Genomic DNA, 57,671 nt, shown 5'->3' with positions numbered 1-57,671 from the left:
AGCGGATTATACGACAGCTTGGCGTGATGCGTTCTCTACTATTCCCTTTGAGGCCAAAGGCGATTGGGCACCGCGTTATTATCAAGAAAACGCCATTCATAATGCTCTTGAAGCCATTGCCCAAGGTAAAAATCGCATCCTGCTAACATTGGCCACAGGTACAGGTAAAACCTGTATTGGCTTTCAAACCGCATGGAAGTTATTTAAAACTCGTTGGAGCTTAACTGCACAAAAAGACGTTAGCCTTGCTAAAAAGCGCCCCCGTATTTTATTTTTGGCCGACCGTAATATATTAGCTAATCAGGCGTTTAACGATTTTTATTCGTTTGGTGATGATGCCATTGTGCGTATCACCCCTGAAGATATACGTAAACGAGGCGGTGTGCCGAAAAATGCTAGCGTATTTTTTACAATTTTTCATACTCTTATGTGTGGGCCTAAAACTGAATTAAAAGAAGCCACAACAGAAGAAGATGAAAATGCGCCACTCAAAAAGGCAGAAAACCCGTATTACGAACAATACCCAGCTGATTTTTTTGATTTAATTATTATTGATGAATGTCACCGTGGTGGCGCGAATGATGAAAGTGCTTGGCGCGATATTCTTAAACACTTTGAACCCGCAGTTCAGCTAGGCTTAACTGCCACACCAAAGCGTACCGATAACGCTGATACCTATGGTTACTTTGGCGAACCCGTTTACAGCTACACATTAAAAGAAGGCATTAACGATGGTTTTTTAACGCCATTTAAAGTGTTACCCATTGTTGGCACTATGGATGAGTACAAGTACATAGAGGGAGATGGTGTTGTTGTAAAAGGCGATCCTGAGCCTGGTAAACTATATAAAGAAGGTGACTTTAACCGTATTATTACCATACCTCAGCGCGAAGAGCGCCGTGTGCACTATTGGATGGATCACTTTAATCCTAAAGAAAAAACCATCGTGTTTTGTGCAACACAAGTTCATGCCGGTATGGTACGCGATTTTATTAATCAGTACGCAGTTAAAAAAGGCTGGACTACCAACACTAACTATTGTGTTCGTGTCACCGCTAACGATGGTGTCGCGGGTGAAAATGATTTAAAAACCTTCTGTGATAACGAAAAAACCATTCCGACAATTTTAACCACCTCACGCAAACTCTCTACCGGTGTAGATGCACGTAATGTACGCAATATTGTGCTTATGCGCCCTTGTAAGAATATGATTGAGTTTAAGCAGATAATAGGGCGAGGCACTCGCACATACGATGGCAAAGACTACTTTACAATTTACGACTTTGTAAAAGCGCACCATAACTTTGCCGACCCTGCTTGGGATGGCGAGCCAATACCCAGCGAAGTATGCTCAGAGTGCGGCACAACTCCATGCCAATGTGAAGACACTGGCGGGGATGGAGCCGGTGAAAAGAAACCGTGCAAGGTGTGTGAACAAAAACTATGTATTTGTGAAAAACCAGAGCCTGAAGGCTGTGATAAATGTGGCGAAAGACCATGTGTATGTGAAAAGCTTGAAATAAAGCTCTCAGACGGCCGTACACGACAAATTAAGCATATTTCCTCAGCAATGTACTGGAATGCTGAAGGCAAGCCCATTACAGCAAAAGAATTTGTTGAACGTATGTTTGACGACTTACCGCGCTTTTTTGAAAATGAAGACCAACTACGCGAAATCTGGAGCGATCCAACCACTCGCGAAAAGCTATTAGAAGATTTAACCGAAGCGGGCTACGATAGCGAAAAACTCGATAGTATGAAAGCCGTAATTGATGCACAAGACAGCGATGTATACGATGTTTTATCCTACGTAGCGTATGCCTCAGAGGCACAAACACGCACTGAACGAGCTCAACAAGCAAAACCTAAAATAAACTCTGCTTTTAGCGATTATAAACAACAAGAGTTTATAAACTTTATATTAAGTAAATACATTGAAGATGGCGTGCAAGAACTCGCACCTAAAAAAATGCGCAGTTTAGTAGAGCTTAAATACAACACCATTAACGACGCCGCCATTGAGTTTGGATCACCGACAGCGATACGCGATACGTTTATTGGTTTTCAGAAGTATTTGTATGCAAGGTAGTTAAATTATATAACTATCTGTAAGCGGAGGAACAACGAATTAACTTTCTCAAGTTGATGTCTCTGAGCTACTACATATAACAGGTTCAAATAAATACTGCTTTAATAGCGTTTACTCATACATTGATACTCAGAATATTATACTGTAGCCAACGCGTTTGAGCATAAGTTTCAAATTTTCCTCAGGAATTTTTTAAATTCATTTAGCTATGCACTTACGTTATTTTGTTTATCGAATTTCTAATGACTAATTAAACATTTTCGTTTAAATCCAGACACATCATGATACCCATATCATTCTCTACTTAATTTGCTGTAATAGGGAATACTGTTGCACCCAGCCATAGCATAAAAGCAAGTTATAGATGTAATAGTTCAGTCTTAGTTTATAAAAATGAAAGTAAAAATGTATATTGTTAACTTTGTTTGAATTTAGGTGTTTTACATTTAGAATAGTAATAAATTACTAATAAACTAATTGAAGCCAATTCTTTAGGCTTTCTTTGTCTGGAAAAAAATGAAAAATTACGCTTATATTTGTTATGAACAAGCGGTTAGTGAAGCTGAAGTTGAACTAATAAATCAATTTTGGGAATTAGAGAAAGGTGAGAATATTAAATTTGCAAATAATGCTCAAAATGTATTTAAAGAATTTAAAAGCAAACTAGATAAGCCTTTGTCAATAATAAAAAGTAAAAGTAGCTGTACCAATGTTCATTCAGCATTTAACTGCGATAGCTGCAATAAAAAAAAACTATTTTCTACTCGTAAAGAGTGCATTGAGCAGTTTGAGTCTGAGCGATATGTGTGTAAAAGTTGCCTTGTTGAGTGCTATTTAAAAGATGGAAAATTAACAATAGAAAAGTTAGGTGAGTATATTGAGCAGAGGCTAAAGTCTGAAAGTACAATTTCTTGTTTAACATATATCGAAAAACTATATTTATTTCTTCTACTTACACGGTTTAATGATGGCAATAAGGCGCCGATTAAGCATCATTACGATGCTCATTCAGAAACTCTCGGTTGCGAAGAAGCAGAAAAAAGAATGATGAAAAGCTTAATTTCCAAAGGTTTTTTAGTCCGCATCACTGAGCATGACTTTAGGGAGGCTCAAGCTCAAGGTCGTGAATCTATAAGATCTTTTCTAGGCGCTTGTTTGCATCTATTTATTCGCGAAGATAATATTTTATCTGAATTGCCAACTTATTCGACTTCATTCATCAACTCCTTTGGATTGTACTTACGCTACTCTGAGGAATATAGCTCAGTTAGCGAATTAACTAAGAGGTTATATGATGATATTTGCGCTCGCAAAGTTAGTAAGAATGATGTAGAGGAGATTCAAGAACTATTGGAAAAAAATAGGATATACAACATCCTGTTGATTATAGAAGACGCTTGTTGTGACTTTAAAGTTACAGTGCAAAAATCACTCCGTTTTGGGAATCTTTTACAGTACCTTGCCAAAAATTATTCATTACCGATTATTAGCTATGTTGTATACAAAGAAGCAAGAAATTTAAGTGCATATTTATATAACAGAAATATCCCCAGTTACATATCTGATAAACTTTTAACAAAGAGAATAGAAGAGTATTTAGACTTAATAAAAAGAAAGAATTACTCTGCTGTTTACACTCGTAGATTGCCTGAAAATATTAGAGTATCAGAAATGGAGGCTTTTTTTTGTAGGGAATTTAATGAAGATTGCTTTAACTGGTTTCATTTAACAAATGAGGAGGTTTTGGACTCCTGGATATCAGGTGCAACAATTGAGTTTAATGTTCCATCTTTACTAAGTTGAAGAGTACATTAAAATAGTACGTGTACTATTTATAAGTTGTTGTTTTTAATGTGAACTTTGTATGCATAGTATGTTTTCTGGGGTTATAAATAAAAGTCTGCGTTCTCAGAGCGATCTCCGAGGCTGGCTGCCCAGCTAACTATTTTTGTTACTTCTGGGCGTTTTACGTTCCATAGTTGATCGTGTTCTTGTTGTAATTGCAAGTAACCTTCGCGGGTAACTAAATTTGTTTTCATGGCCAATTCTTTATTAACTCTAATGGTGTGCACGTTATTAAATTTGCCAAAATTTGTCGAGCGTAAAATTTAATAAAGTACGAGTAAGGAAGCTTTGAAATGTTCAGTAACAATCTAAGCAAGTAATTAGTTTTTGATTATTAAGTTTTTCATTTATATTAACTAGTAATTGGATATAAAAATAAGAAAGAGATTATGGGACACGAGACCACAAAAGTATTAGTTGTTGATGACGATATGCGCTTACGCAGTTTGCTTGAACGTTACTTAGTAGAGCAAGGCTTTATTGTTAGAACCGCAGGAAACTCGGAGCAAATGGATAGACTCCTAGAGCGTGAAAACTTTCACTTAATGGTTCTCGATTTAATGCTTCCAGGCGAGGATGGTTTATCTATTTGCCGCCGACTACGCCAAAAAGAAAATGAAATTCCTATTGTTATGCTTACTGCAAAGGGCGACGAAGTAGATCGCATTATTGGCCTTGAACTTGGCGCTGACGATTACATTCCAAAACCATTTAATCCACGAGAGCTACTTGCTCGCATAAAAGCCATTTTACGTCGCCGCGCAAAAGAAGTGCCAGGCGCACCTGCTGCTGAAGAAAACTTAATCGCTTTTGGTAAATTTACGCTTAATTTAGCAACGCGCGAAATGAGTGAAGGGGATAAAACAATATCGCTTACCAGTGGTGAGTTTGCAGTGCTTAAAGCGCTTGTTTCGCATCCACGTGAGCCACTTAGCCGCGATAAGCTAATGAACTTAGCGCGTGGCCGCGATTACAGTGCGCTTGAGCGAAGCATTGATGTGCAAGTGTCGCGACTTCGCCGCATGATCGAAGTAGATGCTGCCAATCCACGATATATTCAAACCGTTTGGGGTTTGGGGTATGTGTTTGTTCCCGACGGTGAAAAGTAATATTTATGGGTTTTTTTCCGCGTAGTGCTTTTGGACAAACTGTTTTTTTAGTGGCGGCTCTGCTGCTCATAAATCAAATAGTGTCTTATGTTACGGTTAGTTTTTATGTTGTAAAACCAACCATTGAGCAAGTTAACTTGATGCTTGCTAAGCAAATTAAAACAGTATTTATTGATTGGGAAGATGGCGTTGAAATAAACGACGAAGTATCTGCAAAGTTTTTTGAAATCACTGGCATTGAGGTCATGACGCAGCGCGAAGCAATGCGCCAAGGGCTTGGGCAAAGCCGCGAGTATTCTATGCTATCGCGTAGCATGACTGAGCAACTTGGTGGTTTTTCTCGTGTACGTATTAGCCAAACAGATCCATTGATTTATTGGGTTGAAGCACCGCAAGCACCAGGTTATTGGGTAAAAGTACCGCTTAAAGGCTTTAAAGAGAATAACTTAGAGTTTTTAACTTTTTACTTATCAAGTATTGGCTTTTTAAGCGTTTTGGGTGGGTGGTTGTTTGCAAGACACCTTAATAGGCCATTAAAAGCATTGCAACAAGCTGCAGTAAAAGTAGGTAAAGGCGATTTTTCTACCAAATTAGAAGAAGAAGGCTCAACAGAAGTAATAGAAGTAACGCGCGCGTTTAATCAAATGTCGCGCGGAATTGCCGCACTTGAAAACGACCGCCGTTTACTAATGGCTGGTGTATCGCATGATTTACGTACGCCGCTTACGCGTATCCGTTTAGCCACCGAAATGATGGTTGATGAAGACGACTATCTTCGTGAAGGTATTATTTACGATATAGAAGATATGAACGGGATTATCGATCAGTTTATTGAGTATTTACGCCACCATAAACGTGAAGAACTAAGTTGCGAAGATATAAATGCTTTAGTTGCCGAGGTTGTCAATTCTGAGCTTCAGCATCAACGTACTATTACGTTTAAAAGTAATCCAAATATAGGCAATATACCGTTAAGCTCTGTGGCTATTAAGCGTGTAATTACCAACATGATTGGTAATGCACTGCGTTATTCTGAGGGCGATATTGAAGTACTTAGCTACTTTAATTCAAACAAAAAGTATGTAGTTATCGCTGTAAACGATAGTGGTCCTGGGATCCCTGAAAACGAATTAGAGTCTGTGTTCGAGCCCTTTAAGCAAGGCGATGCTGCACGTGGCAGTGAAGGTAGTGGCTTAGGCCTTGCCATTATTAAACGCATTGTTGATATGCACGACGGTAAAGTAAAACTAGAAAACCGCCCAGAAGGCGGTTTAAGTGCACAAGTATATTTGCCAATCAAGGTATTAACCCCTGCACAATAAATACAGGGGTTTTATTGTATTAAAGTGCTTTAAAACGAATAGCTGTACCGCCACTAGTGGCTAATTTAAGCGTTAGTTTATCGTTTGCAGTTACAATTCGTTTTTCGATAGCTATATCGTACGGATTGTTTTTCCACTCTGCGTTTTTACCATCTTTATAAATTTGCGCTTCAAACTTTTTGCCCTGCTCTAAAAAGTCGAGTTTCACCTCAATTGTTCTGGCTTTCTCGTCAGTAACAGCACCTAGGTACCAATCGTTTCCTGAGTATTTAGTGCTTTTACGTTCTTTACGAGCGAATACAATAAAGTCGCCTACTTCACCATCAATAGCAATACTTTGCTGCCAATCTGTTGGTACGTCCTGAATGAATTGAAACGCATCGGGCTTAGCCAAATAGTTTTTAGGTAAGTCGGCAGCCATTTGAATTGGGCTATACAAAACAACATAAAGTGCGAGTTGTTTGGCAAGTGTAGTTTGTGGGCGGTTTGTATCGCCTCCTAAACCATTAAAGCTCATATCAAAAATACCTGGCGTAAAGTCCATTGGTCCTGCAAGCATGCGGGTAAAAGCAAGCATTGGTACATGCTCTGGTGGATTAGGTGGTGAACCCCATGCATTATATTCTTGTCCGCGTGCGCCTTCGCGCGCAATCCAGTTTGGATAAGTACGGCGCAGGCCTGTATCTTTAATTGGCTCGTGAGTATTAATGCTAATTTTATGTTTAGCTGCAAGTTTTACGTTATAAAGGTATTCGTTAACCATAAACTGGCCGTCATGCCATTCGTGGCGAGCAATACCGTTTTTGTCTATACGTTTTATATTTCCGCCATCGGCTACATAACCTGTTTTTACTTGGCTGACGTTTGATTTTTCGTAAAGTGTAAAGGCATTTTCCATTTGGTCTCGGTAGTTGCTTACATTGCCTGATGTTTCGTGATGGCCAATGAGCTGTACGCCTTTTTCTTTGCCGTATTGAGTCAGTGCTGCTATATCAAAATCATCGTACGGTTTGGTAAAGTTAAATACATCGCCATTAAAGTACCAATCGCCATCCCAGCCAATATTCCAGCCTTCAACGAGTACGCCATCAAAACCATACTGCGCTGCAAAATCCATATAGTATTTTGTGGTTTGCGTAGTGGCGCCGTGTTTTTTACCGCTACCCCAAGTTTGCGTGTTTATATGCATACCCCACCAAATACCGACGTATTTGCCAGGTTTAACCCACGACACGTCACCGAGTTTATTAGGCTCGTTTAGGTTTAGTATTATATCTGAATTAACTAAGCCAACAGCGCTGTCGGCTATTTGAATGGTGCGCCATGGTGTTTTAAAAGCGCCTTGCTTTTTAACGGCAATACCATCTGACCAAGGGGTTAAGTCGGCTGTAAATGTGCCTGGACGGCGCTGATTAAGCACCATACCCGCGTAATCAACAAGAGCGGCTTCATGAATACTAATATGAGTACCGTCACTTGTTTTAAACGTAAATGGTGTGTGGGCTAGTGGAGCTTCGTTAAGCGCGGTGGTGTTATAAACATATTCGTAGCGGTTCCAGCCACGAGCAGGTATCCACCATGCTGTTGCATCATGGCTATTGTTTATTGCAAATTCAGTTAACTCTTTAGTTATTTCTGTATGTTCGAAGCCGGTTTGTTGTGGCACTTCGTATCTAAAACCTACACCACTATCAAATGCTTTAAATCGAATAGTGTAGGTACCTTTATTTGGCTCGTTTTTTGTAAAGGTAACGGCTACTTCGTTATATTCGTCAACAACGTTTTGGCGTTCGCCCCAAGGTTGTTGCCACTGCGAGTTAACGCTTTGTTGTTCAATGCTTTTAATTTTAAAGCCATCGCTAAAAGCTGCTTGTGTTTTAAATTCAAACCCCAGTAAAGATTTGTTTATAACCGCTTTGTTTTTAAATTTTATGGCGTAGCTTGGCGTGTTGTTTTCGTCAGAGATGCTTACTGTTATTTGTGTGTCTGGCGATTTTAGCTCTACAGTTTGTCCGTAGCTATTACTAGCAAAGGCTAAAAGCACAAGTGCAGGGATTCTCATGGTGTGTCCTTAGATGAGTCGGTGGTGACATTTAAGGATAATGACTGTTGATGATTAATACGACTGCCTACATACGTATTCAATGTTTTAAAAAATAGAAAGAATTTAGTGGTTTAATCGGTCTATAATGTAAACAAATTGATAATAGCGACAAGAAAATGATAAAAAGCTTACTTTGTGTATTTTTACTAAGTGTTAGTACTGGAGTTTTTGCAGCAAATATAACAATTAAAAATGCTAATAATGACCCATTACCTAATGCTGTTGTGTGGCTAACTGCAGGAGATTCCTCTAGCGTTATTCCTCCAGAAGCACCTTATGCGATGACCCAGCAAAATCGAGAATTTAAGCCGCGTATTTTAGTTGTCCCACAAAATGCAAAGGTAGAGTTTCCGAATGCGGACTCAATCATGCATCATGTTTATTCATTTTCTAAAGCTAAAACATTTGAATTAAAGCTATATAAGGAGCACCCAAAAGCGCCCATTACTTTTGATCAAACAGGGGTTGTTGAGCTTGGCTGTAATATTCATGATTGGATGTTAGGTTATATTGTGGTGGTCGATAGTTCTATTTTTGCAATCACTGATGAAAATGGTCATGTTGATTTAAATGCCAATGCAGGCGAATACACGTTAAGTGTTTGGCATTCTGGGTTTAGTGATATTAGTAAGGTTGAATCTCAAACTATTACTGTGGCTACTAACCCGATCACTTATAAAGTAAAGCAGGAAATTGCGGAGCAAATTGACTTTGCTACGGATGAATTTGATGACTATTAATCGTTTAACGAGGCTGATATTTTTAGCCGGTGCTTTATGTTTTAGTAATGCATTGTATGCACAAGTAAAAGGCTTGATACAAATTAGAGCCGTGCAGGGTGACGATACACGTAGCTTCCAAGAGGGCGGCCTTGGGCTATATCGGCACGATACTAAAAGCGACGAACTTATTTTATCCCAAGGTATTTTAGATTTTAATGTTGATTTAGCATCTAGTTGGTCGGCTCATGGGGTGTTAAATGCGAATCAAGATCCTGACGTTGGCCTTGGTTTTACGCAAGCTTATATAAAGTATCAGCCGCTATCTAACAGCAACTATAAATGGCATGTGCGTGTAGGGGGCTTTTATCCACTTATGTCGCTTGAAAACCCTGATATAGGATGGACTTCTCCTTATAACTATACAAACTCAGCTATTAATAGCTGGATAGGCGAGGAAGTACGCACTGTTGGCGCAGAGGTAACTATTAAGCGCCCAGCAAAACGTTTTAACAGCGCTCTTAGCTTTAGTTTTGTAGGTGCTACATTTAAAGGCAATGACCCTGCCGGTACTTTACTTGCTTGGCGTGGTTTTGCATTACACGATAGGCAAACTACATTTAACGAAAGTGTTAAATTTGCGCCTGTAGCGGCATTAAATACGTATGAATTACGCTGGCAAGCTAATCAGGTTTTACCGTTTGAAGAAGTAGACGGACGTTTTGGCTATTACGCTGGCGTACACTGGGATTACTTAAAAAAATCACAATTTCGAATTTATTATTACAACAATAACGGTGACCCAACCACACTTAATATTAGTACAGGGCAGTATGCTTGGGATACTCGCTTTACAAGCGCCGCTTGGCTTTATAAGTTTAATAATAAAACCCGCTTTATAGCACAGGTACTTAATGGTAAAACCGAAATGGGCGCTAATGCTTTAATAGATAATGCCTTTTACAGCCATTATTTAATGTTAAGCCATAAAGAAGGCAAGCATCGAGTTTCTGTACGCTACGATTACTTTAAAGTGACAGATAACGACACTACTGCGTTTGATCCTAATGCAAGCAATGGAGAAGGTTTAACCGCAACATGGCGCTACCAGCTCACTAATAAACTACAAATAGGGGTTGAAGGTTCTGCACTTAAAAGTGTTGCAAAAAATAGAGAGCCAATTGGATTTAATGAACGAATCTCGCAGCAGCAAATAATGCTAAACGCTCAATGGCGATTTTAGGTTTTATAAACTAGATTTATTATCAAAAAGGTAGGTATTAAATATGGTTTTTTTTGGAGTAATTAATGAATTTGAATAGTATCCGCGTCAAAGTCTCTTTTCCTATTGTTATTTTAGGTATTGCTATCTTGTCGTTAATTATTGGGTATTCATACTTAATTAACTTACAAAAAAATGCATTAGATGTGCAATCCGATAAATTTATTAAGGCTGTGTCTCTTGCTTTGAGTGCCGACAGGGATTTGTATCAAGCAAAGGTTGCTGAGTTAAATTTAGTCGCACATAACGACAATAAAGAAGCTTATTTGCAAGAACATAAAGAAAATGCTGAGCAAGTAACGCAAAGGTTAGAGCAGTACTTAACTTTGTTATCGGACTATCCAAAAGCTATAAATGGGCTTCGCGGTTTTGATGGTGCTTATAATACTTGGTTAAACGCTTCACTGGCCTATATGAATGATAAAACAAATCTAAAAAAACAGTCTCAATCAGAAAAAGCATTTGACGAATTAAGAGCTACGCTTGATCAAGCTGGTGAATTAGCAGAGCAAACATCGGTTGAAGAAGTTCAAAAACTATCAGACACAATTGCTTCAACTAAGTTAACTATGCTTATTTTTGTCATATTAATTTTATTAGTGGCGTGTTGGTTTAGTTACCTTATTCCTAAGCAATTAACACAGCAAATTAACTATGTAACTTCTCGTATTAACGATATAGCCTCTGGTGATGGCGATTTAACTGGCAGGATCGCTATAACGTCTAAAGATGAGTTTTCTGAACTTGCAACGCAGTTCAATCGATTTCTCGACAACTTACAGCAATTAATTCGCGATATTTTAGAGCAATCAAAAGAGCTAAGTGAATTAGGAGGTGAGTTAAGTCAGGTTGCAAATAAAAACAATGCTGTAAATCAAACGCTCAGCCAAGCCTCTGAGTCAATAGTAAGTGCAGTGCATGAGATGAGTGTAGCAAGTAGAGAAGTTGCAGGTGTTGCTCAGCAATCATCAACAGAAGCTGATAAATCGTTAAATTTAGCTCAGCAAGGACTAACAGCGGTTGCGCACTCTAGTTCTCGTATTATTTCTTTGTCGCAAAATATGGAGCAAGCTATGGCGCGCTCTACAGAACTACAACAAAGTTCTGATAACATTGCCAAAGTACTTGAGGTTATTCGTGCAATTGCAGAGCAAACAAATCTGCTGGCGCTTAATGCTGCTATTGAAGCCGCGCGAGCTGGTGAATATGGCAGAGGTTTTGCTGTGGTAGCAGATGAAGTAAGAACATTGGCTACACGCACGCAAGTAAGCACAAACGATATTCAAAAAATGATAGAGCAATTTGCAACGAGCGTAGAACAATCAATTAAAGCGATAGATGAAGGTAAGCAATTTGCAGATGATGCGGTTGGCTCGTTTAGTCAAACTAATGATGTGCTTAATGCAATGCAAAGCTCGTCTACTAAAGTAAATGATATGGCGATGCAAACAGCGCAAGCGACTGAAGAGCAGACAACGGTTGCAGATGAAATAAGTCAAAACCTATCATCATTAAACGATCAAACTTTAGAAGGGGGAGCGCTTGCTCGAACTACTGAAGATGTATCTAAAAACATGGAACAATTGACAGATGAGCTAAATCACTTAGTGCATCGATTTAAAGTTTAAATAAGCTGATTATCGGGTTAGATAACTCTTTAAGGTTTTGAAATATAACTGTACTTATGTTGTTTGCTAGCTAGAGTTCAGTTTGAATCGTCATTATAAAAATAAAAAGGGACTTTAAAAGTCCCTTTTTTAATGCAATTTTAACCTTGAGAAGTCAACAAAGCCTAAAGTGAATTAGTATTATTTTTTATCAAAAGCGCGTTTCATGTAGTTAGGTGTAGCGAGTGCACCATGATGAATACCGCTGTTGTAGTATTCACTTTGCTCAGCTATTTGTGCTGCGCCGTCTTCTCTAAAACCGTCAAATGCTTGTGATTTACGTGCAAGTGTTACCGACCATAAACCGCTTGGGTAAATTGGTTGTGGGAATGGCAGTGTTTGTAAATCGTTAAAGCCTACGCTTAGCATTGCTTCGCGCATTTCAACTAATAATGGCATATGCATAAGAGGTGATTCGCTTTGTTGTACTAAAATACCACCTGGGCGCAGTGCATCTAAACAGCTTGTGTAAAACGCATGATTAAATAAACCTTCACCTGGACCCACCGGATCGGTGCCATCAACAATAACCACGTCGATAGATTCGCCAGCGGCTTCGCGCATGTATTTAATACCGTCGTCAAACATAACCGTTGCACGGGCGTCGTTGTTAGATTCACAAAGCTCTGGGAAGTATTTTAACGACATTTGCGTTACTACTTCGTCTATATCTATTTGCGTTACAGTTTCTACGCCTGGGTGTTTTAATACTTCGCGTAAAGTACCGCAGTCGCCGCCGCCAATAATAACGACGTTTTTAGGGTTTGGGTGCGCTAAAAGTGCAGGGTGGCTGATCATCTCATGGTAAAAGAAGTTTTCGCGGGTTGTTACCATAGTACACCCGTCGATGATCATTAAATTACCAAAGTCTGTGGTTTCAAACATTTCTACCTTTTGAAAAGGAGACTGTTTTTCATCTAACTTTTTATTAATACGTAATGAAAATGCGCTGCCATCGCGGTCGCTAATTTCAGTAAACCACTTACTTTGATCTAAATTTGCCATAGTTACTATTACACTTTTTTAGGTTGAGTATGAAAAAGGGGCAATTCTGCCAGTGCTTGGCGTTTTGCTCAATGACATTTTAACTGATTTGACGAATAAAGTTAGTTAGGAGTGAGTGAAAGTTCAATTTTTGTTAGCCTAGTGGATAGTGACGTATTAAAATGCGCCTTTATACCTAATTGACTAAAGAAGAGTTGCCATGACCTGGGGTTTAGAAACAGCACGCGCCACTTATAACGTTGCTCATTGGAGTGATGGTTATTTTGATATTAACGCACAAGGCGAACTGGTGGCTTACCCAGATGGCGACCAAACAAAACCGGCCATTTCTTTAACGCAATTAACAGAGCAGTTTAAACAACAAGGTTTAACGTTGCCGGTTTTAGTACGCTTTACCGATATTTTAAAAAATCGTGTAGACACCCTTACTAATGCGTTTACGCAAGCGCGAGCAAATCGTGAATATAACGGTAAATACACCTGTGTTTACCCAATTAAAGTAAATCAGCAACGTTCTGTAGTAAGTAAGCTATTAGCGCATCCAAGCGGGCTTGTTGGCCTAGAAGCAGGCTCAAAGCCAGAACTTATGGCTATTTTGGGCGTAGCAAAAGAGCCAATCACTATTGTGTGTAACGGCTATAAAGACAGTGAGTTTTTACGCTTAGCATGTATTGGTCAAGCAATGGGCCACAGCGTAAAAATTGTGGTAGAGAAGCTTTCAGAACTAACCACACTACTTGAAGAAATAGACAACCTAGGCATTGAACCTGCTATTGGTATTCGTATTCGCCTAAATTCAGTAGGCAAAGGCAAGTGGCAAAACACGGGCGGCGAAAAAGGCAAGTTTGGTTTAACGGCAGGCCAAGTACTAAGTGCTGTTGAAGTGCTGAAAAAGCATAATAAGCTGCACTTAATGCAAATGGTGCATTTTCATATTGGTTCTCAAATTGCCAACATTCGTGATATTCACCGTGCTTTGCGTGAATGTGCACGCCACTTTGCTGAGCTTACACAATTAAACGTACCGTTAAACACCGTTGATGTAGGCGGCGGCTTAGGCGTTGATTACGAGGGCTCTGGCTCACGCAGTGCGTGTTCAATGAATTACACCGTAGAAGAGTACGCGCGTAATGTAGTGAATGCATTTGCAGAGGTGTGCGATCAGCATAACCTTACGCATCCGGCCATTATCACCGAATCGGGGCGCGCTTTAACCGCTCACCATGCGGTATTAATTACCGATGTAATTGACGTAGAAAAAGCGCCCAATCATTTAAATCCAGAGCCACCGCTTGAAAATAGCGCGTTAGTGCTTGATGAAATGTGGCAGTGTTTACAGCGTTTAAACCCGCGTATGGCACTTGAGATTTATCACGACGCTATGCACTTATTTAGCGAAGCGCACGATCAGTACGTGCATGGCTTAGTAAGCATGCTAGAGTGGGCGAAAATAGAGCAGCTTTACTTTACTATTTTACATCGTGTACGTGCATCGCTTAGTAATAATGCGCGCGCGCACCGTGAAGTCCTCGACGATTTAAACGAAAAGCTTGCCGATAAACTCTTTGTTAACTTTTCATTATTTCAGTCATTGCCTGATGTATGGGGTATTCAGCAGTTGTTTCCGGTTATGCCAATCGAAAACTTAACTCAACCATTGACTCAGCGCGCGATTATTCAAGATATTACCTGTGACTCTGACGGGCAAATCCGCGAATACGTTGAAGGCGCAGGTATCGAAACCAGCCTACCAATACCAGAATATAAACACGGTGAGCAATACCACATTGCTATGTTTATGGTGGGTGCATATCAAGAAATTTTAGGCGATTTACATAACCTATTTGGTGACACTGATTCTGTGCATGTAGAGCTTAACGATGAAGGTTATGTGTTAACCAATGCCATAAAAGGTGATAGCGTTAAGGATGTATTAAAGTTTGTTGACTATGATAGCGCCATTTTAGCTGACAACTTTGCGTACCAAGTTAATAAACTTGATGTATCAGCGCAGTGTAAAGAAGGTTATTTAGCTGAGCTTAATGCAGGCCTTGAAGGCTATACCTATTTTGAAGATTAATTTGTAAGCAACTGAAAGCGCAGTATTAGTGGCTGCGCAATGTTTAAAGGAATGGAAGTAATGTCAGTTATTCGCGGTGTATTTAGTATTATTTTTTACACAATAAACACACTTTTTTGGTTTGTGCCTATTTTTATTTGTGGGCTTATAAAGCTTATACCTATTAAGCCTCTACAAAAGGTTATGAGCTGGGCTGCAAAGCAATTTGCAACTATTTGGGTAACCTTTAATAGCTTAAATCAAAAGTTATTTACGCCAACTAAACTTAATGTAACTGGCCTTGAAGACCTTAAGCTAAAGGATTGGTACCTAGTAATTGCAAATCACCAAAGCTGGGTCGATATTTTAGTATTGCAGCGCGTGTTTAACCGTAAAATTCCATTTTTAAACTTCTTTTTGAAAAAAGAGCTTATTTACGTGCCTATTCTAGGTTTGTGTTGGTGGGCGCTTGATTTTCCGTTTATGACTCGCACGAGTAAAAGCCAATTAAAAAAGAATCCAAAGCTGCGAGGCAAAGACTTAGAAACCACGCGTAAAGCCTGCGAAAAATTTAAAGAGATGCCAGTAAGTGTGGTTAACTTTGTAGAAGGCACTCGTTTTACTACACAAAAGCACGCGCGCCAAAATAGCCCGTTTCCACATTTATTAAAACCAAAAGCGGGCGGTATTGCTTTTGTAATGCAAGCGATGGGCGAGCAAATTACTAAAGTGGTTAACGTTACCATTCATTACCCAGATGGCATTCCTACATTCATGGATTTTGCAGGTGGTAAGGTAAAAAATATCAACGTACACGTGGATGTAAGGCCTGTAAGCGAAGAGCTTATTGGTGACTACACCGGCGATTCTGAATTTAGAGTACGCTTTCAAAGCGAGCTAAATCGTTTATGGGAAAATAAAGAGCAAACATTACAATCGCTCGAAAAACACCCCAAATAAAAGGCAAAAATATGAGCTTACAGTTATGCTAAAAAAGTGGTTACCAAATTGGCTTAACGGCTTAATTGTGGGCTGCGTATTGTTTTCTAATGTAATGCTTTTTGGCTCGCTAGTATTTGTACTAGGGCTTATTAAGTTATTACTGCCTTTGTCTGTTGTTAACTCTTTATTGCACAGCGCTTATCGAGGGTGGTGTAATGGCAATCGGTTTGGCTTGTGGCTAGGTTGTCCTAATATTGTGGTTGATATAAGTGGCGATTTAAATTCAAAAAGTTGGTATTTACTTATATGTAATCACACGAGTTGGTTAGATATAACCGTGCTTAGCTCATTACATGCATTACCAGCCCCTAAGTTTTTTTTAAAAGATGAATTAAAATACGTGCCTTTTATTGGCACTGGTGCGTGGGCTATGGGTATGCCGTTTATGAAACGGGTAAGCAAAGCACAGCTTGCTAAAAACCCAAAATTGAAAGGGTTGGATGTAGAGCGCACAAAGCACAGCTGTCGCAATTTTCGTCACTATCCTACTACCATCGTTAATTTTGTTGAAGGCACACGCTTTACGCCAGCTAAGCATAATCTGCAGCAAAGTCCTTTTAAGCACTTATTAAAACCCAAAGCGGGTGGCATTGCTTTTGCGCTTGAAGTGCTAGCCAACCAATTTGATGCCATGCTAAATACAAGTTTAGTGTATAGCGGTAAAACAGATCACGTTTGTCGGAACTTACTCAAAGGCGAGCTAGATTCTATTTATGTTTCAATAGACGTAACGCCCATTAATGACAATATGCAGGGCAGCTATCAAACCGATGACGTATTTAAAGCTAATTTTCAACATTATGTGAATGAGCTATGGGTTGCAAAAGATCAGCAGCTTGCCGATATTTATGCTCAACAAGATTTACCTGAACCACAAATCAGTAAGGAAATTGAAACACTATGACCAACACCCACCTACAGGAGTTAATCGCTCCTTGGTTTGAAAAAGTACCCGATGCGGATTTTCTTAGTTCTATTACCGCAGTTTCAATAGGGATTTTTTCTTTATTAATTGTTTACTTATTTACTCGTAGGTTAATGTTACCAGGCATTCAAAAAGTGGTAACTAAGCTTTCGCCTCAACGTATTGGTTCGTTGTCGCCTATGCTTAATAAGCTTAATAGACGTATTGCAGGTATGCTTTGCTGCGTATTATTTTTGGCGACCTTTGACAGTGTTTATCCGGTTAATGAGCTGACCGCTGAAATTTTGAAAACGGTTGGCCAAGCCATACTAATTATTCATGTAGGTTTTATTTTTAGCAGTATTGTAAGCATTGCGGGTTCTATTTATAACCAATTGGAGTTTGCACGCGAAGTCCCTATTCAGGGCTTAATTCAGGTTGTTAAGCTAATCACCTTTATTGTGTGTGCTATTTTAATTGTAAGTATTTTCCTTGAGAAGTCACCCACTTATATTCTCTCTGGCTTTGGTGCTATTGCTGCTGTTACGTTATTAGTATTTAAAGACACTATTTTAGGCTTTGTAGCTAGTATTCAAATCGCAGCAAATCGCCTAGTAACCTATGGTGATTGGATTCAAGTAGAAAACTATGGCGCCGATGGCGAAGTAATTGATTTGGGTTTAAACACTGTAAAGGTACGTAACTGGGATAACACCATTACAACTATTCCAACTTATATGCTAGTTGCGGGTTCGTTTAAAAACTGGCGCGGTATGCAAGAGTCGGGCGGTAGACGTATTAAACGTTCACTTAATATAGATATGCACAGTATTTGTTTAGTAAGTGATGAATTTAGAAAGCAGATAGATGCGGCTATTCCGCTTCATGACTATATCCGAGTGACGACATTACCCGCTCAAGTTTCTAATTTAGGGCTGTTTCGTCGTTATGCTGAGGGCTATTTAAAGCAGCACAGTAAAATTAATACGTCGCTTACGTTAATGGTACGAGAGCTACAACCAATGAACCACGGGTTACCGATTGAGTTTTATTGCTTTAGTGAAGACAAACGCTGGATTTCGTACGAGCATCTACAAGCCGAAATAATGGACCATTTACTTGCAGTATTGCCAGTGTTTGGGCTTAGGGCATATCAAAGTGTTAGTGGGCAATTAAGCCCTCCTAACGAGCAACAAACAGATAAGCCAACATTTAGAGTGATGGCAAATAGTGCTGCAAAAGACCCACAGCAATAAATAAAGCTAAGAGCCACCAAATAGGTGGCTTTTTAAATCGCAGCCATGCAAATGTAATTATTAGTAACGCAACCTGCCAAAGGTTATGCACAGCCGATGTCCAAATTGGTGAATACAATGCGGCCGCTAAAAAACCGACTACCGCTGCATTAAGCGCCGCTATTGAACTTGCAAAATGTGGCTTACTTGCCAAATTAATCCAACTCTTCTGAAACGCCAGTATAAGTAAAAAACCAGGCATAAATATAAGCAGTGTAGCTATAAGGGCACCCACTAAAGGTTGCTCAGAAGTAAGTTGTGCGCCTAAGTAAGTAGCAATAGTAAACATTGGCCCTGGCACTGCCTGTGCACTCGCGTAAGCACTTAAAAACTGATCATCACTCAATGCTGGTACGCCAGCTTGAAGTACCGGCAGTACTACGTGTCCGCCGCCAAACACCATTGCACCCGCTTGGTAAAAAGGGATAAACAAAGCAAACTCATGCCCTAGTGGAATAAAGCTAACCCCAAGTAAGAGCGCAAATAACCCCAGTGCAATCCAATTAATATTACTGTTTTTACTGCTAACATCGTCTGCTACTGTGCCAAGTTTTAATAAAGGCCATATAGCACCTACTGTTGCTGCAGTGATTAAAATCGCTATTTGAGTTCCCATCATTGGAAATAACACCAAGGCAAGTGTACTCATTATCGCAAGTAACTTAAGCGCAGCACTTGTACAAAAGCTTTTAGCCATACTAAGTGTTGCATCCGCGACTATAACAACGGCAAATAACTTTAAGCCTGCAATAATTGCAAAGTAAACAGCGTCAAACTGATGGGCACTAACCGCAAGCAGCACCATTATTAAAAACGAAGGCAAGGTAAAGCCTACAAAAGCAGCTATACCACCCAGTACTCCTGCACGCTCAACACCAATAGCAAAACTAACTTGGCTAGAGCCTGGCCCTGGTAATGCTTGGCTTAAACTAATAAGTTGTGCGTAACGGGTGTTAGTTAGCCAATTTAACGAATCTACAAAGTGGCGCTTAAAATAGCCTAAATGCGCAGCGGGGCCACCAAAACTCATGCACCCTAGTAAAAAAAATTGTCTAAAAATAGCAATTAACATTGCGCCAATATCCTTTGTAAAATTCATTAAATTGTCACAGCGTAGTATGACATTTTTATTAAAACGGCACATTAGTTTGAGGTCTGTTTAACAATCAAGCAAGATGCGCTGCTTTTAACACTCTCTTCATAGTTTGTTCATACATGTATTTGCATACTCTTGCTAAATTCTTAATGAATAGGGTATCACCATGACTTTAACTAAATCACTTTTAAGCGTAACCGTAGTAGCTGTATTACTTTCTGGTTGTGAAATGAATAACACCGGCAAAGGTGCGGCTATTGGCGCAGCAGCGGGTGGCGTATTAGGTAAAGCAACAAGTAACCATAAAGATAAGCGTATTTTCATAGGCGCAGCTATCGGCGCACTAGCTGGCGCTGCAGTGGGTAACTACATGGATAAGCAAGAAGAAGCATTTCGTGATGAACTTGCAGGCTCTGGTGTTGAAGTTGTACGTGAAGGAGATAACTTGCGTTTAGTTATGCCATCTAATATTACGTTTGCGACCGACCAATCTTATATTTCGTCTGGCTTTAACGATACCTTAGATGCTATTGCTAAAGTGATGAACAAATACGAAAAAACGTACCTAAGTATTGAAGGCCACACAGATAGCACAGGTAAAGACAGCTACAACATGAACCTATCGCGTGAACGTGCTCAAAGCGTTAAAAACTACTTAGTGAACCAGCAGATTATGGCTGAGCGTGTAAGTACTATGGGTTATGGCGAAACACGTCCAATTGCGACTAACGATAGTGCAAATGGCCGTGCTCAAAACCGCCGTGTAGAAATTCAAATAGTGCCAAACACAGAAGAATAATTAGTCTTTATTAAGCTGTAATTCACACAGTTTTTGATACAACGGGTTACTTGCTACTAATTCTTGGTGGGTACCCGTTGCTATAATCTCTCCATTTTCCATTACCACAATCACATCGGCATGTTTAACCGTTGCTAGTCTATGGGCAATAATAAGCGTGGTGCGGTTTTGCATTAAATGCTCAAGCGCTGCTTGTACATGGTGCTCACTTTGAGCATCGAGTGCGCTGGTGGCTTCATCTAAAAGCAGTATTTCAGGGTCTTTTAAAATAGCGCGTGCCAGTACAATACGCTGCTTTTGCCCACCCGATAACCTCACACCTTGCTCACCTAAAAAACTGTTATAACCTTGCGGTAATTGTTTAATAAATTCATCTGCATGAGCATGTTTTGCAGCGGCATATACTTGCTCGTCACTTGCATTTGGGTTGCCGTAGCGAATGTTATGCATTACATCGGAGCTAAATAAAATAGGGTTTTGCGCTACCATACCCATTTTACCTCTGAGGGTATTAAGCGATAATTCTTTAATGTTTATATCTTTAAATTTAATGGCTCCGCTAGCCGGATCGTAAAAGCGCTGTAGTAATTCAAATAAGGTTGTTTTACCTGCGCCAGAAGGGCCAACAATAGCCACAGTTTGGCCTTGAAGAATATTTAAACTTATTTTATTAAGTGCGCTTACGTCTGGGCGAGAAGGGTAGTTAAAGCTTATATTCTCAAGCGTAATAGCAGGGCTGTTACTATTTTTTAGTAAGTTACTATCTTGTGGATTTAGTGGGTTTTCTATCTCACTTTTAACAGCAAGTAACTCAAGTAATCTTGCAGCTGCGCCTGCTGCGCGTTGTAGTTCGCCATATACTTCAGCAACGGTTGCCACCGACATTGCCACCATAATAGCGTAAAACACAAAGGCTCCTAGCTCACCGCCAGTCATGGTACCTGCTAATACGTCGCTGCCGCCGACCCACAGCATTGCGCTAATAGCGCTAAAAGTTAAAAATATTACCGCTGCAATTAAAAACGAACGTTGCTTAATACGGCTTTTAGCCACATTAAAGGCTTTTTCGGTTTCAAGTGCAAAAGCGTGCTGCTCTTGCTCTTCGTGGCTATAGCTTTGCACAACTTTAATATTTTGAATGATCTCGCCGGCATAGGTGCTTATATCGGCTATGGCATCTTGGCTGGAGCTTGCAAGTTTGCGCACCTTTTTACCAAATATCATCATAGGAACAAGTACCAACGGCACACAAGCAACAACCACTAAAGTAAGTTTTAAATTAGTAAACAACAGCATAGCAAGTCCACCAACCAGCATAAGTACACTGCGAAGCGCCATAGAAAATGATGAACCAATAATTGATTGCAGTAATGTTGTATCGGTTGTTAACCGCGACATAAGCTCGCCACTGCGGTTTTCTTCAAAGTAGCTTGGGTGCAAAGTAACAATGCGATTAAACACGGCTTTGCGAATATCGTTACTGACTCGCTCGCCAATCCACGACATTAAATAAAAGCGGCTAAAGGTGCCCACGGCCAATAAACTAATTAAACCAATAAGCACCAATACAGCTTGTTGTAGCTGCGCTTGGGAGCCAGCTATAAAGCCATGATCTATGACAAACTTAACCCCTTGCCCTAATGATAAGTTAACACCGGCTGTTACTAATAGGGCGCCAAGCGCCGCTACTACCATCCATTTATACGGTTTAATAAAAGCAAAAATAGGTAATAAACTACTAAAAGCGGCTTTTTCGGGCTTAGGGCTTTTTTTTGACATAGTGGATTCTTTTTAAAGGTTAAGGTATAGATATGGCACTAAGATAATAAAAATCAATACTATTAAATATTAGCCAATAAGGAAACGTTATGACTACTGCAACCGTAAGTGGAGAATTTAATGTAAATCTAGCCCCAATTGAAGGTTACGCAAGCGGCCAAAACGGCGTTAATTTAGGGCGTATGTCGATAGATAAAACATTTAAAGGTAGCTTAAATGCCACCAGCCAAGGCGAAATGCTAAGCGCCATGACACCCACACAAGGCAGTGCCGGTTATGTTGCCATAGAGCAAGTAATAGGCGAGCTTGACGGTAAAAAAGGCAGTTTTGTACTGCAGCATTTTGGCACTATGGATAAAGGCCAAGACAGCCTAATTTTAAATGTAATTCCCGACTCTGGCACTAATGAGCTAGAAGGGTTAACGGGCAGTATGAAAATACGTATTGAGCAAGGGATTCACTACTACGATTTTGAATACACGTTATAAGATACTCAAGGATTAAAATGCAAAAAGTAATCGAATTTAGAAAGACCCGTTTTTTGGGTGGGGTAGATATAGTCGCACTGAATGACCGCATACAGGAATTAAACCAAGATGGCTGGAAAGTAATAAACGCAGTGCCCTTGGCAGGTTTTTATGGGCAAGTGCACGGTTATACATTACTTATTGAAACTGACGAGCTTTAAATGACATTTACAGTATGGTTAAGCCTAGCTGCTATTTGCATGATGGGCGCAATGTCGCCAGGACCAAGTTTAGCGGTGGTTTTAAAGCACTCACTTAACGGCAGTATGAAAAACGGAATGCTTGCCGCGCTCAGTCATGGTACTGGCGTTGGCTTGTATGCTGGTGCATCGTTATTAGGGCTAGGCGCTTTAATGATGCAGTTTCCGACTGTTTATCAAATACTGGTGTATTTAGGCGCAGCCTATTTGGCGTATTTAGGTATAAAAATATTGCTAGCAAAACCCAGCAATAACGAACTTGAAGTACAAAAAAGTGAGGTAAGTGCAGCTAAAGCATTACAAGATGGTTTTGCCATTGCTTTTTTGAACCCCAAGCTCGCGATTTTCTTTTTAGCCTTGTTCTCACAGTTTATTGACCCTCAGCTACTTACTTTAAGTGTGGGCATAATTATGTGTTTAACTGTGTTTGTAATTGATACCGGTTGGTACTTGCTGGTGGCGTTACTGACCGAGGTTTCAAAAAACCGCTTTGGATTTACCAAGCAAAACCCGTGGCTTGATAAAATACTGGGTGTTGTGTTTATTGCTCTTGCGATAAAAGTGGTGCTTAGCCTTTAAATAGCGTTCCAAATGCAGGTGTATGTACGCGCATACACCTGCAGCCTAACTCTCATGCCCTGCATACGTATTCATCACATTAATTTTACCTTTTAGTTACAATTTGTTGGTTGTATTTTGAACAACACAGCAACACCTGACAACAATAACTCAAAGGTTCACACACATGGACAAGTTTAAACTAAGTGCACTTATGCTGGCTTTATTTGCCGCAAATAGTGCATTGGCTGCAAACGAAGACTCAACAAATCAATCACCCAGCACACAAGCTGAAGATTTAGAAATTATTGAAGTGCGAGGCTTTAGTCGCAGTTTAATTCAATCTTTAAATCAAAAGCGTTTTAGCGATACGGTGTCAGAACAAATTTCTGCCAATGATTTAGGGGCATTGCCTGATATTTCAATGGCCGATGCACTTACACGATTACCAGGCATTTCAGCAGTAAGAACGGGCGGACAAGCGGCGCAAATTAATATACGTGGGCTTTCGGGCGGGTTTGTATTTTCAACACTTAATGGCCGCGAGCAAGTATCTACAAGTGGCAGCCGCAGTATTGAGTTTGACCAATATCCGTCAGAATTAATTAGCTCTGCGGTGGTATACAAATCGCCAAAAGCATCGCTTATTGAAGGTGGCGTGGCCGGTACGGTAGAGCTTGAAACCGCCAGCCCACTCAATAACGACCAAACACATAAATTTGTAGCTAATGTGCGCGGTATGTATAACGACCGCGCCTCAGAGGTATCGGATGCCACTGAATTTGGCGACCGAATTAGTTTTTCGTATCAAGGCAAATACCTAGACGACACATTAGGCGTGGCGCTGGGCTATGCGCGTTTGTTTCAGCCAAGTGTAGCAACGCAGTTTATTGGCCTTGCTTACAACGACACAAAAGACGTTGATGGCGCAGCTAACGACACCAATGGCCCTTTAGCTAATCCAGAAAACGAATACATTAGCGAAGGCTTTGAGCTACAGCATTTAGGCGGCGAAGAAACCCGTAATGGTTACTTAGCAGCTATAGAGTGGGCGCCGGTAGATAACTTTAAATTAAAAGGTGACGCATTTTTATCGCGCTTTGATAAAGAGTCATTTGCCCGTGGCCTGAGGGTTAAATTAGGCGGGCCAACAGCTGCATATGCTAACGCTCAGCTCGATGGTAATGCCGTAATAGGCGCAGCGGTTAACCGCACTTCGCAAAGCTATACCCGCGTTGAAATAGTTAACGACGACAACCAAGACTTTGACGAAGTAGATAGTTTTGGCGTTAATGCCGATTGGCAGGTAACCGATAGATTAAGCGTAAATGCCGATGTGTCGCTTTCTCGCGCAAAAAGTAACTTTAGAAATGGCTTACTGTGGAGCTTAGTAGCAGAAGATGCCAATGCAGAAACGCCAGTATTTGATAACAACGTAGCAATTAACTATCAATTAAACGGCTTAAACTTACCTGACGTTGGGTTTAATCAGGCGGCCGCCTTTAGCGATATAGACCGTGTAATGGTCAGCAAATATGGTATTTACCCAGATCAAACAGAAGATGAAGTAACGGCATTTAGACTAGATTTTAAATACGAGCTAGAAAGCGACATATTTAGCTCAGTAGAGTTTGGTGCGCGCTACTCAGATAGAGAATACAGCCGAAAGCGTTCGGTATTTGAGTACGGTAACGACGGGGCGTTTTCAGCAACGCAACCGCCTTTGAGTTTAACCGACGATATGGCTTCTGTGGTTGACTGGCAGGGCGAGTTTAGTTATTTCCCGTCGTATTTAGCCATTGATTTAGACAAAGCGCTCAATGCGTGGTTTCCAGATGGCACGCCCGAGCCTGTCCAAACATGGGGCAACGCCGATGGCGTAGACGACGCGCAAGGTTACACAACTAACTATTCGTGGACATTGCTACAAAGCGGCTCGGTGTTTGAAGATGTGCTAGCTGCGTACGTTATGGTAAACATTAACACGCAAATAGGGGGGCTCGACCTATCGGGTAATGTGGGTGTGCGCCGCGTTGAAACCGACCAATCAGCAACGGTACTAGAAAACGTAGCAGGCGATGCGCGCTTAGGTGCGCAAAATATTGTTGATGAGAACGGCATTGTAAATGATTTATACGCACCTAATGTATTAGGCACTAAATACACCGACTACTTACCATCATTAAATTTAAACCTGCAACTTAACGACAATTCACTTGTGCGCTTTGCAGCGGCTAAAGTAATGTCGCGTGCGCCAATTAACCGCTTAGCGGGCGATGCCAGTGCAAACGTAAGTGACGATGGTGTTATTAATGGTTCAAGTACTAATAACCCATTTTTAAAACCCTTTTATGCCGACCAGTACGACTTATCTTACGAATATTATTTTGAAGAAGGTAACGGCACTATCGCAGCAGCGTTATTTTATAAAAATATAGACTCGTTTGTTGAAACCTTATCAATCGAAAACTTCGACTTTAAAGGCAATGGCTTTAACGTACCTGACTCTATAGAAGACCCAGTTAGTGGCGAGCAAGTTGCGACAATAAACGGTATTTATACCACGGCAGTTAATAACGGTGAAGGTGGCTATATCAGAGGGCTAGAGCTTGCTTATACGCAAGTGTTTACCTTTTTACCTGAGCCATTTAATGGCTTAGGCGCTAACGCAAGTTACTCATACACCGAGAGTGAAATTGAATCGATCACCAGTTTAGGGGGCGACACGTTAGCGCAATCTTTACCTGGGCTATCTAATAACGTGTTTAATGCCACGTTTTTTTACTCAATGGATGATTTTGAAACCCGCCTCAATGTGCGCTACCGCGATGAGTTTGTATCAGAGCAGGTTGCCATTAACGAGCAAGTGGTTAATTTTGATGCTGAAACCGTAGTCGACTTTCAAACCTCTTATCGCTTTAGCGACTCGCTAACAATGCTTTTGCAAGTTAATAACTTAACCGATGAACCAACCCAAAGTTACTTTGGCTCAGAGCAACGAACAGGGACGACTCAGTACTTTGGTCGTCAGTTCTACCTTGGTTTTACATACAGTCATTAATTAGCAAACGGAGCGTTTAAAAATGAAAATTATAACTATGTCTAAATATTTGCTAATAACGTTAGCGTTAATGCTATTAGCAGCGTGTGGTGGAACAGGTGATGTTGAATCTGGTGAACCATTACTTACCTGTAATGTGCCACAAGTCCCTAATGAAGCGGGGTCACAATGTGTCGATCCCGAACCTATATCGTGCCCTGCACCTACAGTACCTGATGAAAATAACGAAAGTTGCGTGGTTGGCGCCGACCCAACCCTGCCAGACCCTGTTGTATTTGCAGGGGAGGGAGAGGCGGTTTTATTTTATAACCGCTTAGCCGATGATAACTACGAAGGTTACCGATTACATTCGTGGAATAACGATGTGTGTGATGCTTATGCACCACCATTTGATACCAGTGATTGGGCTAACGGCCATGAATACGATGGTATTGATCCAAACTACGGTGCGTACTGGATAATTAACCTTAAAGAGGGTTATAACGAATGTGCCAATTTTATTATTCATATTGGTACAGAAGGGTCAGGTAAGGCGTTTGGTGATGTGGATTTAACCATGCCGCTGATGCAAGACGATGAAACCTTTCAGCGTATGAACTTTACCATTCATGGCGAGCCTTCGGTGTTTGAATACCCTATATTAAGTTTAGGCGAACGCGCAGTTGCTATAACAGGTGCTTCAGCGCATTGGATTGATTTAAATACTATTTTGTATAAACCAAGTAACGAGCTTACAAGCCTAATTAAGTTACATTCATCAGCTACCGCTCAGCTTGAAGTGGATATTGATACTGGTTTAAACGGCGATACTGTTACGCTGCAATCAAGCAATATAACTGATGAGCAGGCTGCAAAAGTACCGCATTTAACCACCTGGAACGCATACGAAGGAAGTTGGGATACAAGCACGGCTAAAACGCTTATTAAATCGCAGCTTGTTATTGCAGGTTACGATAGTGAAGGTAAGCTTCTAGAAGCAAGCTATGTTCAAACCGCTAAAGCACTCGACGCCCTTTACACGCAAGGCGAAGACGATGCTAATGAAGCTGTGCTGGGTGTAAATTATGGCAATAACGCGATTGATGTAACTGTGTGGGCACCCACCGCTAATAACATGATGCTAAATGTGTTTGATGATGCAAAAACACAAGTGCACTCTACGCCAATGACATTAAATACACAGACAGGTATTTGGCAAGCAAGTTTAGATATGCAATACGACCGCCATTACTACCGCTTTAATTTTGATGTTTACCATCCACTGACTCAGCAAATAGAGTCGCTTTGGAGCACAGACCCTTACTCACTAAATGTATCTACCAATGGTTTATACAGCCAGTTAATTAATTTAGCCGATGAAGACACTAAACCCGAAGGGTGGGATACACGCCTTATTCCTACGGTAGAAAACCCAGAAGATGCGATTATTTACGAGGGCCATGTACGTGACTTTAGTGCGCGCGATAACAGCGTAACAGAGGCTAACCGCGGTAAATACCTTGCATTTACTGAGCTAAATAGTGCTCCTATGCAGCACTTACAAACTTTGGCTCAAAATGGATTAACGCATTTTCATTTATTACCTATTACTGATATTGGCACCATAGATGAAGACGTCAGTAAGCGTGTAGATATTAGCGATTCGCTAGGAGATTTATGTGAGCAAATTAATGATGAAGCCGATGCGTGTAAAACCCAAGATAAAAACAGCACCATTATTGATTTAATGAGCGGTTATTTACCAGGCTCAGATGACGCACAAGCACTTGCTAATGCTATGCGCAGCTTAGATAGCTTTAACTGGGGTTACGATCCGCATTACTTTATAGCGCCTGAAGGCTCGTACGCATCAAGCCCAGAGGGCATTGCCCGCGTTAAAGAAACCCGCGCTATGGTACAATCACTGCAATCTATTGGTCTGCGCGTAGTGCTTGATGTGGTTTATAACCATACAACATCGTCGGGTATTTGGGATAAATCGGTATTTGACAAACTAGTACCGGGTTACTATCACCGTTATAACGAAGTAAGTGGTGAAATAGAGCGCTCAACGTGTTGTGAAAATACAGCCACAGAGCATGTAATGATGGATAAGTTTGTTAGTGATTCATTAGTTATTTTGGCACGCGAATTTGGCTATGACAGCTTTAGATTTGATGTAATGGGGCATATGCCAAAATCGTCAATTCTTGCAGCACGCGATGCAGTGCAAGCCGTTGATGAAGATAACTACTTTTATGGCGAAGGCTGGGACTTTGGTGAGGTGGCAAATAACCGATTATTTGTACAAGCCAAACAAGCCGATATGGCCGGTAGCGAAGTAGGTACATTTAACGACCGTATTCGTGAAGCCGTTCGCGGCGGCGCATTATTTAGTAATAGCTCAACAGATGGCAATTTAGCAGAGCAAGATACTTTACGTTTGTCGCTTGCGGGTAATTTACAAAACTACATTTTAAAAGACTTTAAAGGTAACTCAGTAAAGGGTAATAGCTTTACTTGGAATACTCAGCCAACGGCGTATGCACTAGACCCTGCCGATAGCATTCATTACGTATCAAAACACGATAACGAAACACTATGGGATCAGCTGCAATATAAACACAGCGCTAACATGAGTATTGAGCAGCGCGTTCGTGCTCATAATATGGCGTTAGCACTCCCTCTTATGAGCCAAGGTATTCCATTTATGCAAATGGGCGCCGACTTGCTACGTTCAAAATCGATGGATCGTAACAGCTACGATTCGGGCGACTGGTTTAACTTTGTTGATTTTACCCAAGATACCAATAACTGGAATATTGGCTTGCCACCCGCGCAAGACAACGAAGTGAAATGGCAAGAAATTATGCCTATTTCTGCTAATACCCAAGCGGCTGCACAGCCACAAGATATTACCTTTGCACATGATGTATTTAATGAATTTTTACAAATACGTAGTAGCAGCCCACTCTTTAGATTAACCACAGAGCAAGATGTTATTGAGCGAGTGGGTTTTCATAACGTAGGTAAAGCGCAGCAACATGGCTTAATTGTAATGAGCATTGATGATGGCGAAGGGCTAACAGACTTAGACCCTGCATTTGACGCGCTTGTTGTCGTGATTAACGCAACCGAGCAAACCCTTAGCCATACTATTGCCACCGCAGCGGATTTTGAATTACACGATGTATTAAAAAACAGTGTTGATGCAAGTATGGCTAGCGCCAATTTTGCTGCTGGCGATAACGAAGGCACATTTACTGTACCGCCTTACACATTAGCTGTATTTACTAAAAACCAAGGTGAGAGCCAAGGTGCTGGTTTAAGTGCAAATGCGACAGTGGGTGCACCTGATGTAGTACCTTATGGCAGCACCGCTGTGTTTGTGCGCGGGACTTTAAACGACTGGGGCACACGCGATGCATTTGAATATATTGGCGAGGGTGAATACCGTATAGCAATTGCACTGAGCGCTGGCGATTACGAATTTAAAATTGCCTCTGAAGATTGGTCTACAGTTGATTTTGGCGCGCTTACTGACGCTGATAAAGATGTAGTTGAAAACCAAAGTGAGGCATTAACGCGCTCAGGTGCAAACATGACATTCAGCGCTGCTATTGATGCAACCTATGTATTTTCACTTGATGCTTCAAACCCTGAAAATCCAACGCTTACTTTATACAACGAAGAGCCATTTATAGGCACTGCTATTTATGTGCGCGGTACGCTTAATGACTGGGGAGTAACCGATGAGCTAAGTTATAAAGGTAAAGGCATTTACACCTTTACTAAAACACTGAGTGCTGCAAGTTATGAATTTAAAGTAGCGTCAGAAGATTGGAGCACGGTTGATTATGGATCGGCTGAGGGTGATGCCAGTGTAATGGTTGGCACCGCTGAGCAGTTGTCGGTTGCGGGCGCGAATATGACCATCGACATTGCAGAAGAAGGTGAATACCAGTTTATATTTGACGCCAGTGATTTAAATAACGTATCGCTAAAAGTGCTCAACGCTGAAATGTTTGCACAAACAACGGTATTTATTCGCGGCAGCTTAAATGACTGGAGTACTGATAACCCGCTTATGTACGAGGGTGATGCAATTTACTCTACATCAATAGATTTAGAAGCAGGTGACTACGAATTTAAAGTAGCGTCTGAAGATTGGAGTACCGTTGATTACGGTGGAGCAGGCGATACGCCGGTAGTGGCAATTGATGAACTAACACTACTTGAAGCCGTAGGTGCCAATATAGCACTAAATATTACCGAACAAGGTACTTACTCCTTCAAGGTAATAGGCCCAGATAGAGAGAATGTGAGCTTACTTATCAGCAAACAGTAGCGGTTATATTTTCCCAGACCTAAGCCGAGCATAGCCCTGTATGCTCGGCTTTTTTGTATGTACATAAGTGTGTGAAAGTATATTTGAATGCTAATTATAAATGTTTGGACTAAATTGCATTCAATATTAGATTGGCGTACTTTTATAAATCCCCAACCATACAAAAGAAAGCTAATGAGTAACTTAACCTTAAAAAGTGCTAATTTTGATCCTAAAGTAAAACAATACTGGATGGTTACTGCCTCGCTATTTGCAATGTTGGCTCTTGTTACTATACCGCTTATACCTATCATTTTACTGATTGTATGGCTGGTGAGCGGACGAATACTCGCAGCTATGTCAGCTGACTTATTACCACAAAAATTGGTAGTTAAACGTGGCATATTATTTAAAGAAGAAAAATCTATTCCGCTTGAAAAAATAACAGATGTAGGGTTAAGCCAAGGGCCGCTCATGCGAATCTTTGGATTATATCGTTTAAGCTTTGAAACAGCAGGGCAGTCAGGAAATGGTGCTTTAGTGTCTTTGCTTGGTGTAGTTAATGCGAGTGAGTTTAGAGAGGCGATACTTGAGCAAAAAGATGTATTGGCAAACCAAGGTAAAGCGTCGCAGCAGGCAACAGAGCAAAGTGAGAAAGAGCTACTGAGATCACTTACTTATAGTGTTAAAAATATTGAGCAGATGCTACTTGTTTTACTTGATGAAAGGCAGCAAAAGTAGCCTGTTTTAAAATTGTAAAGCTTATAAGGATATTTTTATGAATACGGAAATAGAAAATATATTTAATAATTATCCTGAGATAGCAAAAAGTAAGCTTATAAAATTACGAGAGTTAATTTATACCGTAGCACAAGAGCAAAACTTAGGAGCTGTTGAAGAGTCTTTAAAGTGGGGAGAGCCAAGTTATAACACAATAAATGGCAGCCCCATTCGCGTAGGCTTTAAGGGCTCCTCGTGTTATTTGTTTTTTCATTGCCAATCAAAGCTAGTAAGCACATTTAGAGAGTTGTATTCCCACACTCTCACTTTCGAAGGTAACCGGGCAATTGTATTAAATAGTGAAAAGCCATTACCAGAATACCCAGTTAAAGAGTGTATTAAATTAGCACTGACTTATCACAAAGTTAAACGCCTACCTTTACTAGGCGCATCATTATAAGTATTCAGTTGATGTTTAAAACACACTACATATTTGGTTTGCGTCACAGGTAATAACGGTTACGTTTTCATAACCCACACGCGTTAACGCTTCTGCTCCCAACGTTGCGCGCGCACCACTTGCGCAGTGCACGTAAATAGGGCGAGCTGCGTCTTTTTCTATTTCCATCAGTTTCATCTCGAGTAATCCACGCGGAATATTTATAGCGCCGGCAGCCGATTTTGTCGCGTGCTCTGCAGGTTCTCGCACATCAATAAGTAAACCTTTATTTTGTTCAAGCTCGAGTTTTGCTTGCGCTGCGTCAATACGGCGTTGGTTAGGTGTGATAATTTTTAGTAAGTCAGGGATTGATGTAAGCATTAGTTTGTAAATCCTCTTTTTCTTAAAAAAGACATTAATGAGTGCTACTTGGTATAAGTAGGTGAATTGAGTTAATACTTATAAATAACGTTAAAAACTGAAAGTTACTTTATATAAAGTAACTTAATAGTGCGGATACTGCTACAGCACTTCCGCCGATTAATAAAACGGCATCGCTAGTTTCATGGCCATCTTAATATTAGTAAAACCTAATGTTAATTATATTAGAACTTGCTAATGTAAAAGTCTATACTTAAAAAGGTATCAAAAAGAGAAATAATAAAAATGAATATTGAACAACTAGCTGTCAACGCAGAGCAAGCCGAACAGTTTTTAAAATTAATGGCTAACAAAAATCGCTTAATGATTTTATGTAGTTTATTACAAGGTGAGCAAAGTGTAGGTGAGCTAAATAAAAATGTACCTTTAGCACAGTCAGCGTTATCTCAGCATTTAGCAAGTTTACGCAAGGCAGATATGGTTGCTACTCGCAGAGAAGGGCACACTATTTATTACTCATTGACCGATCCAAAAGTTGAGTCGATCATTGCTTTGCTATATGAGTGGTTTTGCCGACAAGAAAATACTAAATAAACGTAGCTATTTCATCGAGTGATTTTTTATCCAGTGCATGAGCAGGTATTGTTGCATCATCACTTGGGTAGCCTGTAATAAGTAGCATGTATGGGCGTTCGTTATCTTTATCGCGATTACATATGTCGGTTAAAAAACTCATTGGCTTTGGAGTATGAGTAAGGGTTGCCAAACCACTGCGGTGCAAAGCTTGAATTAAAAAGCCGGTAGCTAAGCCAACAGACTCATGCACATAATAATTCGTATTTTTATCATCGCTGCTTACGCCGCCCTTTTTTTGACTAAATACAGCTATAAGCCAAGGTGCATGCTCTAAATAAGGTTTATTGGCGTCGGTACCTAACGGTTTTAGCGCATCTAACCATTCTTCACCTGCTCTGCCTTCGTAAAAAGAACGCTCTAATTTTTCTGCGGCTTCTCTTATTTGTTTTTTTACATCGCTACTGTTTATAGCCACAAAATGCCAAGGCTGATGATTCGCTCCACTTGGTGCTGTGCCAGCTGCTTTTATACATGCTTCAATAATATTTTTTGGTACTGGGCGATCGCTAAAGCTGCGAATGCTATGGCGGCGTTGGCTGGTTTGTAAAAACTCGTTAGCACGATTTAGCATTTCTTCATGTGGATATTCTATAAAGTCATTTAACGGCTGGCTTTGGTGATCTTGCATGGCTTTTCGCTTCTTATAAAAAGTATATGTGGTTTTTATACCGAGTGAATACAGTACAGGCAAGTGTTATGAGTTTAAAATATGTTTATTTGTTGTTACAAATTTAACCAGCAAGTAACTTATGTTCCTATTTTCCTTGTGGTATAAAACATTATAAAAATAATTACTCATATTCAAGGAAGTAAAAATGCTATCAATAACAGGGTTATCTAAAACCTACGATAACGGCGTACATGCACTACAAGGTGTTGATTTATCTATCGGTAAAGGGATGTTTGGATTGCTTGGGCCAAATGGCGCAGGTAAATCATCGCTTATGCGTACCATTGCAACACTGCAGTCGGCTGATTCAGGTTCAATTACTTTTGATGGCATTGATGTATTTAAAGACCCACAGGCACTGCGCCAACGCTTAGGTTACTTACCACAAGATTTTGGTGTGTACCCGCGTGTTAGTGCTTACGACTTACTGGACCATATGGCTGTTTTAAAGGGTATTCATAATAAAGCAGAGCGTAAAGAGTCGGTTGAAGGATTACTTGCGCACACTAATTTATATCAACATCGCTCAAAAGCGGTCAGTGGCTTTTCGGGCGGTATGCGCCAGCGTTTTGGTATTGCACAGGCATTACTGGGTGACCCTGATTTACTAATAGTTGATGAGCCAACAGCGGGGCTAGACCCAGAGGAACGTAATCGTTTCCATAACTTATTAGTAAGCTTAGGCGAGCAAAAAGTAGTTATATTATCGACCCATATCGTTGAAGATGTTGCAGAGCTTTGCCCAAATATGGCGGTGTTGGCTGGCGGTAAGATTTTACTAGAAGGTAACCCAATAGCGCTTACCGATAAGCTCCAAGGCCAAATTTGGCGCAAAGCCATGAGCCAAGAAGAAGCGCTAGAGCTTGAACCGCAGCTGCCTGTTATTTCAAAACGCTTATTTGCTGGGCAAACCATATTACATGTATTAGCCAATGAAGCCCCTGAAGGTTTTGAGCTCAGCAGTGCAAACCTAGAAGATGTGTATTTTTCTACGTTGCTTAATCATCGTAACAGCCAAGTAGCATAAGGGGGCGCTATGTTTTTTAATATGCTCGCGTTTGAGCTGCGCTATTTTATGCGTCAGCCTTCGTTTTATGTGACCTCATTAATATTCTTTTTTATGGCGTTTTTTATAAGCTCCAGTAGTAAGTTTCCGTTAGGTGGGGCTAATGTTCATATGAACTCGCCTTATACCATTATGGTTTTAACGGTTACCTTTTGTACGCTTGCTATGTTTTTAGTGGTTAACTTTGTTGCAAGCTCAGCGATTCGCAACAGCGAGACCAAAATGGATGAGCTGGTGTTTAGTAAGCCCGTTAACCCGCTTGCTTATCAATCAGGGCGTTTTTTTGGTTCTTACTTAGTTGTACTTATTGTGTTTTTAAGCGTGCCACTAGGCGTATTTTTGGGATCTCACTTTGGCTTGTTGGTTGGCTGGCTCGATAGCGAGCTAGTAGGCCCCAATAAGTTTATATATTACGCAGCGCCTTTTTTATATTTAGCAGTGCCAAGCTTATTGGTCCTCAGTGCTATTTTTAATAGTGTGGCGGTCTATTTTAAAACCATGATGGCGGTATATGTAACGGCCGTGGTGGTTTATATAACCTACCAATTGGCGAGTATCTATTTTGATGATTTAGCGTTTAGAAATATTGTTGTTTACGCAGACCCATTTGGCACAGGGTCGTTAATTGACTTAACCCGTTACTGGACTGTAAGTGATAAAAATACTGAAGTGTTAACGCTTTCGGGCGATTTTTTAATTAACCGTATTTTATGGGTAGCAATAAGTTTAGCGATGTTTTTTGGCCTCGGAAAGTTAGGTAATCGCGTAGTCACTAAAAAACAGAAAAAGCAATTTGCTGTCTCTACGTTTGTAAAAAATAAACAAGCAGCACTTATTAGCAGCGCTAAAAATTACAAGTCAAAAGGGGTAAATACGAAATCGCAATTAGTAATGCGCAGCTTATTTGAACTTAAGCAAGTTATATTAAGTGCCCCTTTTATGATTTTAGCGGGTGTCAGTATTACTATGTTACTCGCACCACTTTTTGCACCTATTGGCGCATATGGCACAACGGATTGGCCGCTCACACAAAACATGGTGGGCATAATTCAAAACTCCTCCGCTTTGTTTATGTTTATCATTATTGCTTATTACAGCGCAGAGCTGGTTTGGCGAGAACGCCAAAGTGGTATGGGTGATATTGTTGACAGTTTCCCGGTGCATAACAGTGTGTTTTGGGTATCTAAAATTATTGCGTTAATCACTGCAGTTTGTGGCCTTTATTTAGTAGGCATGATGTTTACCATTGCAGTGCAACTGTTTAAGGGGCAATTTAACCTAGAGCTTGGTCAGTACTTATTTAGGTTGGGTTACCTTACATTACTGCCTTTAATTATGATGGCTATATTGGCGTTCTTTTTACAAATAATTAGCCCTAATAAATACATAGGTATGGGTTTGTTTATTCTGTATTACATTACTCAAATGGTAATGGGTGCTTACGGGTTTGAGCATCATATGTATCATTTTTCTCAAAGCAGTAGCGTACCGTATTCTGATATAAATGGTTATGGACATTTTTTACAAGGCGCGCATTGGTATACCCTATATTGGGGGGCATTGAGTGTGTTTTTAGCTATTGTAGGGTTTGCTTTATGGCATCGCGGCCCGTCGCAAACATTGCGTACTCGTTTATCTTTAGTACGTTACAACATGTCTTTAAAAGGCCAGATTGCAGCCGTTATAAGTTTATTGGTATTTGTGGGCGCGGGTTATAACATTTATTACAACACCCGTGTAATCAACGAGTTTGTAACAAGTGATGATAACGAAGCGCTACAAGTAAGGTATGAGCAAGAGTTATCACAATACAAAGACTTGCCACTGCCTATAATAACTGATGTTGATTTAAACATTGATATTTATCCTAAAAAGCGTGCTTTAAATGCCGTGGCTAAAATTAAGTTTACCAATACCGCAAACGAGCCAATAACCCGTGTGTTAATCAACGAGCCTAGCCAATCTAAAAGCTGGGATGTAAAAATGGCGGGCGGAAAAATAGTAGAGCGTTTAACCGATTTTGGCATGGTATGGTTTGAGTTTGAACAACCGCTAATGCCCAATGAAGTGCGAGAAGGCGAGCTCTCAGTTTCTCGTGAACACGACGGTTTTGTTGATAGAAGATCTGATACTCAACTCGTGCACAACGGTACATTTGTAAATAATGGAGAATTATTACCAAATTTTGGTTATCAAAAGTATTTTCAAATTGCCGATAAGTATGAGCGCCGCAAGCACGAGTTACCTGAACTTGAGCGCGCACATAAACTAGAAGACAGCCGTTATTATACGCAAAATGAGTTTGGGCCTGCTAATGGGTTTATAAACTATAAGGCAACGGTAACCACCGATGAGTCACAATTTGCGATTACTCCAGGTTACTTAAAAAGTGAGAGTGTAAAAGCTGGACGCCGCACCTTTGTTTATGAAATGGATGCTCCAATTATAAACTTTTACTCTGTGCTTTCGGCAGAGCTTGAAAGTAAAAAGGTTGAGCATAATGGGGTAAATATTGAGGTGTACTACCACAAAGATCATACATGGAATGTTGACCGCATGATTGAGTCAGTTCAAGACTCAATAGATTACTACACACAAGCCTTTGGCCCGTATCAGCATAGACAGCTTCGTATTATTGAATTTCCTAAGTATCGCTCGTTTGCGCAAAGTTTTGCCAATACGGTACCTTACTCAGAAAGTATTGGTTTTATTACAGACCTAAGAGATGAGAGTAAAGTTGACCTACCTTACTATGTAACCGCACATGAAGTTGCGCACCAATGGTGGGGGCATCAAGTATCGGGGGCTAATGTAGAGGGCAGTGCTGTTATTTCTGAAACACTTTCCCAGTACAGTGCGCTTATGGTGCTAAAAAAACGCTTTGGCGCCGAGAAGCTCCGTAAATTCTTAAAGTACGAGTTAGATAAATACTTAATGGGCCGTACTGGCGAAGCCTTTGAAGAAATGCCACTATATAAAACGCAGGCTCAACAATACCTTCATTACAATAAAGGCTCAGTTGCGATGATGGCGATTTATGATCGTTTAGGTGAAGTACGCTTAAATGCAGCACTTAAAGCGTTTTTGAATGAGTTTAAATATCAATCAACGCCATATCCAACCACACTTGATTTACTTAGTTATTTAAAGCGAGATGCAACACAAGCTGAACAGCGTTTTATTGATGATCAGTTTAAATATATAACGCTTTATGAGCTTGAAATGAAAGAAGTGTCGGTTACAGATGATGTTGATGGCGAAGGTTTTTATACAGTAACACTGAGCGTTGAAGCAACTAAGCAGCATGCCGATGGACAAGGTGAAGAAACTGAGCAGCCGCTCGATGAGCTAATTGATATTGCATTATTTAGCGACGACCCTGAAAACTTACTCGCTGAAGACTTTGTTATTTACTCGCAAAAGCATCAAATAGTATCTGGTAATAATACTATTGAGCTAAAAGTAAAAGAAAAACCATTATTTGCAGGGGTTGATCCTTACATTAAGCTGGTCGATAAAGACAGTAAAAACAACTTAGCTAAGTTTTAAAGTCTATTTATTTACTAAGCACTTAAACTGACTACTCTAAAGGCCGCATTTATGCGGCCTTTATGTGTAATAAACTGTATAAAACTTCATAGCGTTTCTACATATTCCCCACAGCTTTTTACGCTAATATTTTATGTTCTCTTATAAAGTTACCTTACTGATATTTAGTTTATAAGGAAGAGTATGAAGCCATTAATAATAGGGGCGATAGCATTAAGCCTCAGTGCTTGTTCTGCGGTAACCATTCAGCCACAGGCAACAGCAAAAATAACGAGCCAAGCTAATTACGAAGATAGCCGCCCATTTTATTTATGGGGATTAGTGGGTGAGCAGCGGGTAGACGTAAAACAAATATGTTCAAATACACCCGTTATTCAAATGCAGTCACAACAAACGTTTAGTGATGGAGCGCTTAGTTTAATTACGCTTGGAATATACTCGCCCCATACCATTAAAGTGTGGTGCCAAGAGCAAGTACTAGGGGAGACATTATGAGCATCAAGCTATTTGCAGCCGGTTGCACACTGATTATTTTAACGGGGTGTACAAATATTTACTTTGATAACGGTATGCAGAGCAAAGTAAGCAATAAAGCGCTAAAAAGCTCACAGTGGCATCATAATTTTGCACTTGCGTTGTACGAGGGATCAGAGCCGTTAGATTTAACAAAACATTGCCCACAAGGGGAGTGGCAAAGCGTTCATACGTATAAATCGTTTACTAATAGTTTAGCTGAGGTGGTTGTGAATCAAATTAGCCCAGCTTGGTACCCTAAAACAGTAGAAGTACAATGTAATAAGGTACCATTTAAAGCTAAATAATTATTTAAAATAGTTATTCGTAACGCAATGCATCTATAGGGTTTAGTCTTGCTGCTTTAATAGCAGGGGCTAAACCAAATATAATCCCAATCATTGATGTAAATCCGAACGATAGTATTACAGCCCATACTGGTATGTATGCATCAGGCATACTTGGGACTAAAAACGAAATAAGCCCTGCGGCGCCATATCCTATAATGAGTCCTATTAAACCACCAAAAAGTGAAAGCACAACGGCTTCAACTAAAAACTGCAGCATAATAAAACCAGGTGTTGCGCCTAGTGCTTTTAATGTACCAATAACGCGTGTGCGTTCAGTTACCGACACTAGCATTATGTTCATAACACCAATACCGCCAACAAGTAAGCTAATGCCAACAATACCAGCAGTAATAGCAGTAGCACTGCTGGTAAATTTATCTATTTGAGCACGAGATTTTTCAGCGGTTTCAAATTCAAAGTCGTTTTCATCTTTCTCTTTTAGTTTATGTAGTTGGCGCAATACACGAGTGATTTTTGCAAGCACTTGTTCTTCGTTAGTACCTTTATTTAACCTAAACATAATTTGCACATTAGTTTGTGTACTTCCGCCTTCTAAAGCACTCATGGTACTAATTGGAATATTAATGTAATCGTCTTGGTCAAAACCAAATAAGCTACCTTGTTTTTCAGCAACGCCAATAATTCTAAACCATTCACCACCTAGCTTTATATATTCACCTACTGGGTTTTCAGGAAGGTTTAGTTTTTCTATGATTGAAGGGCCGATAAATGCGACCCTTCTTCGCTTATCATCGTCCTCAGCACGAATAAAGCGACCAAGTTCAGGATAAGTACGATACGCTTTTTGATAGTCTTGCTCGGTACCGATAACACGCGATGAATGGCTTTTATTTCCATACTCAGCTCCCCCCGAAAAGCGCCAGGTAAACATTAGGGCAGTTAGCGTTTCAGCTTCTTTTATACGCGACTTTAGAGCTAAAAAATCGTCGTAGGTAAGCTTGGCATTTTTACCAACCATTTCGAGTTCAATACTAGTGTAAGGCTTTATTGTTGTTACATCTGGCGACATATCAGCAAGTTGATCATTTATTTGCTTTGTAAAACCCTGCATTACTGCAACGACAGTAACTACGGCGGCAACACCAATAATAATGCCCAAACAGGTCAGTGCGCTGCGCATTGCATTAGCTTTAATAGCTGAAAAAGCGGCCTTAGTGCCTTCCATTATCGCAAGAGCTGATTTAAACATGCTGCTTGATTCCTTCATCTTTAGTTACATCACTTACCACTTTACCGTCCACTAAACGAATCACGCGTTGGCAATGATCGGCAATTTCTTGCTCATGTGTTACTAAAATAATAGTGTGACCTTCGTTATGCAGCTCATCAAACAAATCCATAATTTCGCGGGTCGTTTTACTATCAAGATTACCTGTGGGTTCATCTCCTAATAATATATGTGGTTTTGTGACTAAAGCGCGGGCAATCGCAACACGTTGACGTTGCCCGCCCGATAGTTGGCTAGATAAATGATTAACTTTATCACCGAGACCTACCCGCTTTAGTGCTTCTAAAGCTTGTTGCTTTCGTTGTTTACTAGGAATAAAGCGATATACTAAAGGCTGCATTACATTTTCTAGTGCGGTTGCACGTGGTATTAAGTTAAAGCTTTGAAATATAAACCCGACACTTTCATTACGCTGATGAGCAAGCTCTGTCTCGGTCATACTTTTTACTAGTTTATCTTTTAAGTAGTATTCGCCACTGCTGGGTGTATCTAAACAGCCTAATAAGTTCATTAAGGTCGACTTGCCTGAACCAGAAGGTCCTATAATCGCCACGTATTCGTTTTGCATTATATGTACTTTTACATCATCAAGTGCCTTAAATACCTCTGAGCCCATTTTGTATTGTTTATTAATATGCTCTAGCTTGATTACCGCAGACATTAGGCTTCTTCCTTGTCTGCATCTGATTTAAGTTTTACCACATCACCTTCAGTCAGAAGACTTACTGGGCGCGCAGGGCCAATAACTATTTTGTCGCCCTCATTTAAGCCGTCAGTAATTGCTTGTTCTATATCAGATGATATTCCAACAGTTACGGCAATTTTGCTAACGGTGTTATCACTATTTAGTCGCCATACAAATGTTTTATCGTCTTCTTTTTGGATTGCTTCTATTGGAAGTTTTAAACCGTTTTCGGCAATGCTTGTTGCGATCTCTGCTCTACAACTCATTCCTGCATATAGCTGGCGCTCAGTAGTATCGAGTAATACTTTTACTTTAAACGATAAACCTTGAGAGCCGGCTTGGTTTTTAGCTGAAGTACCAATATTGATTACTGTGCCGCTAAATGGTTTATTAGGGTATGCGGCCGCATAAATATTCGCTTTTTGGTTAAGCTTAATGCTCGCAATGTCGGTTTCATCCACACGTAGCTCGGCTAAGATAGCGCTAGGATCGGCTACTAGCATTAAATCAGAGCCAATAATATTAGTAGTACCGGCTATAACGGTTTCACCTTCTTTAATATTTACAGATGCAAGCAAGCCGCTCATTGGAGCTCTAAATACACTTTTACTTAAGCGATCTTGCGCAATTTGTAGTGACGCTTGTGCTTGGTTGTACGACTCTATTCGTGATTCAATATCGATTTTAGCTAGATCGCGTGCGCTTTCAATATTCTCGTAGCTCTCTTGATTACCTAAACCGACATCATATAAGTCTTTTTGTCTTTTAAGTTGGCGCTCTAGGTTAGCAAGGCGTGTTTTATTGTGTTTAATTTCAATTTCTGTGGCGCGAAGGATTGCTTTACTACGGGTAACTTCTGATTCAAAGGCAGTTGTATCAAGGCGCATTAACATATCGCCTTGTTTAACTCCTTGGCCTTCTTGAACAAATATTTTATCTACTCGGCCCGTCACTTCAGAGCGTAATTGCACTTGTGTATTAAAAACTAAATTACCTGAAGCCATTATTGAGTCAGCAATGTCGCCAAGCTCTACTTGAGCAATATTTACTTCGGCTTGTTTTTCATCGCCAGAAATTTGCTTTGACACAATTAGGGCTATAAATGCGCCTACAGCGAGTGTGATGATTATTGCTTTTTTCATTTTATCTATCCGTGAATTAAGTAATGTGGAGCTAGTATCTACCTCCACTTAAGAGTTAACTTGCTGCAATGATTGCCCAAATACCAAAAATAATAATTGAAGGAAGAGCAGAGAATAGGAGTGCTTTGTTAGTTGAAAAATTAGTCCAGCATTTTAAGCCGATCATTCCCAGCGAAATGCTCCAAAAGCTAAATAAGTTTATTGATTCTAATAAGCTATAAAAAGGATGGCCAATTTCAAGTCCTATTATTAATTGGTTAATAGATGCGTAGCTAAATACGGCTTGTTGAGATATTTGATCTGTACTTGCACTTAGTACAAGAGCAATTGTTCCTAGGCTTGAAATAACAACTGGCATCATTGTCCAGGTAGCGAATCCATACCAAGCTCCGTAGCTATGTTCTGATTCAGGATCTTGTTTAGCCACAAGCATATAATAAAGTGCCACTAATGCATTCATGATAGCCAGCGCAATTACGCCGCCAAACAAACCAAACCATATTTGGCCTTCTGCATTTTGCTCTATACTTTGGCGAATCATTTTTTGCTCGCCAATCGTCGCATCAATAGTTGATGCTGCTACTTGCTCATTAATCAAAAACTGCATATCAACAGTGGAATAAAAAATATAAATACTCGCCATTGAAACTAAAGACATGACTATAAAAGCAAGCCATGACCAACCTTTGGCGTGTTCAACACCATTGAAAGCTTTACTAGGACTTATATAAATATCGAGTAGGGCGCTAAACGCGTTAGGTGATTTCATTATTATTCCTTTATACCTATTTTATGGCTAGGCAGTTATAAATGCCCAGTGACTAGGTAATAGAATAAAGGAAAATGTATGTATTGTTTTCATTCAATTGTAACGGTTTGTTAACAGATGTGAGGGGTCTTGTGCAAAAACGAGAAAAGGGCCAAAAGGCCCTTCGTGTCGCAGCAAGTAACACATTCTTTCTTATAAATTAAAGTCTACAGAATAAGCAACGTAAGCTTTAATATCTGAATCATCCATATCTGTATCAGACAAACCAAAAGTAAAACCGTCTTTCGAGATTGATACACCGTAATCTAAGATATTATCATCGCCAATAAAGTCACCAGAGTAGTGGCCTAAGTGAAGTGCCATTTCAGTGCCGTTACTGCCAACAGCAAAACCGTAATCAGCTGTCAGGTAAAGTGAATCACCAAAGTCTGTACCATCACCACTTGCAGCTGATGTTGCAAGTACTGAAGCACCAAATGTAAAGCCTTCAACACTGATGCTACCGTAAATTTCAGAGAAATCTGCGTCAGCTTCAGAAGCTGCATCTGGGTAAGCGTAATAAATATAGCCAACATCATAGCTAACGCTTTCGTTAATGTCGCCACCAAAGCCTGCATATAAATCAAGCTCATAGGTCATTTCATCTGCCCACGATGCATTTGAAGCCCAAGTACCTGCATAAAAGCCCGATTCATTGGCGTAATCAATACCGCCTGAAATAGCTGCATCGCCCCCAGTTTGCTCTTGACCACGCCATAAGTAGTTTGATGTTGCCGCTGCGTTTGCTGTTACTTCAGCATGTACGGCTGTTGACGTTAAAGATGTTGCGCCCATTAATGCTATAGCACTTATAGCGATGGTTTTTTTTAGTTTTAGCATGTCCATTTCCCGTTATATGATTTTTGCTCGCCAAGGTTTTTATTATGTATTCGGAACCTTTAGGCTGACGGCTTTTTATTGTTTAACTAACGAGATAATTGCACTGTATGTGCCAGCTTCATTATTTTTTATTAAAAATTATTTTTATACATTAAAAACATGAGCTTGTATTTTATAGATTGAGAAGAGATATGGTATGTAGGGAGATGTTGCGCACACTGCTGGTGCATAAATTAACCTAGCCGCACCATAAAAGTACGGCTAAATTAGAAGTTTTTAGCCAAATATAGTGCGCATAAGGCTAATTGTTTCGTTTACACTACGACCTTTTTGAACTTCACTCACAATTGAATCGCGCTTACTGCGAATGTGCTCAGGAATATCGTCAGCAGCAAGTGCGCGGTCTACTAAAATTTCTGCAGACTCTTTACCTCTACGCTGAGTTTTACCTGTCGTAGTTGTAGTTCGTTTAGGCTTACTTAACAGTTTGATGTAGTTAGAGTTATCTGGTGTTTTTGCATCAGCATAGTGAAAGAAACATGGGATTAGTGCTTTAATAGCAACTAATTGTTCTTCTAACCCATTACTAGGTTTAGCCATTTTGTACCATGACATAGCTTGAATACCTTTTACAATATCTTGCCAGTAACGCTCAAAATCACTATTTTTTAGTTTAGAAACACCAAGGGCACCGCATAATGCATCTAATCGATTGTTTGTGATCGGAGTAAATATATCAGGGCGACGCATTGCAAGCAGTCGTGTTGCAGGCGCAAGTGTTGGTTTTTCATTATTGTCGGTGAATATTTTTGAATAAGCAGCAACAAATTGTTGATATTCGTATTGAGTAATGTCACCTTCAAGTGGAATATTTACTAGTGCATCGTCAAAGGCACCTGGTAAATCGCCAAGCATTTGATGAAAGCTCTTCGCACTTTTTGTTGATGCAAACCATTCAACGTCAAAGTTGTATGTGCTTGGATCATGTGATGCCATGTGCTTACCGCTAAACGCAAGTAAATCTTCAGGAATCATATCTTTAAGAGATTGTTCACGAATGCTTTTAATGTAGTCTACTAAGCGAAGCTGTTCATCAAGAGCAATAACGTCTTTGTGTTGTTCTACAAATACACTTACTACAGGCCACGGAGCAATACGTAAAGTTTTAACCTGTAAAAAGCTGATAGCTGAAATAAGCTGATCGTGTAGCTTCTTAAGTACTGGTAATTGCTGCGGCTCTAGTAAATCGTAGTTCATACGATCTCTGCTTGCACTTAGCAATTCGTAACACCAAGGTAAAAAATCATCAGGGTGGTTTTCTACTTTCACGGCCATAAGGTTAAGGCTTAATTCTGAAGATTGCTTCAGAATGTTCTGATAGATTTGATTTTCTTGTTCGCCTAGCGTCATTTTTGACGGTGAAATTAGCAGTTTTTTCATGCCTTGTAGAATCTCCGGTTTAGATATATATTTTTTTGCTGGTCCATTTTAGCGCAATTACGCTAATAACAACAGCGCTGTCCTCCATACGTTGTAATTGAAGTAGCTAAATCGGTATTTTTGCTAATAGAATGAGACTAACGCTTTAACATGTATCAATCATTTTTATCTAGTACAAAGAGACTTTCAACTGAGGTATTAAAATGCTTTGCTATTTTTAGAGCAATTATTACCGAAGGGGTAAACCGGTTTGTTTCTACGGTACTTATTGTTTTGCGCGACACGTTAATAGCATCAGCAAGTTCTTGTTGTGAAAGCCCAGCTTCTTTTCGGTACTTTGCTATGTTATTTTGCATTTCCTCTCCTAATCACGATTTTGCCAAAGTAATGAAGCGCCATATACCAAGAGCATGATACCTAGATAGAACATTGCCATATTTGCATGCGAAACATCGCTAGGTATTGAATCGTTACTATACAAAACACCAAGAAGGCAAAATACAAATGCAAAACTTAAATGTTTATAGGCATTAGTATCAATGGTGTTTAGAAACTCATCTTTATAAGCGTATTGAAAATACATTTTTAACGGAAAGCCCCCTTTAATGAGGTAAATAATCACTATAACTACATAAAAAGAAACGCCCAATCCAACAAATAATAACCCTTCGTTATCGTGCTTTATTAGTGAGTAAACATTGAGAAGTAAACAAACCATGGCTGTGCTTATACTAAGCCATATATTTTGACTCATAAACTTTTCTTCAGTTTTAATATCCTGTTGTTTCATAATATTCATCCTGTGATAGTATTTATTTTTTGTAACCTATGGGTATCAATGTAACCTTAAGGTTTCACCGGGTCAATATTTATTTGTAACCTAAAGGTATCAAAATGTTTCAGGGGCGATTCAGGATAAGAATGTAATATCTAATAAAAAGCTTTTTTATCAGAACGACAATGATTTTAAGGCTAACACTCGCTATGATAAGAACATTATTTGCACGTTTTAAAGGACGATCATGAAAACCTTACTTAAAATTGTAGGTGTAATACTTTTACTATGTATAGCACTAATTTTTGCCGCACCGTTTCTAATCCCTACTGATACTATTTTTAACAAAGTGTCGCAGCAGGTAGAACAAACAACTGGGCGCACTCTTACCATTAAAGGTGATAAAACACTTAGCGTATTCCCTGCATTAAAGTTAGAACTTAACGACGTGCATTTTGCAAATATGGAATCAGGTTCGCGCGCCGATATGGCGAGTATGAAACAGCTTGCTGTACACATACCTTGGTTTTCATTATTTGGTGGTGAGTTTAAATTAGATAAGTTTGTTATAAACGAACCAAATATCCTATTAGAAACCGACAAAAATGGTAAAGCCAATTGGCAGTTGTTTGATGCAGTTGCAGAGCAACCAAAAGAGCAGAGCCAATCAGGTGAAGCGATAAAGCTTCCAGATAACTTTGATATTGAGTTGGGTGAAGTTGCTATTTATGGCGGCACATTTACTTATCTAGATGGTCAAACAGGTGCCAAACAACAAATTAGCGATTTAGAACTCGCTATTTTACTTCCTTCACTTCGTAAAACATTAGAAGTAAAAGGGGGTATTACTTATATGCAAGAGCGTTTTGATCTTGATATAAAATTAGATACTCCTGCTAAAGCAATTGAAGGTGCTACTTTTAATGTTAAACAAACCTTAGATTCTCGTTTAGTTGATTTAACGTTCGAAGGGAGCATAGCTAAGCAAGGCCAAGATATTAAAGGTCAGTTAGCACTAAGCGGTGAGTCTGTTAAAAGTATTGCGAAATGGCAAGGTATAGAGCTAGACGCTAAAGACAATGCATTTAACGGATTTAGTGTAAACGGTAAAATGCACCTACTAGGTGAGAAATTTAATCTAGAAGATTTAGTTGCGACGTTAGACGCATTAGAAATAAAAGGTAAGAGCGAGCTTAACCTAGGTAAGCGTTTAGCAGTAAATGCTGATATTGATTTAGGTATGCTTGACTTAAACCCGTATCTACCTGAAGCAGTGGCAAAACAAGAAGAGCCAGAAGAGCAAGAAGATAAACCTGCAGAGCCAATAGTATGGGATGACACTAAAATTGATTTAAGTGCATTAAATTCACTAGATGCAAATGTAGTGATTCGTTCAAGTGGATTAAAAGCAAATGATATTAAATTAGGCGCAAATCAATTTACTGTTGCTTTAAAAAATAGCGTTGCAAAACTAAGCCTAGATAGCTTTTCTGCTTATGAAGGGTCAGGTAAAGGCGTTATCAATGTAAACGCACAGCAAGTACCTTATAAAATATCAACTAACTTTGACTTAGCTGGAATAGATGCACAGCCTTTATTAACGGATGCGGCAGGTTTTGACAAGCTAATGGGTAAGGGGTCTTTAAATTGGAACCTAAACACAACTGGCCAAAGTCAAAAGTCGTTTATTGGTGCGCTTAATGGAAAGCTTGGATTTGAGTTTGCTGATGGAGCTGTAAAAGGTGCAAATATAGCTGAGATGGTTCGTAAAGGTAAGGAACTCATTTCAGGTAACTTTGGTGCTGCATCTGAAGGGCTTGATACCGGATTTGAAGAATCTGAGCAAACAGATTTTTCAGCATTAACTGGAAGTTTTAACTTTACTAATGGCGTTGGCAAAAATACCGACCTATCACTTATCAGCCCACTTATTAGAATATCAGGTGAAGGCGACGTTGATTTACCGCAAACAACGGTCAACTATCGTTTGGTTACAGGTATAGTTGGATCTATCGAAGGTCAGGGAACTACCGATGACAGCACTGGCTTTAAAATACCACTACGTATAAAAGGGCCTTTCCACGATGTAGGTATAAAGCTAGATGTTGGTGATGCGCTCAAAGATGAAGCTAAGCAGAAGGTCGATGAGGCAAAAGAAAAAGCCAAAGACAAAGCAAAAGATAAAATTAAAGATAAATTAAAAGGTTTATTTGGTTAATTTATTACACTTTAAACAAACAAGGCACATTACAGGTGCCTTGTTTGTTTTGTAACCACCTGTAAAATAGCTACATAGCCGTAATTACTCAGCTTTAATTTCCCATCACTCCAAATTAATTAAAAAATAACCTATCGCTACCCCCTCAATGCTGGTACAATTGCCCGCCCTTAAGAGACAACTCGTTTGTTTTTGAGTGGGATTTAATCGAAATGTCTTGATTTTAAACAAATTTAAGACACGTTGTAATTACTACACCGGAGGTCATTAACATGATCCAAATGCAAACTCAGCTGGAAGTTGCTGATAACAGCGGCGCTCGCAAAGTGCAGTGTATAAAAGTCCTTGGTGGTTCTCACCGTCGCTACGCAGCGATTGGCGACATCATTAAAGTTTCTGTAAAAGAAGCTATTCCTCGCGGTAAAGTGAAGAAAGGTGATGTTAAAAACGCGGTAGTTGTGCGTACCAGAAAAGGTGTTCGCCGTCCAGATGGTTCTCTGATCCGTTTTGACAGCAACGCTGCTGTTATCTTAAATGATAACTTACAGCCAATTGGTACACGTATTTTCGGCCCTGTGACTCGCGAACTTCGTAATGATAAGTTCATGAAAATCGTTTCACTAGCCCCAGAAGTACTGTAAGGAGCCAATCATGGCAGCAAAAATACGTCGTGATGACGAAGTAATCGTACTAGCAGGTAAAGACAAAGGTAAGCGCGGAAAAGTGCTTTCAGTTGTTACTGAATCTGGTCGAATCTTTGTCGAAGGCATAAACTTGATCAAGAAACACCAAAAGCCGGTTCCACAATTGAACCAAGCTGGCGGCATTGTTGAGAAAGAAGCATCTATGGATGCATCAAACGTTGCGATCTTCAACTCGGAAACGAGTAAAGCTGATCGTGTAGGTTTCAAGATTGAAGATGGTAAGAAATTACGTATCTTTAAATCTACTGGTAAAACTATCTAATAGTTGGAGTAGAATGATGGCGAAACTGCATGAAGTATATAAAGACAAAGTAGTTGCTGAACTTCAAGAGAAGTTTGGTTTCAGCTCTGTCATGCAAGTCCCTCAGATCGAAAAGATCACATTGAATATGGGCGTGGGCGAAGCCCTAGCTGACAAGAAGATTTTAGATAACGCAGTAGCGGATCTAGCAGCAATCTCTGGTCAGAAACCTTTAATCACTAAAGCACGCAAATCTGTTGCTGGCTTTAAAGTGCGTGAAGGCTACCCGATTGGTTGTAAAGTAACCCTACGCGGCGAGCGTATGTGGGACTTTTTTGAGCGTTTGGTATCAATCGCTATCCCACGTATTCGTGACTTCCGTGGCGTAAGTGCAAAGTCTTTTGATGGACGTGGCAACTACAGCATGGGCGTACGTGAACAAATCATCTTCCCAGAAATCGATTACGATAAAGTAGACCGTGTACGCGGTATGGATATTACTATCACTACTTCTGCGAAATCTGATGAGGAAGGCCGTGCGTTGTTAGAAGCGTTTAACTTCCCATTTAAGAAATAAGGGTAGGGTTATGGCAAAGAATTCTATGAAAGCGCGCGAAGCAAAGCGCACAAAACTAGTTGCTCAGTACGCTGAAAAGCGCGCTGCACTAAAAGCTATCATCAGTGATGTTAACACATCTGAAGATGATCGTTGGGACGCGGTACTTAAGCTACAAGCTTTACCACGTGATTCTAGCCCTGCACGTCAACGTAATCGTTGTAACATTACGGGCCGCCCACATGGTTTCCTTCGCAAATTCGGCATGAGCCGTATTAAAGTTCGCGAAGCAGCTATGCGCGGTGAAATTCCTGGCCTTAAAAAGGCTAGCTGGTAATAGAATCATGGGAGTAAGACTATGAGCTTGCAAGATCCTATCGCGGATTTGTTCACACGAATTCGTAACGGTCAATCAGCGAAGAAAGTATCTGTAACGATGCCAACTTCAAAGCTGAAAGTAGCATTAGCTAAAGTACTAAAAGACGAAGGTTATATCGTAGATTTCGCTGTTAACGGCGAAACTAAACCTGAGCTTTCTATCGAGTTGAAGTACTTCGAAGGCAAAGCTGTAATTGAAAATATCCAGCGTGTAAGTCGCCCTGGTTTACGTATCTATAAGAAACGTGACCAATTACCTAAGGTAATGGGTGGTCTTGGTATCGCTATCGTATCAACTTCTAAAGGCCTAATGACAGACCGCGCAGCACGTAGTGCTGGTGTTGGTGGTGAAATCATTGGTTTTGTAGCTTAATCGGAGGGGAACTATGTCTCGCATAGCAAAGGCACCAATTACTGTTCCTGCCGGTGTAGAAGTTACATTAAAAGGCCAGGAAATCACAGTTAAAGGCAAAAACGGTGAACTTACTCGTACAATCAACAACGCTGTTGAAGTTCAAGTAAATGACAACGTTATTACTACTTTACCTCGTGATGGCGTAGCTAATGCATGGGCTCAAGCAGGTACTGCTCGCGCTCTAATCAACAACATGGTTGTTGGTACGCATGAAGGTTACGAGAAGAAACTTCAGTTAGTAGGCGTGGGTTACCGTGCTGCAGCGAAGGGTAAAACATTAGATTTAACTCTTGGCTTCTCACACCCAGTTAATTTCGCAGTTCCTGAAGGAATTACGATTGAAACTCCAAGCCAAACAGAAGTTCTAGTTAAGGGCGTAGACAAGCAGTTAGTTGGTCAAACAGCTGCTAACATTCGTGCATACCGTAAACCTGAGCCTTATAAAGGTAAGGGTGTTCGTTATTCAGATGAGAATGTACGCCGTAAAGAGGCTAAGAAGAAGTAAGGTAAGACGATGGATAAAAAAACAGCTCGTCTACGTCGTGCTAAACGCACTCGTAGAAATTATATTGAACAAGGCACAACGCGTCTTGTTATCCACCGCACGCCACGTCACATATACGCTCAAGTTGTAAATGCTGAGGGTAATGTACTGGCTGCTGCTTCTACTGTTGAAAAGGCTATTAGCGAAACAGTTAAAGGCACCGGTAACGTTGAAGCTGCGCAAGCAGTTGGCAAAGCGGTTGCTGAACGTGCGGCTGACAAAGGCATCGAAAAGATTGCTTTTGATCGCAGTGGCTTTAAATATCACGGCCGTGTGAAGGCGCTAGCTGATGCTGCGCGTGAAGCCGGTTTGCAATTCTAGGAGTAGACTATGGCTAACGTAGAAGCAAAGCAACAACAGCCTGATCTAGCTGAAAAGCTAATCGCGGTGAACCGTGTGTCTAAAGTAGTTAAAGGTGGTCGTATCTTTAGCTTTACTGCACTAACTGTAGTTGGTGACGGCGCAGGTAAAGTAGGTTTTGGTTATGGTAAAGCACGTGAAGTTCCAGCTGCTATTCAAAAAGCAATGGAAAAAGCACGTCGCAACATGATCAATGTAGACCTAAATGGCAATACATTACAGCATCCTGTTAAGGGACGTCATGCTGGCTCACTAGTGTTCATGAAACCAGCCTCTGAAGGTACTGGTATCATCGCAGGTGGTGCTATGCGTGCAGTACTAGAAGTGACTGGTGTTCAGAACGTACTTTCTAAATGTTACGGTTCTACTAACCCAATCAACGTAGTACGTGCAACGATTTCGGCTCTTGAGAATATGAATTCTCCACAGTCAATCGCTGCAAAACGTGGCCTTCGCGTAGACGAAATACTGGGGTAACCATGGCAAATCAAACTGTAAAAGTAACACAAGTAAAAAGCTCTATCGGTCGTTTACCGAAACATAAAGCTACATTACGCGGTCTTGGTTTACGTCGTATCAACCACACTGTTGAGTTAGAAGACACAGCATGTGTACGTGGTATGATAAACAAGGTTTCTTACATGGTTAAGGTAGAGGGTTAATTCGATGCATTTGAATACACTTTCACCTGCTGCAGGTTCAAAAACTGCTCCAAAACGTGTTGGTCGTGGTATCGGTTCTGGTCTAGGTAAGACTGGTGGTCGTGGTCACAAAGGTCAAAAATCACGTTCTGGCGGCAAAGTACGCGTTGGTTTTGAAGGCGGTCAAATGCCTATGCAACGTCGTCTACCTAAATTTGGTTTTACTTCTCGCAAATCTTTAGTATCTGCAGAAATAAACCTTTTTGAAATCGCTAAAGTTGAAGGCGATGTGGTAGACCTAAGCGCGTTACAAGCAGCTGGTCTAGTTAAAAAGAACGTTCTTTTCGTTAAAGTTGTTAAATCTGGCGAAGTTTCACGCGCTGTTACCGTTAAAGGCCTTAAAGCCTCTAAAGGTGCTCGCGAAGCTATTGAAGCTGCCGGAGGCAAGGTAGAAGACTAAGGAAGTACTAATGGCTAAACCAGGTCAAGATACAAAAAGTGCACAAGGTGGACTTTCGGAATTGAAGCGCCGATTACTCTTCGTATTGGGTGCTATCATAATTTACCGTCTAGGTTCATTTGTGCCGATCCCTGGGATTGACGCCGCTGTACTTGCCGATTTCTTCGAGCAACAAAAGGGCACCATTGTTGAAATGTTCAACATGTTCAGTGGTGGTGCACTTGAGCGAGCTTCAGTGTTAGCACTGGGTATTATGCCGTATATCTCGGCTTCGATTATTACGCAACTATTAACGCATATGTATCCTCCGTTTATAGAGCTTAAGAAAGAAGGTGAGCAAGGGCGTAAAAAAATTAGCCAGTACACACGCTATGGCACGCTTGTGCTAGCTACTATTCAATCAATCGGTATTGCTACTAGCTTACCGGGCATGATGGAGGGGTTAGTTGTTAACCCTGGTATGGGTTTCTATTTCACCGCTGTGGTGAGTTTAGTTACTGGTACTATGTTCCTTATGTGGTTGGGTGAACAAATAACAGAGCGTGGTATCGGTAACGGTATCTCTGTTCTAATATTTGTTGGTATTGTAGCTAACTTGCCGTCTGCTATTGGTTCGACAGTCGAAATGGCGCGCCAAGGTGATTTGAATGTTTTTGTACTGTTGATGGTTGCGGTAATCGTATTCGCTGTTACTTATCTTGTAGTGTTTTTCGAACGTGGACAACGTCGTATTGTTGTTAACTACGCTAAACGCCAACAAGGTCGTCAAGTATTTGCTGCCCAAAGCACGCATTTACCACTAAAAGTAAATATGGCGGGTGTTATTCCACCAATCTTCGCTAGCAGTATAATTCTGTTCCCTGGTACAATTGCTAGCTGGTTCGGCCAAGGTGAAGGTCCAGTCGCTGATGTATTACAAGCTGTTGCTACTACGTTGACTCCAGGTCAACCGTTGTACTCGCTTGTTTTAGCTGCGGCTATTATCTTCTTCTGCTTTTTCTACACAGCGTTGGTTTTTAACCCACGTGAAACAGCAGATAACCTTAAGAAATCTGGCGCATTTATCCCAGGTATTCGTCCAGGTGAGCAGACATCTAAATACATTGATAAAGTGATGACACGCCTGACATTGGCAGGTGCTTTGTATATAACCTTTATCTGTCTGGTGCCTGAATTCATGACGATGGCGTGGCAAACGCCATTCTACTTCGGCGGTACATCAGTTTTGATTATCGTTGTAGTAATCATGGACTTTATGGCACAAGTACAGACTCACCTGATGTCTCATCAGTATGATTCTGTGCTGAAAAAAGCGAACCTTAAAGGCTACGGTCGATAAGGTCAGTTTACGGAGTTGAGCAATGAAAGTACGTGCTTCCGTTAAGAAAATATGCCGTAACTGTAAAGTTATTAAACGTGCTGGTGTAGTACGCGTAATTTGCAGTGAGCCTAAGCATAAGCAAAGGCAAGGCTAAGTAAACAGTCGTGCAGGCTGAGTTTTCTCGGCCTGTGTTTTTAGTAGTGATTTGGTCTTCGTTTGAGTATCCTTACGGGCTTTTCAAACTTTTGATTACCAAATTCGAATATAGGAGATGTGTTAGTGGCCCGTATTGCTGGCATTAACGTCCCTGATCATAAACATGCAGTTATTGGTTTAACAGCTATTTATGGCATAGGTAAGACTCGCTCTAAGGCTATCTTAGAAGCGACTGGTATCGCCGAAACCACAAAAATCGGTGAACTTTCAGACGAAATTCTTGACGTACTGCGTGATGCAGTTGGCAAGTACACTGTTGAAGGTGATCTTCGTCGTGAAGTTACTTTAAATATCAAGCGCCTAATGGACCTTGGTTGTTATCGTGGCCTACGTCACCGTCGCTCTTTACCACTACGTGGTCAAAGAACTAAGACTAACGCGCGCACCCGTAAGGGTCCTCGTAAGCCTATTAAGCGATAAGGGGATAGTATTATGGCTAAGACACCAATTCGTCGTAAAAAGGTTAAAAAACAAGTTGCTGATGGTATGGCTCATGTTCATGCGTCTTTCAACAACACTATTGTAACGATTACCGACCGTCAAGGTAATGCACTATCATGGGCTACTGCCGGTGGTTCAGGTTTCCGTGGTTCACGTAAATCTACACCATTTGCTGCTCAGGTTGCTGCAGAGCGTGCAGGTACTGCTGCTCAAGAATACGGTTTAAAAAATCTAGAAGTTTTCATTAAAGGTCCAGGTCCAGGTCGTGAATCTGCTGTACGTGCTTTGAATGCTGCTGGTTACCGTATTACCAACATTACTGACGTGACGCCAATACCACATAATGGTTGTCGTCCACCGAAGAAACGTCGCGTTTAACAATAGGTTAGGAGAAATAACATGGCAAGATATTTGGGCCCTAAGCTCAAGCTGAGTCGTCGTGAAGGTACTGACCTGTTCCTTAAGAGCGGCGTAAGAGCTATCGACTCTAAGTGTAAACTTGAGACTGCACCTGGTCAGCACGGCGCTCGTAAAGGTCGCTTATCTGATTACGGTTTACAATTACGTGAAAAGCAAAAAGTACGTCGTATCTACGGTGTATTAGAAAAGCAATTCCGTAACTACTACAAAGAAGCTGCTCGCCTTAAAGGCAACACAGGTGAAAACTTGTTACAGCTTTTAGAGCAACGTTTAGACAATGTTGTATATCGCATGGGTTTTGCTAGCACACGTGCAGAAGCACGTCAGTTAGTAAGCCATAAAGCGATTTTAGTTAATGGTCGTGTTGTGAACATTCCTTCATACGTAATTACTCCAGAAGATACTGTTGTAATCCGTGAGAAGTCTAAGACGCAAGCACGTATCATCGCTGCTCTAGAGTTGGCTGAGCAACGTGAAAAGCCGACTTGGGTTGAAGTTGACGGTAAGAAATTGGAAGGCAGCTTTAAGCGTCTACCTGAGCGTTCAGACCTGTCTGCGGACATTAATGAACAACTAATCGTCGAACTTTACTCTAAGTAAAGTTAAGAGTTAAGAGAGGATAAAATGCAGGGTTCTGTTACAGAATTTCTAAAACCAAGGTTAGTCGACATCGACGCTATCAACCCAACGCGTTCTAAAATAGTTTTAGAACCATTAGAGCGTGGCTTTGGCCATACTCTGGGTAATGCTTTACGCCGTATATTACTTTCATCTATGCCTGGATGTGCAGTAACTGAAGTTGAAATCGACGGTGTATTACATGAGTACAGCGCGAAAGAAGGCGTTCAAGAAGACATCATTGAAATACTATTAAACCTTAAAGGTTTAGCAGTAACGTTAGAAGGCAAAGATGAAGTTTTTCTGACCCTGACTAAATCTGGTGTAGGCCCTGTTACTGCGGCTGATATTCAGCACGATGGCGATGTAACAATTGCTAATCCAGATCACGTTATTTGTAATTTAACTACAAATAACAGCGAGATCAGCATGCGTATTCGTGTTGAACGTGGTCGTGGTTATGTGCCGGCATCTAGTCGTTTATCCTCTGATGACGATGAGCGTCCAATTGGTAGATTGTTGCTTGATGCATCATTTAGCCCAGTTGAACGTATTGCGTACTCGGTTGAATCAGCTCGAGTTGAGCAACGTACAGATTTAGACAAGTTAATCATTGATATGGAAACAAACGGCACTTTAGATCCAGAAGAAGCGATCCGCCGTGCGTCTACTATCTTAGCTGAGCAATTAGATGCATTCGTAGATTTACGTGATGTAACTGAGCCAGAAGAGAAAGAAGAGAAGCCAGAATTCGATCCTATTCTACTTCGTCCAGTTGATGATCTTGAGTTAACAGTACGCTCAGCAAATTGTTTGAAAGCCGAGCAAATTCAATATATCGGTGATTTAGTTCAGCGCACTGAAGTTGAGCTTCTTAAAACGCCTAATTTAGGTAAGAAGTCTCTAACTGAAATTAAAGACGTGCTAGCTTCACGTGGACTTTCTCTAGGCATGCGCCTAGAAAATTGGCCACCTGCAAGCTTAGCTGAATAATCTAAATCACTATATTAGTTTAGTTAGAAGGATAGGGTCATGCGCCATCGTAAGAGTGGTCGTCAATTAAACCGTAACAGTAGCCATCGTAAAGCGATGTTTAGCAATATGGCAGGTTCTTTGGTGAAACATGAAATCATCAAAACTACTTTGCCAAAAGCGAAAGAGTTACGTCGTGTAATTGAACCTTTAATCACACTGGCTAAGACTGACAGTGTAGCAAATCGCCGTTTAGCGTTTGCTCGCACGCGTGATAATGAAGTTGTTGGTAAATTATTCAGTGAAATCGGTCCACGTAACGCGGATCGTCCAGGTGGTTACACTCGTATTCTTAAGTGTGGCTTCCGTACTGGTGATAATGCACCAATGGCTTATATTGAACTAGTTGGTCGCCCAGCGACTAGCGAAGCAGTTCAAGAAGACGCACAGTCTGCAGAGTAAGTCTTAAAGAAACCTAAAAGCCGAGCTTATGCTCGGCTTTTTCTTGCCTAAAATTTGTCAAACTATATGAACCAGTAATTACCTTCTATTATGTGCATCGACTCATAGATTCTGAATCGATAGGTTGTTTTACAGTTATTTTAATAGCTCTGCTTAGTTACCCTTTACTTACCATCGATCCAAAATAGCCTATCCGATTTTAGTTAAAGAGCATTTTTACTTTATATAGTGATTTACAGTTTTTAATAATAGCACTTCGAATTTAACTGCCATTAAGCAATCCCTAACGAAGTTTTTATTGATTAGAGCTGATCAGAAGATATAAGGGTCGCTCTCTTATCTATATACCGGTACTAAGAACCTCATAGTAAAGCTAAACATTGGGGCCTTAGTAAACTCACTTCTCAAATAAAAATATAGCCCAATGAATTTAAATCTCAGCTTTTGACTATTTCAAATGATTTTAGTAAAACGACTCTTAACTTATTGGTTGGCTTTTTCAGCATTGATGATCCAAATATGTCTCTACTGATCACTAGTTACCATAACTTTGACTTTAAATAGCTCTATAAACCTTTCAATACAGGTGGTTTAGTTGTGTTTTTGAGCGTTTAGCTCAAATACTCAGCGAACAGCACATTATTTCAAGTTTTCTTCAAAAAAGGGTTGATCTGTTTTCGGATCTCCCTATAATGCGACCCCACTGAGACGGG

The 57,671-nt window shown here is 40.4% G+C and carries 56 protein-coding genes and 1 pseudogene (1 of these 57 running past the window's edge); 42 read left to right on the top strand and 15 right to left on the bottom strand.

Translation table 11 applies throughout. The annotated features are described in order from the left end of the window. Together GQR47_RS16355 and GQR47_RS16350 are read left to right on the top strand one after the other, a co-directional pair. Positions 1 to 2,089: the 3' portion of a DEAD/DEAH box helicase family protein gene (locus tag GQR47_RS16355; protein WP_165724147.1), read on the top strand. The gene continues 422 nt to the left of window position 1, outside the view; only the last 2,089 of its 2,511 coding nucleotides appear in the window; the start codon falls outside the window, past its left edge; its stop codon occupies positions 2,087 to 2,089. Positions 2,090 to 2,605: 516 nt separating this feature from the next. Further along, entirely contained in the window at positions 2,606 to 3,892 is a 1,287-nt protein-coding gene (locus tag GQR47_RS16350) for a hypothetical protein (RefSeq protein WP_165724145.1), read from the top strand. 92 nt (positions 3,893 to 3,984) lie between these two features. Here GQR47_RS16350 and GQR47_RS16345 read toward each other — a convergent pair. Next, a pseudogene (locus GQR47_RS16345) lies at positions 3,985 to 4,128 on the bottom strand (transcription elongation factor GreB); the annotation flags it as partial. A 195-nt stretch (positions 4,129 to 4,323) separates the two neighbouring features. Here GQR47_RS16345 and ompR point away from each other — a divergent pair. After that, positions 4,324 to 5,043, top strand: a complete 720-nt coding sequence (gene ompR / locus GQR47_RS16340; RefSeq protein ID WP_002959552.1) for a two-component system response regulator OmpR — start codon at positions 4,324 to 4,326, stop codon at positions 5,041 to 5,043. 5 nt (positions 5,044 to 5,048) lie between these two features. Further along, complete coding sequence (gene envZ / locus GQR47_RS16335; RefSeq protein WP_165724143.1) at positions 5,049 to 6,365, top strand: two-component system sensor histidine kinase EnvZ; 1,317 nt, start codon at positions 5,049 to 5,051, stop codon at positions 6,363 to 6,365. Between the two features lie 19 nt (positions 6,366 to 6,384). On the opposite strand, the gene GQR47_RS16330 is transcribed toward envZ, so the two are convergent. Beyond that, positions 6,385 to 8,427 (bottom strand): glycoside hydrolase family 97 protein, encoded by a 2,043-nt coding sequence (locus tag GQR47_RS16330; protein ID WP_165724141.1) that lies wholly within the window; start codon positions 8,425 to 8,427, stop codon positions 6,385 to 6,387. Between the two features lie 158 nt (positions 8,428 to 8,585). Here GQR47_RS16330 and GQR47_RS16325 point away from each other — a divergent pair, with 158 nt between their 5' ends. The 3 genes from GQR47_RS16325 (at position 8,586) to GQR47_RS16315 (ending at position 12,098) form a co-directional block, all read left to right on the top strand. Further along, positions 8,586 to 9,209, top strand: a complete 624-nt coding sequence (locus GQR47_RS16325; protein ID WP_024596788.1) for a plastocyanin — start codon at positions 8,586 to 8,588, stop codon at positions 9,207 to 9,209. After that, the gene (locus GQR47_RS16320) at positions 9,199 to 10,431 is read left to right on the top strand and encodes a hypothetical protein (RefSeq protein WP_024596787.1); all 1,233 of its coding nucleotides are present in this window, start codon (positions 9,199 to 9,201) and stop codon (positions 10,429 to 10,431) included. The genes GQR47_RS16325 and GQR47_RS16320 overlap by 11 nt, the downstream gene beginning before the upstream one ends. A gap of 65 nt (positions 10,432 to 10,496) precedes the next feature. After that, a complete protein-coding gene (locus GQR47_RS16315) occupies positions 10,497 to 12,098 on the top strand; it encodes a methyl-accepting chemotaxis protein (protein ID WP_024596786.1) in 1,602 nt (533 codons plus the stop codon). Positions 12,099 to 12,278: 180 nt separating this feature from the next. Here GQR47_RS16315 and speE read toward each other — a convergent pair whose 3' ends face one another. After that, positions 12,279 to 13,142, bottom strand: a complete 864-nt coding sequence (gene speE / locus GQR47_RS16310; RefSeq protein ID WP_008138747.1) for a polyamine aminopropyltransferase — start codon at positions 13,140 to 13,142, stop codon at positions 12,279 to 12,281. 199 nt (positions 13,143 to 13,341) lie between these two features. On the opposite strand from speE, the gene speA reads away from it, so the two are divergent. The 4 genes from speA to GQR47_RS16290 are packed head-to-tail and all read left to right on the top strand — an operon-like array spanning position 13,342 to position 18,363. Beyond that, a complete protein-coding gene (gene speA, locus GQR47_RS16305; RefSeq protein ID WP_002959544.1) occupies positions 13,342 to 15,222 on the top strand; it encodes a biosynthetic arginine decarboxylase in 1,881 nt (626 codons plus the stop codon). Positions 15,223 to 15,282: 60 nt separating this feature from the next. Further along, positions 15,283 to 16,161: an acyltransferase gene (locus tag GQR47_RS16300; protein ID WP_024604493.1), complete on the top strand. Its 879-nt coding sequence runs from the start codon at positions 15,283 to 15,285 to the stop codon at positions 16,159 to 16,161. Between the two features lie 25 nt (positions 16,162 to 16,186). Continuing rightward, positions 16,187 to 17,107 carry an acetyltransferase gene (locus tag GQR47_RS16295; RefSeq protein ID WP_002959541.1) on the top strand — a complete coding sequence of 307 codons (921 nt, stop codon included), beginning with the start codon at positions 16,187 to 16,189 and terminating at the stop codon, positions 17,105 to 17,107. Beyond that, entirely contained in the window at positions 17,104 to 18,363 is a 1,260-nt protein-coding gene (locus tag GQR47_RS16290) for a mechanosensitive ion channel domain-containing protein (protein ID WP_002959539.1), read from the top strand. Before GQR47_RS16295 ends, GQR47_RS16290 begins: the two co-directional genes overlap by 4 nt. Here GQR47_RS16290 and chrA read toward each other — a convergent pair. Beyond that, on the bottom strand, positions 18,320 to 19,474 hold the full coding sequence (gene chrA, locus GQR47_RS16285) for a chromate efflux transporter (protein WP_165724158.1): 1,155 nt from the start codon (positions 19,472 to 19,474) through the stop codon (positions 18,320 to 18,322). The genes GQR47_RS16290 and chrA overlap by 44 nt on opposite strands. A gap of 190 nt (positions 19,475 to 19,664) precedes the next feature. Between chrA and GQR47_RS16280 the strand changes: the two genes are divergently transcribed. Beyond that, entirely contained in the window at positions 19,665 to 20,297 is a 633-nt protein-coding gene (locus GQR47_RS16280) for an OmpA family protein (protein ID WP_002959537.1), read from the top strand. On the opposite strand, the gene GQR47_RS16275 is transcribed toward GQR47_RS16280, so the two are convergent. Then, positions 20,298 to 22,076, bottom strand: coding sequence for an ABC transporter transmembrane domain-containing protein (locus GQR47_RS16275; protein WP_165724140.1), 1,779 nt, complete (start codon positions 22,074 to 22,076; stop codon positions 20,298 to 20,300). It lies immediately after the preceding gene. An 89-nt stretch (positions 22,077 to 22,165) separates the two neighbouring features. On the opposite strand from GQR47_RS16275, the gene GQR47_RS16270 reads away from it, so the two are divergent. From GQR47_RS16270 to GQR47_RS16240, 7 genes are all read left to right on the top strand, one after another. Continuing rightward, positions 22,166 to 22,564, top strand: a complete 399-nt coding sequence (locus GQR47_RS16270; protein ID WP_024604489.1) for a DUF3224 domain-containing protein — start codon at positions 22,166 to 22,168, stop codon at positions 22,562 to 22,564. Positions 22,565 to 22,581: 17 nt separating this feature from the next. Beyond that, a complete protein-coding gene (locus tag GQR47_RS16265) occupies positions 22,582 to 22,764 on the top strand; it encodes a hypothetical protein (RefSeq protein WP_024604488.1) in 183 nt (60 codons plus the stop codon). Further along, positions 22,765 to 23,382 (top strand): LysE family translocator, encoded by a 618-nt coding sequence (locus GQR47_RS16260; RefSeq protein ID WP_024604487.1) that lies wholly within the window; start codon positions 22,765 to 22,767, stop codon positions 23,380 to 23,382. A 166-nt stretch (positions 23,383 to 23,548) separates the two neighbouring features. Further along, complete coding sequence (locus tag GQR47_RS16255) at positions 23,549 to 26,422, top strand: TonB-dependent receptor (protein ID WP_165724138.1); 2,874 nt, start codon at positions 23,549 to 23,551, stop codon at positions 26,420 to 26,422. A 22-nt stretch (positions 26,423 to 26,444) separates the two neighbouring features. Further along, the gene (locus GQR47_RS16250) at positions 26,445 to 30,749 is read left to right on the top strand and encodes an alpha-1,6-glucosidase domain-containing protein (protein WP_165724136.1); all 4,305 of its coding nucleotides are present in this window, start codon (positions 26,445 to 26,447) and stop codon (positions 30,747 to 30,749) included. Positions 30,750 to 30,923: 174 nt separating this feature from the next. Further along, the gene (locus tag GQR47_RS16245) at positions 30,924 to 31,469 is read left to right on the top strand and encodes a PH domain-containing protein (protein ID WP_024604484.1); all 546 of its coding nucleotides are present in this window, start codon (positions 30,924 to 30,926) and stop codon (positions 31,467 to 31,469) included. Positions 31,470 to 31,506: 37 nt separating this feature from the next. Continuing rightward, positions 31,507 to 31,908, top strand: a complete 402-nt coding sequence (locus GQR47_RS16240; RefSeq protein WP_024604483.1) for a DUF1801 domain-containing protein — start codon at positions 31,507 to 31,509, stop codon at positions 31,906 to 31,908. 15 nt (positions 31,909 to 31,923) lie between these two features. Here GQR47_RS16240 and GQR47_RS16235 read toward each other — a convergent pair whose 3' ends face one another. Further along, positions 31,924 to 32,268: a rhodanese-like domain-containing protein gene (locus GQR47_RS16235; protein WP_024591370.1), complete on the bottom strand. Its 345-nt coding sequence runs from the start codon at positions 32,266 to 32,268 to the stop codon at positions 31,924 to 31,926. Between the two features lie 285 nt (positions 32,269 to 32,553). On the opposite strand from GQR47_RS16235, the gene GQR47_RS16230 reads away from it, so the two are divergent. After that, positions 32,554 to 32,862, top strand: coding sequence for a metalloregulator ArsR/SmtB family transcription factor (locus GQR47_RS16230; RefSeq protein WP_010554926.1), 309 nt, complete (start codon positions 32,554 to 32,556; stop codon positions 32,860 to 32,862). Here the strand turns inward: GQR47_RS16230 and GQR47_RS16225 are convergent. Continuing rightward, complete coding sequence (locus GQR47_RS16225) at positions 32,855 to 33,532, bottom strand: nitroreductase family protein (RefSeq protein ID WP_024604482.1); 678 nt, start codon at positions 33,530 to 33,532, stop codon at positions 32,855 to 32,857. The two genes, GQR47_RS16230 and GQR47_RS16225, sit on opposite strands and share 8 nt — an antisense overlap. Positions 33,533 to 33,719: 187 nt before the next feature. Between GQR47_RS16225 and GQR47_RS16220 the strand changes: the two genes are divergently transcribed. The 4 genes from GQR47_RS16220 (at position 33,720) to GQR47_RS16205 (ending at position 39,010) form a co-directional block, all read left to right on the top strand. Beyond that, a complete protein-coding gene (locus GQR47_RS16220; protein ID WP_002959519.1) occupies positions 33,720 to 34,601 on the top strand; it encodes an ABC transporter ATP-binding protein in 882 nt (293 codons plus the stop codon). A 9-nt stretch (positions 34,602 to 34,610) separates the two neighbouring features. Beyond that, positions 34,611 to 38,189: a M1 family aminopeptidase gene (locus GQR47_RS16215; RefSeq protein WP_165724134.1), complete on the top strand. Its 3,579-nt coding sequence runs from the start codon at positions 34,611 to 34,613 to the stop codon at positions 38,187 to 38,189. Between the two features lie 183 nt (positions 38,190 to 38,372). Next, positions 38,373 to 38,684, top strand: a complete 312-nt coding sequence (locus tag GQR47_RS16210; RefSeq protein WP_002959514.1) for a Bor family protein — start codon at positions 38,373 to 38,375, stop codon at positions 38,682 to 38,684. After that, positions 38,681 to 39,010 carry a hypothetical protein gene (locus GQR47_RS16205; RefSeq protein WP_024595213.1) on the top strand — a complete coding sequence of 110 codons (330 nt, stop codon included), beginning with the start codon at positions 38,681 to 38,683 and terminating at the stop codon, positions 39,008 to 39,010. Before GQR47_RS16210 ends, GQR47_RS16205 begins: the two co-directional genes overlap by 4 nt. A gap of 13 nt (positions 39,011 to 39,023) precedes the next feature. On the opposite strand, the gene GQR47_RS16200 is transcribed toward GQR47_RS16205, so the two are convergent. The 8 genes from GQR47_RS16200 to GQR47_RS16165 form a co-directional block, all read right to left on the bottom strand. After that, positions 39,024 to 40,262: an ABC transporter permease gene (locus GQR47_RS16200; RefSeq protein ID WP_024595212.1), complete on the bottom strand. Its 1,239-nt coding sequence runs from the start codon at positions 40,260 to 40,262 to the stop codon at positions 39,024 to 39,026. Beyond that, a complete protein-coding gene (locus GQR47_RS16195; protein ID WP_024595211.1) occupies positions 40,255 to 40,962 on the bottom strand; it encodes an ABC transporter ATP-binding protein in 708 nt (235 codons plus the stop codon). The genes GQR47_RS16200 and GQR47_RS16195 overlap by 8 nt, the downstream gene beginning before the upstream one ends. Then, positions 40,962 to 42,128, bottom strand: a complete 1,167-nt coding sequence (locus GQR47_RS16190) for an efflux RND transporter periplasmic adaptor subunit (RefSeq protein ID WP_024595210.1) — start codon at positions 42,126 to 42,128, stop codon at positions 40,962 to 40,964. The genes GQR47_RS16195 and GQR47_RS16190 overlap by 1 nt, the downstream gene beginning before the upstream one ends. Before the next feature lie 55 nt (positions 42,129 to 42,183). Beyond that, positions 42,184 to 42,897, bottom strand: a complete 714-nt coding sequence (locus tag GQR47_RS16185; RefSeq protein WP_024595209.1) for a YIP1 family protein — start codon at positions 42,895 to 42,897, stop codon at positions 42,184 to 42,186. A gap of 192 nt (positions 42,898 to 43,089) precedes the next feature. Then, on the bottom strand, positions 43,090 to 43,776 hold the full coding sequence (locus GQR47_RS16180; protein WP_024591363.1) for a TorF family putative porin: 687 nt from the start codon (positions 43,774 to 43,776) through the stop codon (positions 43,090 to 43,092). Between the two features lie 276 nt (positions 43,777 to 44,052). Then, entirely contained in the window at positions 44,053 to 45,216 is a 1,164-nt protein-coding gene (locus GQR47_RS16175; RefSeq protein WP_024595208.1) for a hypothetical protein, read from the bottom strand. Positions 45,217 to 45,371: 155 nt separating this feature from the next. Beyond that, entirely contained in the window at positions 45,372 to 45,572 is a 201-nt protein-coding gene (locus GQR47_RS16170) for a helix-turn-helix transcriptional regulator (protein ID WP_024595207.1), read from the bottom strand. Positions 45,573 to 45,580: 8 nt separating this feature from the next. Beyond that, positions 45,581 to 46,006: a hypothetical protein gene (locus GQR47_RS16165; protein WP_024595206.1), complete on the bottom strand. Its 426-nt coding sequence runs from the start codon at positions 46,004 to 46,006 to the stop codon at positions 45,581 to 45,583. Positions 46,007 to 46,238: 232 nt separating this feature from the next. Between GQR47_RS16165 and GQR47_RS16160 the strand changes: the two genes are divergently transcribed. From GQR47_RS16160 to rplQ, 18 genes are all read left to right on the top strand, one after another. Continuing rightward, positions 46,239 to 48,209 (top strand): AsmA family protein, encoded by a 1,971-nt coding sequence (locus tag GQR47_RS16160; protein ID WP_024595205.1) that lies wholly within the window; start codon positions 46,239 to 46,241, stop codon positions 48,207 to 48,209. Between the two features lie 272 nt (positions 48,210 to 48,481). Continuing rightward, on the top strand, positions 48,482 to 48,850 hold the full coding sequence (gene rplN, locus GQR47_RS16155; RefSeq protein ID WP_002959498.1) for a 50S ribosomal protein L14: 369 nt from the start codon (positions 48,482 to 48,484) through the stop codon (positions 48,848 to 48,850). Between the two features lie 10 nt (positions 48,851 to 48,860). Continuing rightward, complete coding sequence (gene rplX / locus GQR47_RS16150) at positions 48,861 to 49,175, top strand: 50S ribosomal protein L24 (protein ID WP_002959496.1); 315 nt, start codon at positions 48,861 to 48,863, stop codon at positions 49,173 to 49,175. A gap of 16 nt (positions 49,176 to 49,191) precedes the next feature. After that, positions 49,192 to 49,731, top strand: a complete 540-nt coding sequence (gene rplE / locus GQR47_RS16145; RefSeq protein ID WP_010554915.1) for a 50S ribosomal protein L5 — start codon at positions 49,192 to 49,194, stop codon at positions 49,729 to 49,731. 10 nt (positions 49,732 to 49,741) lie between these two features. Next, positions 49,742 to 50,047: a 30S ribosomal protein S14 gene (gene rpsN / locus GQR47_RS16140; RefSeq protein WP_006794245.1), complete on the top strand. Its 306-nt coding sequence runs from the start codon at positions 49,742 to 49,744 to the stop codon at positions 50,045 to 50,047. A gap of 21 nt (positions 50,048 to 50,068) precedes the next feature. Continuing rightward, a complete protein-coding gene (gene rpsH, locus GQR47_RS16135; protein WP_002959491.1) occupies positions 50,069 to 50,461 on the top strand; it encodes a 30S ribosomal protein S8 in 393 nt (130 codons plus the stop codon). Between the two features lie 13 nt (positions 50,462 to 50,474). Next, entirely contained in the window at positions 50,475 to 51,008 is a 534-nt protein-coding gene (rplF, locus tag GQR47_RS16130) for a 50S ribosomal protein L6 (RefSeq protein ID WP_002959488.1), read from the top strand. Positions 51,009 to 51,017: 9 nt separating this feature from the next. Further along, the gene (gene rplR, locus GQR47_RS16125) at positions 51,018 to 51,368 is read left to right on the top strand and encodes a 50S ribosomal protein L18 (RefSeq protein WP_002959486.1); all 351 of its coding nucleotides are present in this window, start codon (positions 51,018 to 51,020) and stop codon (positions 51,366 to 51,368) included. Positions 51,369 to 51,377: 9 nt separating this feature from the next. Then, positions 51,378 to 51,884, top strand: a complete 507-nt coding sequence (gene rpsE / locus GQR47_RS16120; protein ID WP_002959485.1) for a 30S ribosomal protein S5 — start codon at positions 51,378 to 51,380, stop codon at positions 51,882 to 51,884. A gap of 2 nt (positions 51,885 to 51,886) precedes the next feature. Beyond that, a complete protein-coding gene (gene rpmD, locus GQR47_RS16115) occupies positions 51,887 to 52,069 on the top strand; it encodes a 50S ribosomal protein L30 (protein ID WP_002959482.1) in 183 nt (60 codons plus the stop codon). 4 nt (positions 52,070 to 52,073) lie between these two features. After that, the gene (gene rplO, locus GQR47_RS16110) at positions 52,074 to 52,508 is read left to right on the top strand and encodes a 50S ribosomal protein L15 (RefSeq protein WP_002959480.1); all 435 of its coding nucleotides are present in this window, start codon (positions 52,074 to 52,076) and stop codon (positions 52,506 to 52,508) included. A gap of 10 nt (positions 52,509 to 52,518) precedes the next feature. Further along, complete coding sequence (secY, locus tag GQR47_RS16105; RefSeq protein ID WP_002959478.1) at positions 52,519 to 53,847, top strand: preprotein translocase subunit SecY; 1,329 nt, start codon at positions 52,519 to 52,521, stop codon at positions 53,845 to 53,847. Positions 53,848 to 53,869: 22 nt separating this feature from the next. Further along, positions 53,870 to 53,983: a 50S ribosomal protein L36 gene (gene rpmJ, locus GQR47_RS16100; protein ID WP_002959476.1), complete on the top strand. Its 114-nt coding sequence runs from the start codon at positions 53,870 to 53,872 to the stop codon at positions 53,981 to 53,983. Between the two features lie 125 nt (positions 53,984 to 54,108). After that, on the top strand, positions 54,109 to 54,465 hold the full coding sequence (gene rpsM, locus GQR47_RS16095; RefSeq protein WP_002959473.1) for a 30S ribosomal protein S13: 357 nt from the start codon (positions 54,109 to 54,111) through the stop codon (positions 54,463 to 54,465). Between the two features lie 12 nt (positions 54,466 to 54,477). Next, positions 54,478 to 54,864, top strand: a complete 387-nt coding sequence (gene rpsK, locus GQR47_RS16090) for a 30S ribosomal protein S11 (RefSeq protein ID WP_002959471.1) — start codon at positions 54,478 to 54,480, stop codon at positions 54,862 to 54,864. 21 nt (positions 54,865 to 54,885) lie between these two features. Continuing rightward, positions 54,886 to 55,506, top strand: coding sequence for a 30S ribosomal protein S4 (gene rpsD, locus GQR47_RS16085; protein ID WP_002959461.1), 621 nt, complete (start codon positions 54,886 to 54,888; stop codon positions 55,504 to 55,506). A 24-nt stretch (positions 55,507 to 55,530) separates the two neighbouring features. Then, the gene (gene rpoA, locus GQR47_RS16080; RefSeq protein ID WP_002959452.1) at positions 55,531 to 56,517 is read left to right on the top strand and encodes a DNA-directed RNA polymerase subunit alpha; all 987 of its coding nucleotides are present in this window, start codon (positions 55,531 to 55,533) and stop codon (positions 56,515 to 56,517) included. Between the two features lie 39 nt (positions 56,518 to 56,556). Further along, the gene (rplQ, locus tag GQR47_RS16075; RefSeq protein WP_002959450.1) at positions 56,557 to 56,958 is read left to right on the top strand and encodes a 50S ribosomal protein L17; all 402 of its coding nucleotides are present in this window, start codon (positions 56,557 to 56,559) and stop codon (positions 56,956 to 56,958) included. The last annotated feature ends 713 nt before the right edge of the window (positions 56,959 to 57,671 follow it).

Origin of the sequence: Pseudoalteromonas sp. Z1A2 (assembly GCF_011378755.1) — a bacterium.
Lineage (GTDB): Bacteria > Pseudomonadota > Gammaproteobacteria > Enterobacterales > Alteromonadaceae > Pseudoalteromonas > Pseudoalteromonas distincta.
This window is presented reverse-complemented; position numbering and strand designations above follow the sequence as displayed.

What these genes read in the sequence shown, in the direction of transcription:
- GQR47_RS16235 (WP_024591370.1), bottom strand. Translation starts at nt 32,268, where the DNA reads ATGCTTACATCAATCCCTGACTTACTAAAAATTATCACACCTAACCAA.
- speE (WP_008138747.1), bottom strand. Translation starts at nt 13,142, where the DNA reads ATGGCAAATTTAGATCAAAGTAAGTGGTTTACTGAAATTAGCGACCGC.
- GQR47_RS16165 (WP_024595206.1), bottom strand. Translation starts at nt 46,006, where the DNA reads ATGAAACAACAGGATATTAAAACTGAAGAAAAGTTTATGAGTCAAAAT.
- rpsH (WP_002959491.1), top strand. Translation starts at nt 50,069, where the DNA reads ATGAGCTTGCAAGATCCTATCGCGGATTTGTTCACACGAATTCGTAAC.
- rplX (WP_002959496.1), top strand. Translation starts at nt 48,861, where the DNA reads ATGGCAGCAAAAATACGTCGTGATGACGAAGTAATCGTACTAGCAGGT.
- rpmJ (WP_002959476.1), top strand. Translation starts at nt 53,870, where the DNA reads ATGAAAGTACGTGCTTCCGTTAAGAAAATATGCCGTAACTGTAAAGTT.
- rpsK (WP_002959471.1), top strand. Translation starts at nt 54,478, where the DNA reads ATGGCTAAGACACCAATTCGTCGTAAAAAGGTTAAAAAACAAGTTGCT.
- GQR47_RS16320 (WP_024596787.1), top strand. Translation starts at nt 9,199, where the DNA reads ATGACTATTAATCGTTTAACGAGGCTGATATTTTTAGCCGGTGCTTTA.
- GQR47_RS16250 (WP_165724136.1), top strand. Translation starts at nt 26,445, where the DNA reads ATGAAAATTATAACTATGTCTAAATATTTGCTAATAACGTTAGCGTTA.
- GQR47_RS16170 (WP_024595207.1), bottom strand. Translation starts at nt 45,572, where the DNA reads ATGCAAAATAACATAGCAAAGTACCGAAAAGAAGCTGGGCTTTCACAA.
- GQR47_RS16260 (WP_024604487.1), top strand. Translation starts at nt 22,765, where the DNA reads ATGACATTTACAGTATGGTTAAGCCTAGCTGCTATTTGCATGATGGGC.
- GQR47_RS16175 (WP_024595208.1), bottom strand. Translation starts at nt 45,216, where the DNA reads ATGAAAAAACTGCTAATTTCACCGTCAAAAATGACGCTAGGCGAACAA.
- GQR47_RS16300 (WP_024604493.1), top strand. Translation starts at nt 15,283, where the DNA reads ATGTCAGTTATTCGCGGTGTATTTAGTATTATTTTTTACACAATAAAC.
- GQR47_RS16215 (WP_165724134.1), top strand. Translation starts at nt 34,611, where the DNA reads ATGTTTTTTAATATGCTCGCGTTTGAGCTGCGCTATTTTATGCGTCAG.
- secY (WP_002959478.1), top strand. Translation starts at nt 52,519, where the DNA reads ATGGCTAAACCAGGTCAAGATACAAAAAGTGCACAAGGTGGACTTTCG.
- GQR47_RS16270 (WP_024604489.1), top strand. Translation starts at nt 22,166, where the DNA reads ATGACTACTGCAACCGTAAGTGGAGAATTTAATGTAAATCTAGCCCCA.
- rpsN (WP_006794245.1), top strand. Translation starts at nt 49,742, where the DNA reads ATGGCAAAGAATTCTATGAAAGCGCGCGAAGCAAAGCGCACAAAACTA.
- GQR47_RS16190 (WP_024595210.1), bottom strand. Translation starts at nt 42,128, where the DNA reads ATGAAAAAAGCAATAATCATCACACTCGCTGTAGGCGCATTTATAGCC.
- rplQ (WP_002959450.1), top strand. Translation starts at nt 56,557, where the DNA reads ATGCGCCATCGTAAGAGTGGTCGTCAATTAAACCGTAACAGTAGCCAT.
- rpsD (WP_002959461.1), top strand. Translation starts at nt 54,886, where the DNA reads ATGGCAAGATATTTGGGCCCTAAGCTCAAGCTGAGTCGTCGTGAAGGT.
- GQR47_RS16245 (WP_024604484.1), top strand. Translation starts at nt 30,924, where the DNA reads ATGAGTAACTTAACCTTAAAAAGTGCTAATTTTGATCCTAAAGTAAAA.
- GQR47_RS16220 (WP_002959519.1), top strand. Translation starts at nt 33,720, where the DNA reads ATGCTATCAATAACAGGGTTATCTAAAACCTACGATAACGGCGTACAT.
- GQR47_RS16185 (WP_024595209.1), bottom strand. Translation starts at nt 42,897, where the DNA reads ATGAAATCACCTAACGCGTTTAGCGCCCTACTCGATATTTATATAAGT.
- GQR47_RS16200 (WP_024595212.1), bottom strand. Translation starts at nt 40,262, where the DNA reads ATGTTTAAATCAGCTCTTGCGATAATGGAAGGCACTAAGGCCGCTTTT.
- rplE (WP_010554915.1), top strand. Translation starts at nt 49,192, where the DNA reads ATGGCGAAACTGCATGAAGTATATAAAGACAAAGTAGTTGCTGAACTT.
- GQR47_RS16275 (WP_165724140.1), bottom strand. Translation starts at nt 22,076, where the DNA reads ATGTCAAAAAAAAGCCCTAAGCCCGAAAAAGCCGCTTTTAGTAGTTTA.
- ompR (WP_002959552.1), top strand. Translation starts at nt 4,324, where the DNA reads ATGGGACACGAGACCACAAAAGTATTAGTTGTTGATGACGATATGCGC.
- GQR47_RS16225 (WP_024604482.1), bottom strand. Translation starts at nt 33,532, where the DNA reads ATGCAAGATCACCAAAGCCAGCCGTTAAATGACTTTATAGAATATCCA.
- GQR47_RS16205 (WP_024595213.1), top strand. Translation starts at nt 38,681, where the DNA reads ATGAGCATCAAGCTATTTGCAGCCGGTTGCACACTGATTATTTTAACG.
- rpmD (WP_002959482.1), top strand. Translation starts at nt 51,887, where the DNA reads ATGGCAAATCAAACTGTAAAAGTAACACAAGTAAAAAGCTCTATCGGT.
- GQR47_RS16350 (WP_165724145.1), top strand. Translation starts at nt 2,606, where the DNA reads ATGAAAAATTACGCTTATATTTGTTATGAACAAGCGGTTAGTGAAGCT.
- GQR47_RS16195 (WP_024595211.1), bottom strand. Translation starts at nt 40,962, where the DNA reads ATGTCTGCGGTAATCAAGCTAGAGCATATTAATAAACAATACAAAATG.
- GQR47_RS16240 (WP_024604483.1), top strand. Translation starts at nt 31,507, where the DNA reads ATGAATACGGAAATAGAAAATATATTTAATAATTATCCTGAGATAGCA.
- rplF (WP_002959488.1), top strand. Translation starts at nt 50,475, where the DNA reads ATGTCTCGCATAGCAAAGGCACCAATTACTGTTCCTGCCGGTGTAGAA.
- GQR47_RS16160 (WP_024595205.1), top strand. Translation starts at nt 46,239, where the DNA reads ATGAAAACCTTACTTAAAATTGTAGGTGTAATACTTTTACTATGTATA.
- GQR47_RS16255 (WP_165724138.1), top strand. Translation starts at nt 23,549, where the DNA reads ATGGACAAGTTTAAACTAAGTGCACTTATGCTGGCTTTATTTGCCGCA.
- GQR47_RS16230 (WP_010554926.1), top strand. Translation starts at nt 32,554, where the DNA reads ATGAATATTGAACAACTAGCTGTCAACGCAGAGCAAGCCGAACAGTTT.
- rpsE (WP_002959485.1), top strand. Translation starts at nt 51,378, where the DNA reads ATGGCTAACGTAGAAGCAAAGCAACAACAGCCTGATCTAGCTGAAAAG.
- rplR (WP_002959486.1), top strand. Translation starts at nt 51,018, where the DNA reads ATGGATAAAAAAACAGCTCGTCTACGTCGTGCTAAACGCACTCGTAGA.
- rpoA (WP_002959452.1), top strand. Translation starts at nt 55,531, where the DNA reads ATGCAGGGTTCTGTTACAGAATTTCTAAAACCAAGGTTAGTCGACATC.
- speA (WP_002959544.1), top strand. Translation starts at nt 13,342, where the DNA reads ATGACCTGGGGTTTAGAAACAGCACGCGCCACTTATAACGTTGCTCAT.
- rplO (WP_002959480.1), top strand. Translation starts at nt 52,074, where the DNA reads ATGCATTTGAATACACTTTCACCTGCTGCAGGTTCAAAAACTGCTCCA.
- GQR47_RS16265 (WP_024604488.1), top strand. Translation starts at nt 22,582, where the DNA reads ATGCAAAAAGTAATCGAATTTAGAAAGACCCGTTTTTTGGGTGGGGTA.
- GQR47_RS16280 (WP_002959537.1), top strand. Translation starts at nt 19,665, where the DNA reads ATGACTTTAACTAAATCACTTTTAAGCGTAACCGTAGTAGCTGTATTA.
- GQR47_RS16325 (WP_024596788.1), top strand. Translation starts at nt 8,586, where the DNA reads ATGATAAAAAGCTTACTTTGTGTATTTTTACTAAGTGTTAGTACTGGA.
- rplN (WP_002959498.1), top strand. Translation starts at nt 48,482, where the DNA reads ATGATCCAAATGCAAACTCAGCTGGAAGTTGCTGATAACAGCGGCGCT.
- GQR47_RS16180 (WP_024591363.1), bottom strand. Translation starts at nt 43,776, where the DNA reads ATGCTAAAACTAAAAAAAACCATCGCTATAAGTGCTATAGCATTAATG.
- GQR47_RS16315 (WP_024596786.1), top strand. Translation starts at nt 10,497, where the DNA reads ATGAATTTGAATAGTATCCGCGTCAAAGTCTCTTTTCCTATTGTTATT.
- envZ (WP_165724143.1), top strand. Translation starts at nt 5,049, where the DNA reads ATGGGTTTTTTTCCGCGTAGTGCTTTTGGACAAACTGTTTTTTTAGTG.
- GQR47_RS16290 (WP_002959539.1), top strand. Translation starts at nt 17,104, where the DNA reads ATGACCAACACCCACCTACAGGAGTTAATCGCTCCTTGGTTTGAAAAA.
- chrA (WP_165724158.1), bottom strand. Translation starts at nt 19,474, where the DNA reads ATGTTAATTGCTATTTTTAGACAATTTTTTTTACTAGGGTGCATGAGT.
- GQR47_RS16330 (WP_165724141.1), bottom strand. Translation starts at nt 8,427, where the DNA reads ATGAGAATCCCTGCACTTGTGCTTTTAGCCTTTGCTAGTAATAGCTAC.
- GQR47_RS16295 (WP_002959541.1), top strand. Translation starts at nt 16,187, where the DNA reads ATGCTAAAAAAGTGGTTACCAAATTGGCTTAACGGCTTAATTGTGGGC.
- GQR47_RS16210 (WP_002959514.1), top strand. Translation starts at nt 38,373, where the DNA reads ATGAAGCCATTAATAATAGGGGCGATAGCATTAAGCCTCAGTGCTTGT.